This is a genomic window from Streptomyces sp. AgN23 (assembly GCF_001598115.1).
Lineage (GTDB): Bacteria > Actinomycetota > Actinomycetes > Streptomycetales > Streptomycetaceae > Streptomyces > Streptomyces antimycoticus.
Window position 1 is genome coordinate 10,264,039 of sequence record NZ_CP007153.1, and the last position, 57,001, is coordinate 10,321,039.

Annotated in this window: 51 protein-coding genes and 5 pseudogenes (2 of these 56 running past the window's edge); 33 read left to right on the plus strand and 23 right to left on the minus strand. The window is 70.1% G+C overall.

The annotated features are described in order from the left end of the window. From AS97_RS43715 to AS97_RS43760, 11 genes and pseudogenes are all read left to right on the plus strand, one after another. A protein-coding gene (locus tag AS97_RS43715; protein WP_210566861.1) for a hypothetical protein crosses the window boundary here: on the plus strand, positions 1-827 show its 3' portion. 583 nt of this gene lie to the left of the window's left edge; 827 of the gene's 1,410 nt are visible here — the last part of the coding sequence; its start codon lies off the left edge, out of view; it ends in the stop codon at positions 825-827. 6 nt (positions 828-833) lie between these two features. Beyond that, complete coding sequence (locus tag AS97_RS43720; RefSeq protein WP_079059400.1) at positions 834-1,175, plus strand: PrgI family protein; 342 nt, start codon at positions 834-836, stop codon at positions 1,173-1,175. Continuing rightward, positions 1,100-2,883: pseudogene (locus tag AS97_RS43725) on the plus strand (conjugal transfer protein TraC). Before AS97_RS43720 ends, AS97_RS43725 begins: the two are co-directional and overlap by 76 nt. Next, positions 2,871-3,644, plus strand: a complete 774-nt coding sequence (locus tag AS97_RS48155) for a hypothetical protein (RefSeq protein WP_185930048.1) — start codon at positions 2,871-2,873, stop codon at positions 3,642-3,644. The pseudogene AS97_RS43725 and the gene AS97_RS48155 overlap by 13 nt, the downstream one beginning before the upstream one ends. 128 nt (positions 3,645-3,772) lie before the next feature. Then, positions 3,773-5,269, plus strand: coding sequence for a type IV secretion system DNA-binding domain-containing protein (locus tag AS97_RS48160; protein ID WP_247204685.1), 1,497 nt, complete (start codon positions 3,773-3,775; stop codon positions 5,267-5,269). Between the two features lie 75 nt (positions 5,270-5,344). Continuing rightward, positions 5,345-6,358: a replication-relaxation family protein gene (locus AS97_RS43735; RefSeq protein ID WP_210566862.1), complete on the plus strand. Its 1,014-nt coding sequence runs from the start codon at positions 5,345-5,347 to the stop codon at positions 6,356-6,358. Next, positions 6,355-7,290 (plus strand): NlpC/P60 family protein, encoded by a 936-nt coding sequence (locus tag AS97_RS43740; protein ID WP_210566863.1) that lies wholly within the window; start codon positions 6,355-6,357, stop codon positions 7,288-7,290. The genes AS97_RS43735 and AS97_RS43740 overlap by 4 nt, the downstream gene beginning before the upstream one ends. Next, complete coding sequence (locus tag AS97_RS43745) at positions 7,287-8,165, plus strand: hypothetical protein (protein ID WP_210566864.1); 879 nt, start codon at positions 7,287-7,289, stop codon at positions 8,163-8,165. Before AS97_RS43740 ends, AS97_RS43745 begins: the two co-directional genes overlap by 4 nt. Before the next feature lie 124 nt (positions 8,166-8,289). Continuing rightward, positions 8,290-8,571 carry a MarR family transcriptional regulator gene (locus AS97_RS43750; RefSeq protein ID WP_210566865.1) on the plus strand — a complete coding sequence of 94 codons (282 nt, stop codon included), beginning with the start codon at positions 8,290-8,292 and terminating at the stop codon, positions 8,569-8,571. Positions 8,572-8,782: 211 nt separating this feature from the next. Further along, positions 8,783-9,097: a hypothetical protein gene (locus AS97_RS43755; protein WP_210566866.1), complete on the plus strand. Its 315-nt coding sequence runs from the start codon at positions 8,783-8,785 to the stop codon at positions 9,095-9,097. Positions 9,098-9,242: 145 nt separating this feature from the next. Further along, positions 9,243-9,446 (plus strand): annotated as a pseudogene (locus AS97_RS43760) (aminoglycoside phosphotransferase family protein); the annotation flags it as partial. Between the two features lie 138 nt (positions 9,447-9,584). On the opposite strand, the pseudogene AS97_RS43765 reads toward AS97_RS43760, so the two are convergent. Further along, positions 9,585-9,929: pseudogene (locus AS97_RS43765) on the minus strand (GNAT family protein); the annotation flags it as partial. Between the two features lie 451 nt (positions 9,930-10,380). Here AS97_RS43765 and AS97_RS43770 point away from each other — a divergent pair. Together AS97_RS43770 and AS97_RS43775 are read left to right on the plus strand one after the other, a co-directional pair. After that, positions 10,381-11,689 (plus strand): annotated as a pseudogene (locus AS97_RS43770) (IS1380 family transposase). Positions 11,690-11,984: 295 nt separating this feature from the next. Continuing rightward, complete coding sequence (locus AS97_RS43775; RefSeq protein WP_210566867.1) at positions 11,985-14,117, plus strand: SpoIIE family protein phosphatase; 2,133 nt, start codon at positions 11,985-11,987, stop codon at positions 14,115-14,117. Between the two features lie 171 nt (positions 14,118-14,288). Here AS97_RS43775 and AS97_RS43780 read toward each other — a convergent pair whose 3' ends face one another. Genes AS97_RS43780 through AS97_RS43800 form a run of 5 tightly spaced genes read right to left on the minus strand, consistent with a single transcriptional unit; the run spans position 14,289 to position 20,647 of the window. Continuing rightward, positions 14,289-15,914 carry an ABC transporter ATP-binding protein gene (locus tag AS97_RS43780; RefSeq protein ID WP_210566868.1) on the minus strand — a complete coding sequence of 542 codons (1,626 nt, stop codon included), beginning with the start codon at positions 15,912-15,914 and terminating at the stop codon, positions 14,289-14,291. Further along, positions 15,911-16,711, minus strand: coding sequence for an ABC transporter permease (locus tag AS97_RS43785; RefSeq protein ID WP_210566869.1), 801 nt, complete (start codon positions 16,709-16,711; stop codon positions 15,911-15,913). Before AS97_RS43785 ends, AS97_RS43780 begins: the two co-directional genes overlap by 4 nt. Next, a complete protein-coding gene (locus AS97_RS43790) occupies positions 16,708-17,748 on the minus strand; it encodes an ABC transporter permease (protein WP_247204686.1) in 1,041 nt (346 codons plus the stop codon). The genes AS97_RS43785 and AS97_RS43790 overlap by 4 nt, the downstream gene beginning before the upstream one ends. Then, positions 17,745-19,046 (minus strand): hypothetical protein, encoded by a 1,302-nt coding sequence (locus AS97_RS43795; RefSeq protein ID WP_086706810.1) that lies wholly within the window; start codon positions 19,044-19,046, stop codon positions 17,745-17,747. Before AS97_RS43795 ends, AS97_RS43790 begins: the two co-directional genes overlap by 4 nt. Beyond that, positions 19,043-20,647, minus strand: coding sequence for an ABC transporter substrate-binding protein (locus tag AS97_RS43800; RefSeq protein ID WP_185929814.1), 1,605 nt, complete (start codon positions 20,645-20,647; stop codon positions 19,043-19,045). The genes AS97_RS43795 and AS97_RS43800 overlap by 4 nt, the downstream gene beginning before the upstream one ends. Positions 20,648-20,943: 296 nt before the next feature. Here AS97_RS43800 and AS97_RS43805 point away from each other — a divergent pair, with 296 nt between their 5' ends. The 3 genes from AS97_RS43805 (at position 20,944) to AS97_RS43815 (ending at position 23,849) form a co-directional block, all read left to right on the plus strand. Further along, on the plus strand, positions 20,944-22,614 hold the full coding sequence (locus AS97_RS43805; protein ID WP_210566870.1) for an MFS transporter: 1,671 nt from the start codon (positions 20,944-20,946) through the stop codon (positions 22,612-22,614). Position 22,615: 1 nt separating this feature from the next. Then, complete coding sequence (locus AS97_RS43810) at positions 22,616-22,861, plus strand: tautomerase family protein (protein ID WP_059142246.1); 246 nt, start codon at positions 22,616-22,618, stop codon at positions 22,859-22,861. Positions 22,862-22,997: 136 nt separating this feature from the next. After that, entirely contained in the window at positions 22,998-23,849 is an 852-nt protein-coding gene (locus AS97_RS43815) for an alpha/beta fold hydrolase (protein WP_059142364.1), read from the plus strand. Between the two features lie 79 nt (positions 23,850-23,928). Here the strand turns inward: AS97_RS43815 and AS97_RS43820 are convergent, their stop codons facing one another. Then, positions 23,929-24,786 (minus strand): alpha/beta hydrolase, encoded by an 858-nt coding sequence (locus AS97_RS43820; RefSeq protein WP_086706812.1) that lies wholly within the window; start codon positions 24,784-24,786, stop codon positions 23,929-23,931. Between the two features lie 171 nt (positions 24,787-24,957). Here AS97_RS43820 and AS97_RS43825 point away from each other — a divergent pair, with 171 nt between their 5' ends. From AS97_RS43825 to AS97_RS43840, 4 genes are read left to right on the plus strand one after another with little or no spacing between them, the layout of a single operon-like run. Continuing rightward, positions 24,958-26,160 carry a CoA transferase gene (locus AS97_RS43825; RefSeq protein WP_059142248.1) on the plus strand — a complete coding sequence of 401 codons (1,203 nt, stop codon included), beginning with the start codon at positions 24,958-24,960 and terminating at the stop codon, positions 26,158-26,160. Next, positions 26,157-27,146 carry an NADPH:quinone oxidoreductase family protein gene (locus AS97_RS43830; protein WP_125757614.1) on the plus strand — a complete coding sequence of 330 codons (990 nt, stop codon included), beginning with the start codon at positions 26,157-26,159 and terminating at the stop codon, positions 27,144-27,146. Before AS97_RS43825 ends, AS97_RS43830 begins: the two co-directional genes overlap by 4 nt. A gap of 4 nt (positions 27,147-27,150) precedes the next feature. Continuing rightward, positions 27,151-28,482, plus strand: coding sequence for an MFS transporter (locus tag AS97_RS43835; protein ID WP_210566871.1), 1,332 nt, complete (start codon positions 27,151-27,153; stop codon positions 28,480-28,482). Next, the gene (locus AS97_RS43840) at positions 28,475-29,290 is read left to right on the plus strand and encodes an IclR family transcriptional regulator (RefSeq protein WP_059142251.1); all 816 of its coding nucleotides are present in this window, start codon (positions 28,475-28,477) and stop codon (positions 29,288-29,290) included. The genes AS97_RS43835 and AS97_RS43840 overlap by 8 nt, the downstream gene beginning before the upstream one ends. Here AS97_RS43840 and AS97_RS43845 read toward each other — a convergent pair. From AS97_RS43845 to AS97_RS43870, 6 genes are read right to left on the minus strand one after another with little or no spacing between them, the layout of a single operon-like run. Further along, on the minus strand, positions 29,258-30,262 hold the full coding sequence (locus tag AS97_RS43845) for an amidohydrolase family protein (protein WP_125757610.1): 1,005 nt from the start codon (positions 30,260-30,262) through the stop codon (positions 29,258-29,260). The genes AS97_RS43840 and AS97_RS43845 overlap by 33 nt on opposite strands. Continuing rightward, entirely contained in the window at positions 30,252-31,838 is a 1,587-nt protein-coding gene (locus tag AS97_RS43850; protein ID WP_059142253.1) for an AMP-binding protein, read from the minus strand. The genes AS97_RS43845 and AS97_RS43850 overlap by 11 nt, the downstream gene beginning before the upstream one ends. Next, positions 31,835-32,356 (minus strand): 3-hydroxybutyryl-CoA dehydratase, encoded by a 522-nt coding sequence (locus AS97_RS43855; protein ID WP_059142254.1) that lies wholly within the window; start codon positions 32,354-32,356, stop codon positions 31,835-31,837. The genes AS97_RS43850 and AS97_RS43855 overlap by 4 nt, the downstream gene beginning before the upstream one ends. Before the next feature lie 48 nt (positions 32,357-32,404). Next, a complete protein-coding gene (locus tag AS97_RS43860; protein WP_125757606.1) occupies positions 32,405-34,084 on the minus strand; it encodes an amidohydrolase in 1,680 nt (559 codons plus the stop codon). Then, complete coding sequence (locus AS97_RS43865) at positions 34,081-34,494, minus strand: RidA family protein (protein WP_059142256.1); 414 nt, start codon at positions 34,492-34,494, stop codon at positions 34,081-34,083. The genes AS97_RS43860 and AS97_RS43865 overlap by 4 nt, the downstream gene beginning before the upstream one ends. A 30-nt stretch (positions 34,495-34,524) precedes the next feature. Then, positions 34,525-35,961: an aldehyde dehydrogenase gene (locus tag AS97_RS43870; RefSeq protein ID WP_059142365.1), complete on the minus strand. Its 1,437-nt coding sequence runs from the start codon at positions 35,959-35,961 to the stop codon at positions 34,525-34,527. A 242-nt stretch (positions 35,962-36,203) separates the two neighbouring features. On the opposite strand from AS97_RS43870, the gene AS97_RS43875 reads away from it, so the two are divergent. Both AS97_RS43875 and AS97_RS43880 read left to right on the plus strand, forming a co-directional pair. Then, positions 36,204-36,977 (plus strand): hypothetical protein, encoded by a 774-nt coding sequence (locus AS97_RS43875; RefSeq protein WP_059142257.1) that lies wholly within the window; start codon positions 36,204-36,206, stop codon positions 36,975-36,977. A 46-nt stretch (positions 36,978-37,023) separates the two neighbouring features. Then, the gene (locus tag AS97_RS43880) at positions 37,024-37,803 is read left to right on the plus strand and encodes a fumarylacetoacetate hydrolase family protein (protein ID WP_086706818.1); all 780 of its coding nucleotides are present in this window, start codon (positions 37,024-37,026) and stop codon (positions 37,801-37,803) included. 138 nt (positions 37,804-37,941) lie between these two features. Here the strand turns inward: AS97_RS43880 and AS97_RS43885 are convergent, their stop codons facing one another. After that, a complete protein-coding gene (locus AS97_RS43885; RefSeq protein WP_079059144.1) occupies positions 37,942-38,766 on the minus strand; it encodes an enoyl-CoA hydratase/isomerase family protein in 825 nt (274 codons plus the stop codon). 66 nt (positions 38,767-38,832) lie between these two features. Here AS97_RS43885 and AS97_RS43890 point away from each other — a divergent pair, with 66 nt between their 5' ends. From AS97_RS43890 to AS97_RS43910, 5 genes are all read left to right on the plus strand, one after another. Continuing rightward, positions 38,833-39,681 (plus strand): SDR family oxidoreductase, encoded by an 849-nt coding sequence (locus AS97_RS43890; protein WP_210566872.1) that lies wholly within the window; start codon positions 38,833-38,835, stop codon positions 39,679-39,681. A 244-nt stretch (positions 39,682-39,925) separates the two neighbouring features. Further along, positions 39,926-40,747 (plus strand): 2-keto-4-pentenoate hydratase, encoded by an 822-nt coding sequence (mhpD, locus tag AS97_RS43895; protein ID WP_059142261.1) that lies wholly within the window; start codon positions 39,926-39,928, stop codon positions 40,745-40,747. Next, a complete protein-coding gene (locus AS97_RS43900) occupies positions 40,744-41,679 on the plus strand; it encodes an acetaldehyde dehydrogenase (acetylating) (RefSeq protein WP_086706821.1) in 936 nt (311 codons plus the stop codon). The genes mhpD and AS97_RS43900 overlap by 4 nt, the downstream gene beginning before the upstream one ends. Further along, positions 41,676-42,686, plus strand: a complete 1,011-nt coding sequence (gene dmpG, locus AS97_RS43905) for a 4-hydroxy-2-oxovalerate aldolase (RefSeq protein ID WP_210566873.1) — start codon at positions 41,676-41,678, stop codon at positions 42,684-42,686. Before AS97_RS43900 ends, dmpG begins: the two co-directional genes overlap by 4 nt. A gap of 20 nt (positions 42,687-42,706) precedes the next feature. Next, positions 42,707-43,039, plus strand: a complete 333-nt coding sequence (locus AS97_RS43910) for a hypothetical protein (protein WP_247204687.1) — start codon at positions 42,707-42,709, stop codon at positions 43,037-43,039. A gap of 114 nt (positions 43,040-43,153) precedes the next feature. On the opposite strand, the gene AS97_RS48165 is transcribed toward AS97_RS43910, so the two are convergent. Continuing rightward, complete coding sequence (locus AS97_RS48165; protein WP_247204688.1) at positions 43,154-44,077, minus strand: hypothetical protein; 924 nt, start codon at positions 44,075-44,077, stop codon at positions 43,154-43,156. A gap of 327 nt (positions 44,078-44,404) precedes the next feature. Here AS97_RS48165 and AS97_RS43920 point away from each other — a divergent pair, with 327 nt between their 5' ends. Continuing rightward, positions 44,405-44,842 (plus strand): VOC family protein, encoded by a 438-nt coding sequence (locus AS97_RS43920; RefSeq protein ID WP_059142264.1) that lies wholly within the window; start codon positions 44,405-44,407, stop codon positions 44,840-44,842. Positions 44,843-45,306: 464 nt separating this feature from the next. Here AS97_RS43920 and AS97_RS43925 read toward each other — a convergent pair whose 3' ends face one another. The 5 genes and pseudogenes from AS97_RS43925 to AS97_RS43940 form a co-directional block, all read right to left on the minus strand. Continuing rightward, positions 45,307-45,666 carry a hypothetical protein gene (locus AS97_RS43925; RefSeq protein ID WP_210566874.1) on the minus strand — a complete coding sequence of 120 codons (360 nt, stop codon included), beginning with the start codon at positions 45,664-45,666 and terminating at the stop codon, positions 45,307-45,309. Positions 45,667-46,234: 568 nt separating this feature from the next. Next, the gene (locus AS97_RS43930; protein ID WP_210566875.1) at positions 46,235-47,512 is read right to left on the minus strand and encodes a hypothetical protein; all 1,278 of its coding nucleotides are present in this window, start codon (positions 47,510-47,512) and stop codon (positions 46,235-46,237) included. A 516-nt stretch (positions 47,513-48,028) separates the two neighbouring features. Beyond that, positions 48,029-48,199, minus strand: a pseudogene (locus AS97_RS48170) (transposase); the annotation flags it as partial. Positions 48,200-48,204: 5 nt separating this feature from the next. Then, positions 48,205-49,632: an ISL3 family transposase gene (locus AS97_RS43935; protein ID WP_210566876.1), complete on the minus strand. Its 1,428-nt coding sequence runs from the start codon at positions 49,630-49,632 to the stop codon at positions 48,205-48,207. 305 nt (positions 49,633-49,937) lie between these two features. Continuing rightward, entirely contained in the window at positions 49,938-50,606 is a 669-nt protein-coding gene (locus tag AS97_RS43940) for a hypothetical protein (RefSeq protein WP_210566877.1), read from the minus strand. A 49-nt stretch (positions 50,607-50,655) separates the two neighbouring features. Between AS97_RS43940 and AS97_RS43945 the strand changes: the two genes are divergently transcribed. Next, a complete protein-coding gene (locus AS97_RS43945; protein ID WP_247204689.1) occupies positions 50,656-51,237 on the plus strand; it encodes a class I SAM-dependent methyltransferase in 582 nt (193 codons plus the stop codon). A gap of 79 nt (positions 51,238-51,316) precedes the next feature. On the opposite strand, the gene AS97_RS43950 is transcribed toward AS97_RS43945, so the two are convergent. After that, a complete protein-coding gene (locus AS97_RS43950; protein WP_086707357.1) occupies positions 51,317-51,826 on the minus strand; it encodes a hypothetical protein in 510 nt (169 codons plus the stop codon). Positions 51,827-51,849: 23 nt separating this feature from the next. Then, entirely contained in the window at positions 51,850-52,902 is a 1,053-nt protein-coding gene (locus tag AS97_RS43955) for a MerR family transcriptional regulator (RefSeq protein ID WP_247204690.1), read from the minus strand. A gap of 186 nt (positions 52,903-53,088) precedes the next feature. Between AS97_RS43955 and AS97_RS43960 the strand changes: the two genes are divergently transcribed. From AS97_RS43960 to AS97_RS48790, 4 genes are all read left to right on the plus strand, one after another. Then, positions 53,089-53,403: a hypothetical protein gene (locus AS97_RS43960; protein WP_059142272.1), complete on the plus strand. Its 315-nt coding sequence runs from the start codon at positions 53,089-53,091 to the stop codon at positions 53,401-53,403. Positions 53,404-53,942: 539 nt separating this feature from the next. Beyond that, complete coding sequence (locus AS97_RS43965) at positions 53,943-55,151, plus strand: MFS transporter (RefSeq protein ID WP_247204691.1); 1,209 nt, start codon at positions 53,943-53,945, stop codon at positions 55,149-55,151. A gap of 251 nt (positions 55,152-55,402) precedes the next feature. Beyond that, positions 55,403-56,128, plus strand: coding sequence for an SDR family NAD(P)-dependent oxidoreductase (locus AS97_RS43970; RefSeq protein WP_059142273.1), 726 nt, complete (start codon positions 55,403-55,405; stop codon positions 56,126-56,128). 379 nt (positions 56,129-56,507) lie between these two features. Continuing rightward, the gene (locus AS97_RS48790) at positions 56,508-56,630 is read left to right on the plus strand and encodes a hypothetical protein (protein ID WP_282615713.1); all 123 of its coding nucleotides are present in this window, start codon (positions 56,508-56,510) and stop codon (positions 56,628-56,630) included. Positions 56,631-56,645: 15 nt separating this feature from the next. Here AS97_RS48790 and AS97_RS43975 read toward each other — a convergent pair whose 3' ends face one another. Beyond that, positions 56,646-57,001, minus strand: partial view of an acyl-CoA dehydrogenase family protein gene (locus tag AS97_RS43975; protein WP_086707353.1) — the 3' end only. It continues 634 nt past the right edge of the window; the window shows 356 of its 990 coding nt (coding positions 635-990); its start codon lies off the right edge, out of view; it ends in the stop codon at positions 56,646-56,648.

Consider the following 57,001-nt stretch of genomic DNA (forward strand, 5'->3'; position numbering starts at 1 on the left):
GACTCGCCTTGTTCTGGGTGCTGTTCAAGATCCCCCGCTGGACGATGCAGGTCGTCTTCCGCTCCACCCCGATCCACAACCCCCACGCCCCCACCGCTGTACGCCTCCTGCGGACCCTGGCCCTGTGCCTCATGGACCGCTACCTCCCCGGCACATCCCTGCTGCGCCGCGGCCCTGGCGGAGGTGGCCAGCCCGGTGGCGGGAGCGGGCGTCCCGGCCGTGGCGGCGGAGGTCCACCACGGCCGGGACCACAGCCAGGCTCGCCACTGGTCCGCAGGTGGCTCGGCACTGGCTCGGCTGCCACAGCGAGCACAGCACCCGGTTCGGGGCCCGGAACAGCCACTGGCTCTCCTACTCCCGGCAGCCTTTCAGGGCCTGTGGGCGCGGGCGTGGCCCGAGCCGGAGCCCCAGCGACCGGCTCGACAACGGCGCCCACGCTCCCGAGGGGGCCGGCGGGCCGCCTGAGCACCGGCTCGCGATTGGCCTCACCTGGTACTTCTCAGCAGAAGGGTCCGCGCACCGTGGTCCATCCCGTACAGGCGCGCCGCAGGAGGCAGCTGACGTTGCCCGTGGCTGCGCAGCGCGTCTCCTCCCGTACGCCGCGGCCAGTCCAGACCTGGTTGCCGATCCGGGCCGAGCGCGTCCCGCGACCCCATCTCACTACCAGCGGCTCGGCCTCCCCGTCGTCCGCGCGTCCTCCCGTCGGCCGGTCCGTTCCGCGGATGGCCTCGCGGCAGATGGTGTTGCGGATTCCGGCCGAGCGGGTGCGTGTCCGGCCCGTTCGCCCGGTGCAGTTGCGGCTTCCTCTTGAACCGCCCCGGAGGTGAGTGTTCATGACAGATGGATACGACGACGGTGTCGCTACGACCCGGATTCCGGCGGATATCGCGCGCCCGGACCGTGTGCTGGGTCCGCTCACCGCGCGGCAGACCGCCATCCTGGCCGGGTGCGTACTGGTGCTGTACGGCGGGTACTGGCTCGCGCGGCCGTTCATGCCGCTGCTGGCGTATCTGGTGATGGTGGTGCCCGTGGCCGGAGCTGTCACCGCGGTCGCGGTGGGCGCTCGGGAGGGCATCGGCCTGGACCGGTGCTGGAGCCTATGGGTCCGGAGGCGCTTGAGGTGCACGCTCGTACCCTCGCGATCGGGGGTCATCTGGCTTCCACCCTGGTCGTGACCGGCTACCCGGCTGAGGTCAGCCCTGGATGGCTGGCGCCCCTCCTTGCCTTCCCCGGGCATGTGGACATTGCGCTCCATATCGAGCCGGTCCCGAATCCGGTCGCGGCGGCCGGTCTGAAGAAGCAGCGTGCCCGGCTGGAATCCGGCCGGCGCGGCGCCTTCGACAAGGGGCATTTGGACAATCCGGAGGTCGAGGCTGCCGCCGCGGACGCGGCCGATCTCGCCTACCGGATCGCCCGGGGCGAGGGAAAGCTTTTCCACGTGGGCCTGTACATGACCGTCCACGCCGGGGACGAGGAGACTTTGGCCGAGCAGGTCGCCGCGGTCAAAGCGGTCGCGGAGTCACTGCTGATGGCGGTCGCACCGACGACCTACCGAGCGTTGCCCGGCTGGCTGGCCACCCTGCCCTTGGGCATCGATATGCGGAAGATCCGCCGCACCTTCGACACTGCGGCGCTCGCCGCCTGCTTTCCCTTCGCCAGCCCCGAGCTACCCGCTCCCGCCAGTGTGGCCGAGGAGGCCGGAGCGGGGTCGCAGGTGCTGTACGGGCTGAACGCCGTCTCCGGCGCGCCGGTGTTGTGGGACCGCTTCGGATGCGACAACTACAACTCGGTCACCCTCGCGCGTTCCGGGGCCGGCAAGTCGTACCTGGCCAAGCTGGAGCTGTTGCGGCTGCTGTTCACCGGGGTCACCGCCTCCGTCGTCGACCCGGAAACGAGTACGTCCGCCTGGCCGAGACCGTCGGCGGCACCGTGGTCGCGCTCGGTGCTGACGGTGTGCGCCTGAACCCCTTCGACCTCCCGTGTCATGGCGAGGCCGACGGTGAGGACGTCCTGACGCGGCGTGTGCTGTTCTTGCACCGTTTCCTGGCCGTGCTCTTCGGCGCCGAGGTGAAGGGCGCGGAGGAAGCTGTGCTCGACCGGGCGCTCCTGGCCACCTATGTCCGGTCGGGGATCACGGCGGATGCGCGGACCTGGACGCGGACCCCGCCGGTACTCGCCGACCTCGCGGAGGTTCTTCACGAGGACGGGAGTGAGGCGGCTGCAGGGCTGGTGGAGCGGCTGGCGCCGTATGTCACCGGTTCGCATGCCTGCGTCTTCAACGGCCACAGCACGGCGAGCACCACCGGACATTTGGTGGTCTTCGCGTTGCGGGAGTTGCCGGAGGAGGTGAAGGCTCCGGCGATGTTGCTGGCGCTGGATGCGATCTGGCGCCAGGTCACTGATGCGGGCAGGGGTGGCAAGCATCTGGTGATCGTGGACGAGGCGTGGCTGCTGATGCGTGACGAGGCCGGGGCACGTTTTCTGTTCCGGATGTCCAAGGCCGCTCGTAAAAACTGGACGGGGCTGGCCGTCATCACTCAGGACGCAGATGATGTCCTCGCCTCGCCGCTGGGGCGGGCGGTGGTCGCGAACGCGGCGACCCAGATTCTGCTCCGGCAGGCCCCACAAGCGATCGACACCATCAGCGAGTCATTCCGGCTCTCTCATGGTGAGCGGGAGTTCCTGCTGTCCGCCGGGAGGGGCGAGGCGTTGCTGCTGGCCGGGGAGCGTCGCAAGGTCGCGCTGATCTCCGTGGCCGCCCCGGGGGAGCACGAAATCATCACCACCGACCCCGGAGAACTCGCCGCCCAGCAGCCGACCGAAGACACCGATCCCGACGCCCCCCTCTCCCGCGTTCTCGGCGAAGAGAGATGGAATCAGTGACCGCCACCGCGCTCGTCACGGGCCCGGCACCCCATGGCCCGGTGGCGGACTTCCTCACCGACCCCACTGCCTTCTGGGCCTTCATCACCCGAACCGTTCTCGGCTGGGCCGCCCCTTACATGCCAGTGCTCGTGCCGGTCACGACGGCGGCCGCGGTGTGCGTCACCACCGCCCGCGGCCGGATGCGGCACCGTCGCCAGCGGCGCTTCGCCGACGACGCACGCTGCGTCGAAATCCTCGCCCCGCCCCAGATCCCCGCCAAAGGGGGTGACGTGTTGTGGGCGCAGCTGGCGGGTCTGCTGCGGCCGTGGTGGCGACGCCTTACCGATGGCCAGCCGCATCTGGGGTTCGAATACGCGTGGTCACCGACGGGACTGGGGATCCGGCTGTGGGTGCCGGGAACGGTGCCGCTGGGGCTGGTGCGGCGGGCGGTGGAGGCGGCCTGGCCCGGAGCCCACACCCGCGTCCAACAACCACCGGAACTCATCCCACCCGGGCATGTGGTGACGGCGGGGCGGCTGCGCCCGGCCCGGCCGGAAGTACTGCCATTGCGCACCGAGCACGCGGCTGACCCGCTCCGGGCCGTGTTGCAGGCGGCCACCGGAATGAGCGAGGAAGAGACCGCGCTTGTGCAGATCCTCGTCCGCCCGGCAACCGGCGCCGCTGTGCGGCGGGCCCGCCGCACAGCGCGGCGGCTGAAGGCCGGAGGCTCGGCCCCTCGGCTGGCGCGCTCCTGCTGCACCGGCCACAACCAGTACTGACCCGGCGCCAGGATGTCGAGCACGGTGCCGCGGTCCGCCAGTCCGCCGCCAAACTCACCGGCCCCCAATGGCACACAGCCATCACCTACGCCGCCACCTACACACGCCAGGAGGAGCGTGCGCGGGATGTGGTGCGGGGGCGTGCGCACGCGCTCGCCTCCGCGTTCGGCCTGTACTCGGAACTCAACTGGCTCGCCCGCACCCGACTCGCCCATCCTGAACGATGGCTGGAGGGGCGGGTCTTCCCGCAGCGTGCGGCGCTGCTGTCGGTCCCGGAACTGGCGGCCCTGGCCCATCTTCCCGTCGACGCGGACGCCCCCGGCCTGCGGCGTGCGGGAGCCCGCTCAGTCCTCCCACCCCCCACGGTCCCGGAGCCCACCCCCGGTGCCGGGGTCAAGGCGCTGGGCCGCTCCGACACCGGAGCCCGGCGCCCGGTGGGTCTCGCGGTCGCGGACGTCCGCCACCACATCCATCTGATGGGAGCCACCGGTTCCGGCAAATCCACCCTGGTCGCCCACCTCGTTCTCGACGATGTCCGCCACCACCGGGGCGCGATCGTCATCGATCCCAAGGGCGACTTCGTCACCGACCTCCTCGCGCGGCTGCCCGACACCTGTGCCGACCGCCTGGTCTTCATCGACCCGGATGACTCCCACGCCCCGCCGTGCCTGAACGTGCTGGACGGGGCGGACATCGACGTGGTCGTCGACAACCTCACCGGCATCTTCCGCCGCATCTTCACCGCCTTCTGGGGGCCCAGGACCGACGACGTCATGCGCGCCGCTTGCCTGACCCTGCTCAAACACCGCGCCCACACAGGTCAGCTCGTCACCCTCGCCGACGTCCCCCGGCTCCTGGGCGAACCCGCCTACCGCCTGCGCCTGATCCCCACCATCAAAGACCCCGTCCTCCGCGGCTTCTGGGCCTGGTACGAGTCCATGTCCGAACCCTCCCGCGCCGCCGTCGTCGGGCCGGTGATGAACAAGCTGCGCGCCTTCCTGCTGCGCGACTTCGCCCGCCGCGCCATCTCCGCCGGCCCCTCCACCTTCGACCTCACCCAGGTCCTCGACGGCGGCATCCTCCTCGCCCGCCTCCCCAAGGGCGCGCTCGGTGAGGAGACCGCACGGCTGCTGGGCTCCTTCATCGTCGCCGGAACCTGGCAAGCGGCCTCCGCGCGCGCCCGCACCCCCGAACACCAGCGCATCGACGCGTCCCTGTACGTGGACGAGGCGCACAACTTCCTCACCCTGCCCTACCCGCTGGAGGACATGCTCGCCGAAGCCCGCGGCTACCGGCTGTCCATGGCACTGGCCCACCAGCACCTAGCCCAGCTCCCACGCGACCTGCGCGAGGGCATCTCCGCCAACGCCCGCAACAAGATCTTCTTCAACACCTCGCCCGAAGACGCTACCGCCCTGGAACGCCATACCCTCCACACCCTCACCGCCCACGACCTCGCTCACCTCGGCCCCTACCAAGCCGCCGCCCACCTGCTCACCGCCGGCGCCGAATCCCCGGCCTTCACCCTCACCACCCGGCCCCTCCCACCGCCCGTTCCCGGCCGCGCAGCCGATCTCCGCACCGCCGCAGCGGCCCCCACCCACACCCGCACCACCCGCCCCTGACCACCGAATCCGCCACGCGCCCCCTCTTCCGCTCACCCGGCCTTCTCCCGACCGATGCCCTGGTGGTGAACCGCCATGCCCGCTCTGCCCCGCCCCGCCTCCGGCCCCGGCTCGCGTTACACCGCGCGCGCCGCACTCACCCGGCCCCGGCCCACACCAGCACGGCACCGCACGGACCCTGCTGCCCTCACCCGCAGCCTCACCGCCCGCGATCTGTGGATCACCGCCATGGTCCACGAACACCGCGTCCTGACCACCCCACAGATCGCCCGCATCGCCTTCACCAGCCAACGCTCCGCCCAACGGCGCCTGCGTGCCCTTCACCACCACGCCGTCCTGGACTCCTTCCGCCCCCTGACCCAGCACGGCTCCGCACCCGAGCACTACACCCTCGGCCCCACCGGCGTCAGCGTCATCGCCGCCCACGCCGGATGCGAACCCGCCGCCCTCGGCTGGCGCCCCACCACCACCGGCCGCATCGCCTACTCCCCATCCCTCGGCCACGACATCGGCGTCAACGAACTCCTCACCCACCTCGCCGCCCCCACCCCACACGCCACCCACGGCCACCTCACGCTGTGGCTGTCCGAACGGTCCTGCGCCAGACGCTGGGACGACATGATCCGCCCCGACGCCTACGCCCACTGGCACGACCCCACCACAACCAACGCGGACAGCCCGGTCCTGCTGTCGTTCTTCCTCGAATACGACACCGGCTCCCAGCCCCTGCCCCGCGTCGAAGCCAAACTCGCCGGCTACGCCGCCTTCACCACCTCCACCAATACCCGCCCCGCCCTCCTCATCCACACCCGCACCGCTTCCCGCGACCGCGCCCTCCGCCACCGCCTCACCCAACCCGCCCGCGACCTCGGCCTGCACGTCGCTACCTCCTCCGCGGACTTCACCACCCACACCCCCTGGGGCCCCTGGTGGACACCCCTCCACCCCACAGCCCCACGCACCACCCTCACCGGCCTCACCACCCAGTGGCCCCACCTCACCCCCGCCACCATCGACCCCACCGACGCCGACACCCCCCTCACCCTCCCCATCCCACCCCGGCCGCCCACAACGGCGGACGGCCGATGAGCCTGCTCGCCAAGACCACCACCGGAATCGGCTGCGCTCTCATCACCCTCCCCCTCCTCGGCACCCTCGCGATCACCGCACTCCTCAGCTCGCTCATCCCCGGCTCCAGCGGCACCACCACCGCCCCGGGCAGGAACGCGCTGCGGGACATCCCTTCGAGCATGCTGGCGCTGTATCAGCGGGCCGCCCCCGAGTGCCCGGGCCTGTCCTGGACGATCCTCGCCGCCATCGGCAAGGCCGAGACCGACCACGGACGCCACCCCACCATGCGATCCTCCGCAGGAGCCGTGGGCCCCATGCAATTCCTACCGTCCACGTTCAAGCTCTACGCACATCCGGTACCCGCCGGTGGGCGCAGACCGCCGACGCCGTGGGATCCGGTGGACGCGGTGTTCGCCGCAGCGCGCCTGCTGTGCACACACGGTGCCCGACACAACAAGAACCACATCGAGCGGGCGATCTACGCCTACAACCCCTCCCACGCCTACGTCGCAGACGTTCTACGCATCGCACGCCGCTACGCCGCCGCCCTCCCCACAACCTCCGCTGCCGGCCGGGAGGTGGTCGCCTTCGCCCGCCGCCAGCTCGGCACCCCCTACGTCTGGGGCGGCGACGGCCCCGCCGAAGGCGGCTTCGACTGCTCCGGCCTCACCAAAGCCGCCTACGCCACCATCCACATCAACCTCCCCCGCGTGGCACAGGCCCAGTACGACGCCGGCCCCCACCTCCCCGTCGGAACACCCCTCCTACCAGGCGACCTGCTGTTCTTCGGCACCAGTCCGCGGGCCGTCACGCACGTCGGCATCTACAGCGGCCACCACCACATGGTCGACGCACCCCACCCCGGCGCCGTGGTCAGAGAAACCCGCGCACAGCTGACCGGCCCCACCTACCAAGGCGCGACCCGCCCAAGCCCGCACGGTGCACGGTGAGCACGCACCCCACCCCCGCCGAGATCGACACCTTGATGCGCACGCTGGTGCGCATCCTGGCCGGCGTCGCCGCCCTCGCCCTCATCTTCACCGCGGTCAACGTCACCCTCTTCGCCGTCGACCACCACATCCCCTGGCCGATCGCCGTCCTCCTCGACCCGATGGTCGCCCTCACCCTCACCAGCGTCCTCTACGCCGACGCACGACTCGCCGCCTGGAACATCCCCCCACCACGCTGGTCCACCGCCCTGCGCTGGTCCGCCGGCCTGGCCGCCACCGTCATGAACACCTGGACCTCCCTCTGGCCCGACGACCACATCGGCTGGCCCCGCCACGCCGACCCCGCCGGAGTGCTCCTCCACGCAGTGCCACCCCTGCTCCTCATCGGCCTGACCGAAACCGTCGCCGCCTACCGCCGCTGCACCTCCCAGACACACCCGCACCCCACCACCGCACCCCACGACAACCACCGCGAGGAGCACCCCAAGAACACGCCGGGAGCACCCGCACCCCCCACTCCACCACCATCCGAGTGCACCGACACGGAAGACGTCGACCCGACAACGGCCGCCACACGCCACGACAGCCACGAACCCACCCCCAACGGGCCCGTGGACCAGCCCGATGGACACAGCCGCGCAGACGCCGATATGTACGCGCGGGCTCTCGCACTGGATCTGGCAACCCGCCAGCACACCGGTCAGCCAATCAGCATCCGCCAGCTCCGCCGCCACCTGCACCTGGGCCAACACCGCGCCCGAGAACTCCGCACCCGCCTCGACACCGAGCGCACCCCGGGAGCACCCGCACCTCACCCCGCACCCGGCGGCGGGCCACCCCAAGAAGCACCCGCGGGGGTGACGGGAGCGGCTTGACTAGTCGGCCGCCGCAGAGCGTTCATAGTCGTCGCCGCGGACCACCGCGTAGGCCACGCGCCGCGAGCACCCCGGCCGGGGCTCTCTCCACAACCACCCACCACCCCACACGGGAGACCCCACCATGCCAACCACCACCAACACCGACAACACCACACCCACCCCCAACCACCCCGACCTCACTCAGCTGTCCGGCGCCACCGCCGCCGTATGGGCCGCACTGAACAACCAGCCCGGCACCACCAGCACCACCCTCGCCCAAGCCGCCGGCGCCGGCCAATCCACCACAACCAAGGCCCTTCGCTACTTCGAACAGACCGGTCTCGCCAGCCGCGAGAGCGCCGCCCCCGATGGGCAGCGGCCGCCCCGTCAACTACTGGTACCCCACGCCCACACCCGACCCTGACACCAGCACTGCACCGGACACGACCGACGAGCCGCCGAACGCTGACAACGACAGCCACGAGCAAGAGCACCACGACCACCCCCCGCCCACTGCAGAGTCCCCCGCCCCCGAGGACGACACATCAGAACACGACGACGCTGACGAAGACGAGCAGCGGGGTTCTGCGAGCGAACCCTCGCAGGGAGTAGAGAGCGACGATGCGCCAGCACCCGTGTCGGAGCCTCCGACAAGGGAAGCGGCCTCGGGGCACACAAGGACCGAGGAGCCCCAGCCGACCGTCAGCCAGAGCGGCCACCGGACCCGCCTCGCCCCTGGCGCCCTGCGCCAGATGGTCATCGGCCACCTCACCGCTCACCCCAACGAGGCGTTCACCGCCACCCGCATCAGCCGGATCATCGAGAAAAGCTCCGGCGCCATCGCCAACGCCCTGGTCACCCTGACCAAGCAGGGCATCACCGAACAGGTCACCGAACGCCCACGCACCTACCGCATCACCGCCGCAGCAACCAGGAGCGGCCAGGCATAGACCGGCACAAACGGACCAGCAGCCGGGTACCACCATTCAGTTGGGGCTGTACCCGGCCGCTCAGCTTGGAGTCATCAGGAGCCAGTTCGGAACGCGTCGCGATATACCTGGCGACGTCGACGGCCATCCCGGGATACTGGCCGCCATGGATGAGGCCAAGGTCGTCGTCTGCCATTCCGAGCGCGCGACCCTGCGCGTCGGCGACGTGTTCCTGAAGGTGGACGCAGATCAGGCGCGCATCGACGTCGAGGTCGAGGCGATGGCCCTGGCGCCGGTCCCGACTCCGAAGGTCCTGTGGCGCAAGCCGCCCGTGCTCGCGATCGCCGCGGTCCCGGGGACGGCGCTCGGCCCTCAATCCTCGCCGCCCTCACCGGTACCAGCGTCGACAACGCGACGGACTGGACGAACTTCGTCAAGCGCAACTGGACCGAATACATCGACAGCCGTCGAAACGGCAGCTGATCACCTGCAGACCTGAAAGGTGTCTTCACCCATCAGGCTGTGCGGCCTCCCCTGCCGTCTCCGCGGTGATGGCCCAGCGCTCGTGGTCTCGCCATTCGCCGTTGATGAACTGGAAGGCGGTCGAATAGCCCTCGCGCTCGAAGCCCAGGCGCTTGACCAGGGCCAGTGACTGCGTGTTGTCGGGCTGGATGTTGGCTTCCAGCCGGTGCAAACCCAGTTCACCGAAGGCGTGCTGGATGAGGAGCCCGAGCCCTTCGGCCATGTAGCCGTGGCCGGTCGTAGAGGCGTATGCGGTGTAGCCCAGAGTTCCGCTCTGGAGGGTGCCTCGGACGATGTTGTTGATGTTGACCCCGCCAACAATGGCGCCGGTGCTGCGAAACCGACGAGTTCGCCAGATCTCGACGAACTCAGTCGACGAACCGGCGGTAGTTCTTCGCTTTCGCGTTGAGTGTGCCATGGGTTCGCTCGAACCTGGGCGCGATCTTCCGCCAGGCGGCAGAGCCAGATCGGTCCACGGAAGCGCAGCGAGGGGGGCGGGCTCTGCGTCTTCCCATGGAGTCGACGGCACGCGAGTGCATGCTTGATCCCCGTGCCTGCGCCGCCGGCACGCAACCCCGCGGCGTACCCGTATCGGGCGGACCTAGCTAGCCTCGCGCTTTCATGAAGCGGGCTGCCCAAGAGCTGACCAGAAACGAGGAAAGCGCCCTTGACCTGCAAGGACTTGCTGAGGGTTCTGTTGACTGCAAGGGAAAGAAGCACTTCCCAGGTGAGAGCCTGTCTCGTCGTACCCGCGTGTCCGTGTCCAGGGGGACGGCCGCCAGGTGGTCTCACAGGCCGGTTCGGTCCTGCTGGTGGAGACGGTCCGCAAGGCCGGTCTTGACCAGATATCCGCCGCGCTTGCTCCGTGGCGGAGGCCGCGGGCCGTCCACGACCCGGGGAAGGTCGTCCTGGACCTCGCCCTGGCGGTCGCGATGGCGGGGATTGCCTGGCCGATGTGGGCATGCTGCGGGCCGAGCCGGCCGTGTTCGGGCCGGTGGCCTCCGACCCGACGGTCTCCCGGCTGATCGACACTCTCGCCGCCTGCGGCGACACAGCTCTTCGGGCGATCCGCGCTGCACGGAGCGAAGTCCGCGGCAGGGTCTGGTAGTTGGCCGGCCGGAAGGCGCCAGACGCGGACGGGACGGTGACCATCGACCTGGACGGGGTGCTGGTGATCGCGCACTCCGACAAGCAGGATGCCGCCCCGACCTGGAAGCGGACCTACGGCCACCACCCGCTGATGGCGTTCGTCGACCATGGCCCGGGCGGCACCGGGGAACCCGTCGCGGCCCTGCTCAGGTCGGGCAACGCTGGTTCGAACACCGCCTGCGACCACATCACCGCAGCCTGCCTGGCCCTCGCTCAGCTGCCGAAGAAATACCGGCGCGGACGGCAGACCCTGATCCGCACCGACTCCGCGGGCGGCACCCATGACTTCGTCGCCTGGCTCGCCCAGCGCGGACGCTGGCTGTCCTACTCGGTCGGCATGGTGATCACCGACGCGATCCACCAGTACGTGCTGAAGGTCCCGGCGTCGGCCTGGACAGCAGCCGCCGAGCCGGACAGCGAGATCACGGCGCCTGGGTTGCCGAACTCGCCGGCGACGTCCTGGCCGGCTGGCCGAAGGGCATGCGGCTGATCGTCCGCAAGGAACGGCCTCACCCGGGCACCCAGCTGAGGCTCACCGACGCGGACGGCATGCGGCTGACCTGCTTGGCCACCAACACCATTGCCCAGCCGATCGCCGACCTCGAACTCCGTCACCGCCTGCGGGCCCGGGCCGAGGACCGCAGCCGGGCCGCCCGGGCCACCGGGCTGCGGAACCTGCCCCTGCATCACACCGCCCAGAACCGCATCTGGCTCGAGATCGTCCAGATCGCGTTGGACCTGCTGGCCTGGGTGCCGATGCTCGCGCTGACCGGCAAGGCCAGGCTCTGGGAACCCCGCCGCCTGCGGCTCCGCCTATTCATCGCAGCCGGGCAAGTCGTCACCACCGGGCGCCGACGAATCCTCCGTCTCGCCAAGCACTGGCCCTGGACCCACATCACCGCCGCCCTCGACCGGCTCGCCCAACTTCCGCACCCGCGCTGACCAGCAGATTCACTGTCCCGACGACACCACCCGACCCGGAGCAGAGGAACCCGGCGCCCACCCGAGGCGACACTCGGGCCGCCGCCCTGCCCGCCCTCAGCCTCAGAACGCGAAATGGTCCGCCAACTCCGTCGGCGGACCATCACGAAAGATCGAGGCTAATTCATGACACTCCCGATTTGTCTATGCGGATCGTTCGATATCCCGCTGCATAGCCTTTAATGTAATGAGGGGGACCGGGGTTCTGGAGCAGAGAATGGGACGCAGGAGTCACCTCACGGGGTCGTCGAGCGCGGTGACGTCGCTCGACGCCGAAGAGCAGATGTTCGTCGAGACGCTGCAGCAAGCGGTGGGTGAGCTTGGGGCAACGATGGGATCCGTGATGTTCCCGGTTGATGACGAGCAATCACTGGTCCACGCCGTCGTAGTGGGCGATCCACTGTCGATCTACACGGTAACTGATCAGTATCCGGCGAACGACGATAGGTACACCCCAGACGTTGCCTACCGCACGGGCCGCCAGTGCGTGCGCGTTCGTGAAAGGTCCCCTAGGGGGCTCCTCCCGGCCATGCCGTTCCCGTATGCGATCGTTGCTACGCCATTGATCGCCGCCGTCGGGCGGTCACTCGGAGTGATGGTTCTCATCTGGGCCGACCCGGTCGAATGGGGGGAGGTCTCTGCGATGGTGCAAGACCGCTGCAGGCGCCTGGCAAACGGCCTCTCCCGCAGCCTGGAGCGGCAGGGCGGCGTGTCCCGGCCAAAGCGCTTTTCGTCGGCACCGAGATTCATTCTGCCTTCCTTTCCGGGGCAGGACAGGCCGACGGAGTCGCTGAGTCTGTCGCTGGTGTACCAGATCAACTGGCTCGCCACTCAGCTCACCGAGGCTCTGCAGCTCCAGGACATTCTTGATGCAGCGATCCAGCGGATCATGAAGCCCTACGGAGCTTGGTGCCTGGCCGTCTCGGTCATCGACGCAGGACGGTCACGACTGCTCGGCTACAGCGGATGCAGCGCTGTGCTCGCCGAGCGGCTCACCACGGCCTCAGCGGGCACGCTGGAAGAGGAGACGGACATCGGCGAGCTGTCGCTCGTCGACCAGCCGCTTTTCTTCCATGACGCGGCAGGGGGTGAATCAGTCGCGGCTTACTGCCTGCTGCCCCTGATCATTGGCGGCCAGAACACCGGTACCCTCGCCCTCGGCTTCGACCACCAGCGCAACTTCCGGGCAGATGAACGCGCCGCCCTCGTAAGGATGGCGCAGCTCCTCGCCCCATCCATCGGGCGCGTACGCCAGGGCGAGGCGGAACACCGACTGGCCCAGGAAATCCAGCAGGGCCTCCTGCCCCCGGCCCTCCCGCAGCACGCCGAAGTGGACATCGCCACCCGATACGCCACGCCGACGTTCGGAACTGCCGTCGGCGGCGACTGGTACGACGTGCTCAACCTGCCCGACGGCGCTATCGGCCTGATCATCGGCGACGTCGAAGGACACACACCCCGCTCGGCAGCGACGATGGGCCAGATCCGCACCGCGATCCGCGCCTACGCCGCAGAAGGGCACCGCCCCGCAGAGGTGCTTACACGTACCAACCGGCTGCTCGTAGAACTCGGCATTGACCTGCTCGCCACCTGTTGCTGCGTACGGCTGGACCCCGAGGCCGAAACCGCCGAGATATCCACCGCCGGTCATCCGACGCCCCTGCTCCGCCACCCCGGCCAGCACTTCCTGGAACTCGAACTTTCCCCGGGAATACCGCTGGGTGTCCAGCCTGACACCGCCTATAGCTCCACATGGTTCCCGCTGCCGGAGGGAACTACCTTGGTCCTCTACACCGACGGACTTTTCCACTCCCACTCGGCGCGGCTTGAGGATGGCATCGCCACACTGCACAAGCGCCTGGACACACTCGGCGTCGACCTGAGCCTAGAGGCACTGGCCGACAGCCTGCTCGAGATTACCGGCACCAAAGAACAGCGAGACGACGACGTCGCACTGCTGATCGCACAGTTTCTGGGCACGCGTGCAGGCCGACGCCAGCGAGTGGGGCGAACGTTCGTCGACCGCCACGATCTGCGCGCTGTCCGAGACGTGCGCAGGTTCCTGCGCGAGCAGGCCCGGCTTTGGGACTGTGAAGTCGTCGTGTCCGATCTCGAGCTTGCAGTAACCGAACTGGTCACCAACGCACTCGTGCATGCCGACAGCGAGGTCGAGGTCCGGCTGCGCGAGTACCCTGATCGGCTTCGCGTAGATGTACGCGACTCCGACCCGCGCCCTCCCGTGCCCGCACCTGTGCTGGCATCGGGGGAGGCCGACACCGAATCTGAACATGGCCGCGGGCTGCTCATCGTCGAGGCCCTGGCGTCGTCCTGGGGCAACTCACCTAGCGGGCGCGGTAAATCCGTCTGGTTCGAGCTGAGCAAGCACTGACTGCCTCTGCGTGATCAGCCCTGTGACCAGGGTGGCTAAGGTGCGGAACGTTGATGTGGTGAAGCCCCTCCACTCGCCCGGCACTCCGGCGGCAGGTGCACCCGTCGTGAACCTGTCCGGGCATACCCGGCAGCACCACCCGCAGCAGGTGGGGTGGAGCTGCTGCTGGGCTCATCGTGATCGCGATCGGCTCTTGCCTGGCACGGCGTCCAGCAGGCTTGCCGTGTAGGGATCGCGCGGGCGGGTGAGGACCTCCGCGGTCGGACCCTGCTCGACGATTGCCCCTTGCCGCATGACGGCCACTGTGTCGGAGACCTGGCTGATCACCGCCAGGTCGTGCGAGATGAACAGATAACTCAGCGCGAAGTCCTTCTGCAGTTCCGCCATGAGCCGCAGGATCTGCGCCTGGATGACCACGTCGAGGGCGGACACCGGCTCGTCGAACACCACGAGGTCCGGGCGGAGCGCGAGTGCGCGGGCGATGGCTACCCGCTGGCGCTGCCCCCCGGACAGCTCCCGCGGCTTGCGGTCCGCGACCGTGCAGGGAAGCGCCACCTGGTCCAGCAGTTCCTTCACACGGGCGGTACGGCTGCGGCGCGTCCCTTCCCTGAACGCGTTCAGCGGCTCCGCGATGATCTGACGGATCGTCATCAACGGGTCGAGCGCGGTGTACGGGTTCTGCGCGACCAGCTGGATCCTGCGGCGGAACGGCCGCCGCGCCCGGGGGCCGAGGCCTTCCAGTGCCACCCCGTCGAAGAGGACGGTCCCGGACGTAGGCTCGGTAAGTCCCGTCACCATACGAGCCGTTGTCGATTTCCCCGAGCCGGACTCTCCCAACAGGGCAAGAGTACGGCCCCGTTCGACACTGAAACTCACGTCGTCGACCGCCCGCAGCGCCCCGGCGCCCCGGCCGCCTCCCACCGTGAAGACCTTGCTGAGCCGGCGGACGGTCAACAGCGGGCGTGCCGACGGGCTCTGCTCCCGGTCCGCCGCGAGACGCGGTATCGACGCGAGCAGCAGCCCGGTGTACTCGTGCCGCGGCGCGTCCAACACCTGTTCCGCCGGACCCTGTTCCACGATCCGGCCGCCCCGCATCACCACGATCCGGTCCGCGCGGTCGGCCGCCACCGCGAGATCGTGAGTGATCATCACGACCCCGGTCCCCGACGACCTGGCCAGTCGCTCGATCTGGTCCAGCACCCGTCGCTGCACGACGACGTCCAGCGCGGACGTGGGTTCGTCCGCGATGATGAACCGCGGTCCGGCGGCGAATGCGATCGCCGTCAGGACGCGCTGGCGGTAACCGCCGGACAGTTCGTGCGGGTAGCAGTCGGCGACCCGGCCGGGATCGGGTACACCGGCCCGCTCCAGGTTCGCCAGCACGGCGGCCCGCTCGGTGTCCGGGGCCGACAGCCGGTGGATGCGCAGCGACTCGGCGACCTGCCGCCCCACTCGCTGCACCGGGTTCAGCGCCACCCCGGGATCCTGCGGGATGAAACCGATCTCCGCCCCTCGTACGCGCGTCCACTGCCGTTCCGAGAGCCGGTCCAGGCGGGTGTCACCGAGCTCGACACGGCCGTGGGCGATCTGAGCCGAGTCCGGCAGCAGGCCGATGAGGGCGTGCGCCAGCGTGGACTTGCCCGAACCGGACTCGCCGACGACCGCGACGATCTCGCCGGGCCGGACCTCGAAGCTCACTCCGCCGAGTGCGTCGGCACGGCGCCCCGCGGCGCGGTAGGAGACCCGCAGGTCGGTGACCGCCAAGGTGGCGGGCGAAGGTGCCGAGAGCGCGTTCACCGGCGCCCGCCCCGGTCCGTCAGCCGTCGTCCGAGACGGTTTGCCGCCATGACCGAGACGACGATCACCAGGCCCGGCACGGTCATCATCCACCAGGCCACTCCCAGATAGTCCCGCCCGGAGGCGACGAGCGAGCCCCAGTCCGCGGCTGGCGGAGGAGCGGCGAAGCCGAGGAAACTGAGGGCCGCCATGGCCAGGATCGCGTTGCCGAGTTCGAGGCTGGACATGGCGAGGATGGGCCGCGCCGAGTTCGGCAGGATGTGCCGGGCCAGCGTCGTGGCCCGGCCGGTGCCCGCCACCGTCGCGGCCTCGACGTAGGCCGCCTGTCGCACCCTGAGTACCTCGCCGCGCGTCATCCGGGTGAAGCCCGCGGTCGCGGAGAGCCCGACAGCGACCGCGACGTTCACGGTCCCGAACCCGAGGATCGTGATGATCGCCAGGGACAGCAGGAAGTTCGGCACGGCGAGGAGCATGTCCACCACCCGCATGACGACGTCGTCGGTCCACCCGCCGGCCGAGCCCGCCACCACGCCGAGAAGCGCGCCCAGGAGCACGGCGATCCCGACCGCCAGGGCCGCGGCCGACAGGGAGAGGCCCGCGCCGTACACGACACGGGTGTACAGGTCGCGGCCGAGTTCGTCGGTGCCGAACCAGTGGGAGCCGCCGGGCGGTCGGAGCCGTTCGGCGAGCACACCCGCGGCGGGGTCCCGGTGGGTGAACAGCGACGGCCACACGGACCAGCTGAGCAGCACCGCCAGCAACAGCCCGGACCAGCCGATCCGCCGGACGCGCGTCATCGGTCGCCTGCCGAAGCCATCGTGGCCGCCGAGGAGGCCCCGTCGAGGACCCGGGCGGGTGCCCGCTCACCGGGCCGCCCGGCCGGGCCCCGGACCAGCACGCGCGGGTCGACCAGCGGATAGACGAGATCGACCGTCAGGTTGATCAGCGCGAGACAGACGGCGGCGAGCAGCACCAGCCCCTGCACTATCGGGATGTCCTGCGTCCGCACCGCCTCTTCGGTGAGCCGGCCGATGCCGTCCCAGCCGAAGACCGTCTCGACGACGACCGAGCCGGACAGCTGCCAGCCGACCAGCAGTCCGAGCACGGTGAGCGTGGGCATCATCGCGTTGCGCAGCGCATGGCCCCACAGCACCCGCGACCGGGACGCGCCCTTCGCCCTGGCCGTGTCTGCGTAGGGTTCCCGCACCGCCTTGATCAGCTCCGCTCCCAGGATCTGCCCGATGAACGCGGCGGACGGGACCGCCAGCGTGACGGCCGGCAGTACCAGTGCGGCGAAGCCGGTACCGCCGCTGGTGGGGAAGGCCCGGAGAGTGAAGGAGAACAACTGCATCAGCACGAGCCCCAGCCAGAACGTCGGTACGGAGTTGAACAGCGACGGCACGGCCAGCAGGGTTGCGCGCAGCCGGGGTGACGAGGTGTACGCCGCCGACCAGGCGACGGCGCCGCCGAGCAGCGTGCCGAGCCCGAGCGAGCAGCCCGTCAGCGCCAGGGTGTTCGGCAGTGCCCGGGTCAGTTCGGTGACGACCGGCACGCCGCTCTGGATCGACCGGCCGAGGTCGCCCTGGAGAGCACGGCCGAGATGCGTGAGGTACTGCACCACCACGGGCTGGTCGAGCCCGTACTCGTGGCGCAGCCGGGCGAGTTGACCGGAAGTGGGCCGTACCTGGGGGCCGATCATGATCTGTACGGGATCGGAGGGCAGCAGATAGAGCAGGAGCGAAGTGACGGTGAACGCCGCCCAGATCACGAACACGGCCTGGCCCAGCCGGCGTAGCAGGTACCTGGGCAGCCCGGAAGGCAGGTGCACGGTCATGGACGCAGGTCCAACAGGGTGACGGGCGCCGAGCGGTGGGCTGCCGACCGCACCGACGGCCAGTTCTGGCCCGAGTACAGCACGTTGGCGTCGGGGTGGATCCGGCCGAGGGCAGCGAGGGCGAGCAGCGGGTCGCCCTCGGTGAGCACGCGGTACCTGCCGGCCGCGGCGGTGAAGAGGACCGGCTCGGGCAGCAGTCGGCGGCCCGGCACGACGGTCGTCTCCGGCAGCGGGCCCGGCTCGGCCGCCGCGTCCGGCCGCAGGGCATAGCGGTGTCCGCGCAGCGCCTGGCCCAGGTCGACGCGCCACCCGTCGGCGGAGACGGCGGACCCGCGTACGAGTCCGGTTTCCGGGTCGCCCGCGAGGTCGAGCGTGGCGGTCCCCGCGTCCGCGGGGCTCGGACCGCGAACCAGCCGGGCGGTGACGGGCCGGTCGGCCGCCGGTCCGTCGGAGGGCGAGGTGGGGGGCAGGTCCGCGAGGTCACGGCGCGGGAGTTCCAGGTAGTCCGCGGCGGCGGGGACGAAGAACAGCGGGTGTTCCTCGCCGTCCAGTACCGCATCGGGCGACCAGGACAGCTGGTAGCGCGGAGCCAGGAGGTCGTGGCGGGACACCACGGCCGGGAGCACGGAGCCGCCGGGCCACTGGAAGCCGTAGGCGGACGGCCGGGCGGGGCCCGGCTCGCCCAGGACGGCGGCCGCCGCGAACCGCACCACCGACCGGTGCGCGATTCTGCGTGTGGTCAACTCCAGTACGAAGCGGTCGCGTTCGTCGGCGATGCCGCGCAGTCCCTCGGCCATCACGAGGAGCCGCGTCTCAGCGGAAGGGTCGAACGGGATGAGCGCGTCACGCAGCAGGACGAGCTGGTACAGCCACTCGTTGTACAGGTTGCGGGCGGGGTGGCCGCCGGCCGCCCCCATCAGCCAGTCCACTACGGCGGGCGTCCAGCCGTAGCCGACGCACGGGCTGCGCAGGTCGGCGACGGCTCGCCCTTCCCTGGAGCCGGTGCCCGCCCGGACCAGATCGAGGATCAGCGCTCCGGCTGCGGCTGCGCTCGCGGCCAGTTCTCTGCGCGCTTCGTTGCCCGTCGAGGAGGTGTCCAGTCGCAGGGTCGCGTAGGGCCCCGCCGGATCGAGGGTGGCCTCCAGCCCGGCGACCAGGTCGGCTCTGATCTCGGCCGAGGGGCCGGACACCGCGTGGACCGCGCCGTCGAGCAGGGCCGCGGCGGCGGCCACGAATTCCGCGGGCGTGACGGTCCGGCCGTCGCCGAAGGTGTTCCAGTGCTCAGATGTGTCGCTCACTTGCCGACCTCCGCGTCGTAGAAGAGGGGGCGGCTCGACGCGTCGAGCCGGATGCCCTTGACGGTGTCCGCGACACCGACCGACGCGGCCTGCTCGAAGAGCGGAATGCCGTGTCCGCCGTCGAGGATGAGGTCGACCGAGGCGTCGGCGGCCCGCTGGCGGCGTGCGGTGTCGAGCGTTTCGCCCACCGCGCTGATCGACTGCTCCAGCTTGCCGGGCGTGGTCCGGCGCAGCGGGTTGGCCGAGCCGACCGGGAACACGGTGGAGAGCACCGACGGGTCTCCGCGGGTGACCGCCCAGGACACCAGGTCGTAGTCGCCGCCGGCCTGGCGCGCGTTGTTCGCGGCGTCGTCGAGCGGTGTGAGGGCCAGGTCGACGCCAATCTTCCGCAGCTGTTGGGCGATCAGCTGGTAGACGGAGCTGTAGGGGTCGGTGGAGGCGTAGACCAGCCGGACCCGCAGTGCACGTCCGGCACGCTGCCGGATCCCGTCGCCACCGGGCACCCAGCCGGCCTTGTCCAGCAGCTCGGTGGCCTTCGCGCGGTCGTAGGAGAGTTGCGCGGAGCGGTCCGAGTACTGGGGCGTGGACGTGGCGAACAGGCTCGTCGCCGGTTTCTCCGCCCGCGACAGCAGTGGTGCGAAGGCCGAACGGTCGATCCCGCGGCTGATGGCGACCCGCACCGCGGGATCGGACAGGACGGCGCTGGTCTCGTTCGGCAGGAACGTGTAGACGAGGCCCGGGCGCACCTGGGACAGCAGGGTGAGCTTGGTGCCGGTGAAGGAGTCCACGTCCTGCGGTTGCACCTGGGCGTCGACGTCGGCCTGTCCGGAGACGAGATTGCCGTGCCGGACCTGGGCGGCGGGCACGATCCGGAAGGTCACCCCGCCGACGCGGGCGGCGCCGGTGTGCCGGGCCAGTGGGGTCGGCCAGGCGTAGTCACGCCGTGTCTTGAGCACGAAGGACTTGTCGGCGGTAGTGGTGGTATCCAGGGTGAACGGGCCCGATCCGGCCAGTTCCCTCGTGCAGCGCCGCGCGGAGCTGCGCTTGAGCGTCGCCGGGGACAGCAGGCCGAGCGTGGGGGTGGAGGTGGCCTGGAGGAACTGGGCGCTGGGCTTGGAGAACTCGACGGTCACCGTACGGGAATCGCTCGCGACCGCCGAGCGCAGGTTCGCGAGGTAGCTGATGCCGAGCGGCGACTTGGCGCCCAGGGCGGTGATGTCCTTGAGGTTCGCCACGACCGCAGCCGCGTTCACCGGAGTGCCGTCGCTGAAAGTAGCGCCGCTGCGCAGGGTGAAGACAAACCGGGTGGCGTCGCTGTTGACGGTCCAGCGGCTCGCGATCCAGCCCACGATCTTCCCGGTCCGGGGGTCCTGGTCGGTGAGGGAGTCGACCAGTTGCCGCGCGACGTTCAACGCCGAGGTCTGCGGCGCCTGGTGCGGGTCGACGCACGCGACGGACTCGGCGAGGTCGACCGTCACCGTGCGGTCGGCGTCCGCCGGGCTGCCTGAGCAGCCGGCCAGCGCCGCCATGGCGATCAGCGCGGACGACAGGGAGGAGACTCCGGACCGCCGGGAGACTCGGCGGAGGTCGGTTCTTGGCATCGTGCATGCTCCGGGATCGGGAGGTACTCGGGCGACCTGCTCACTCTCGGCAGCGACCGGGTCGCGACACAGAACCGATTTCCGGTGAGTGGAAAGAGCCGAGGGCATTTCATACGCGGGAAACAATCGCGGACTCCCGGCCGCTGCGGGGCGGTGTGCCCGACTCCGCGCCGGTTTTCCATTGAACGGAAGCCGACGCGTGGCACAGGTCACTCACCGCTCTAGCGTGTGGCAACCCCGCTGCGGCGATTTCGGCACAGCGAGGGACCGGAGAAGGAATTCCCCCTGGAGGCGCAATGAAAAGAGAAGAGTTCAAGGTTGTCTCGGCATCCGCGGTGGGAACCGCGTTCGAGTGGTACGACTTCTTCCTCTACGCCTCTCTGGTTCCGGTAATCGGCGGGAAGTTCTTCGGCGGATACAGCGAGACGACCCAGACCGTCTTCGCGCTTCTCACGTTCTCAGTGGGTTTTCTCGTCCGTCCGATAGGCGCCGTGATATTCGCCCGCCTCGGCGACAAGGTCGGCCGCAAGGCGGTCTTTCTGCTGACGCTGATCATCATGGGGGCGTCCACCGTCGTGGTCGGACTACTGCCGACGGCTGAGCAGATCGGCGCCGCGGCCCCCGCGCTCCTGCTCGTGTGCCGGATCGCGCAGGGCCTGGCGGTCAGCGGCGAGTTCGGGGCGGCGGTGACGTACGTCGCCGAGTACGCGCCCAGGAACCAGCGGTCGTACTACGTGGGCTGGCTCAGCGGCACGACGGCGCTTGCGTTCAGCCTGTCGCTCGCGGTCCAGCTCGCGGTCCAAAGTGCGGTGGGCGCTGACGCGTTCGCCTCGTGGGGCTGGCGGATCCCGTTCGTGATCTCCGTGCTCCCGCTCGGCTTCTCGGTGTGGATTCGGAGCAAGCTGAACGAGAGCCCGCTCTTCCTGAAGATGAAGGAGCAGGGGAGCCATGCGAAGGCCCCGCTGCGCGAGGCGCTGCGAGACAAGCGCCACCGCCGGATGATCGCCGTGGTCTTCCTGATGGCGGCTGCCCAATCGATCATCGGCTACCTGTCGACGGTCTACATGCTCACCGCCATGAGGACCAGCTTCCAGGTGGACTCCCTCACGATCAGCTGGATCTTCATGCTGGTCTTCCTGATCGGTTTCTTCCTCTGCGTGTTCTTCAGTTGGCTGTCGGACCGAATCGGCCGGCGGAAGGTGATGATCTCGGGTCTGGTGCTCGCAGCCGTCACCCTTTTCCCGGTGTTCAACGCCCTTACCGGCGCGGCCAATCCGCAGCTCGCCAAGGCGCAGTCCAACGTCGACGTGATTCTCAGAGCGAACCCGCACGAGTGTTCCTTCCAGTTCAATCCGGCCGGGAACCGGAAATTCACGTCGGCCTGCGACCGGGCCCGCGCGGTTCTCCAGACGAGTTCCGTGAAGTTCCGCCGCGAGGACGTCAGCGGCGCGACCGAAGTCGTGGTCGACGGCCGGCACGTCACCGCGGGGCCCGAGATGGAGCAGAACATCACCGCGGCCGTTCAGCACGCCGGATACCCGGTGGCCGGGGCCGCGATCAAGGTCAGCGGCATCACCGGCTTCCTGTCCCTGCCGGCGCTCAAGGTCGTCGCACTGCTGCTGCTCCTCGTGGCTTACGCGCAGATGGCCCAGGGCCCCGCGGCGACCGCGATGGCCGAGGTGTTCCCCACCCGGATCCGCTCGACCGCCATGTCGCTGCCCTATCAGGCGGGCGTCGGAATCTTCGGCGGATTCCTCCCGGCCACCGTGGTGGCGGTCGGCGCCGAGACCGGCAGCGTCACCAGCGCGCTGTGGTACCCGGTCGTCGCCATGGCCGTGGGCGCCGTTGTCCTGTTCTTCGTGCTGCCGGAGACGCGGGGCGTGGACCTGGCCGAGATCGGCGGGGACAACCCGACGACGACGGACACCGCCACCGCGCCCGTCGCGAACGAAGTCCCGGGGGAGTGAAGTGCCGATCATCGAGGTGTCCGTGCTGACCGGACGCGACAAGGACCGCATCCGGAGCCTGATCCGCGCCCTCCACGAGACGACCGTGCGGGTGCTCGGCGCGCCGCCGGAGTCCGTGCGGGTGCTGATCCGGGAGATACCCCCGGAGCACTGGGGCTCGGGCGGGTCGACCATGGCGGAGAAGCGCGCCGAGGCCCGTACGGAGATCACAGAGGCCGAGGAGGTGCGCGGCGATGACGCCCAGTAGATTCCACAACCGACGGACGTTCATGACCGTCACGGCGGGAACCCTGGCCGCGGCCTGCTTCGGCCGCGTCGGCCCGGCCGCCGCGGCCGACACGGACCGGAGCAATGAAACATCACAGGGAAGGAACCACAGCACAGTGCCGATTCAGTTTCTGCTGGTGCACGGCGCCTGGCACGGCGCGGGACATTGGGCGCAGCTCAGCGCGGCCCTGACCCGGCGAGGGCACGACGTACGGGCTGTGGACCTGCCGGGGCACGGCATGTCGGCCCGCTTCCCCGCCTCTTACTTCGAGGCGGGGCAGAAGACCCTGGCGCACGACGTCTCACCGATCGGGAAGGTGACCCTGGACGTCGCCGCCGAGTCCGTCGTCGCCGAACTGGAGGCCCTGCGCCGCGGACAGGGCGGCGGGCGTCGGCACACCGTGCTGGTCGCCCACAGCATGGGCGGCGCGGTCGCCACCCGCGCCGTGCAGCGGGCGCCGGAACTGGTCGACCACGTGGTCTACGTGTCGGCCTTCGTGCCGACCCTGCTGGGCACCGCGGGCGCCTACCTGGCGCTGCCCGAGGCGTCCGGTGCCTCGGGTGCCGGTCTCTATCTCGGCGACCCCGCCGAGACCGGCGCGGTGCGGATCAATCCGCGGTCCACCGATCCGGCCTATCTGGAAGAGCTGCGCGCGACGTACTACACCGGGGTGCCCACCGCGGCTTTCCTCGCCTACGCGCACGCCCTCACCCCGGAGCAGCCGCTGGGCTTCCTGACCGGCGAGGCCGGCGCGACCGCGGACCGCTGGGGCGCCGTACCCAGGACCTTCGTACGGTGCCTGCGGGACCGGGCTCTCCCACTGCCGCTCCAGGACCGGCTGATCGACGACGCCGACCGGCTCACCCCGGGCAACCGCTTCCGGCAGGCCACCCTCGACAGCGGTCACGCGCCCTTCGCGTCGCTCCCCGGCGAACTGGCCGACGTGCTGGTACGAACCTCGGGCTGAGCGCGGCCAGCCGACGCGGCCGCCGTGGCACGACACCTCTCGTGCCACGGCGGCCGCGGTACCGCGCGACCCTGGCGCGCTACGGCAGCGCGGTACCACGCACCACCTCGGTGAGGATCTCCGACAGCGCCCCCGGCTGTTCCTCGGGCAGGTAGTGGCCGCTGTCGTCCACGAGGCGGCTGATCACCTCGGTCGCCGTCGCCTGCTGGACGGAGTCCAGCCAGCTCAGCCCGATTCCGTGGGCTGCGCCGACCACCGCGACCCGCTGGGTGAGCGGGGCGGCGACGCTGAGGGCGCGGTTGTCCGCGATGTCCGTCGGCAGGGCGCGGTAGTGGCCCATGGAGGCGCGCACCGCGCCGGGAGCCGCCAGACTCCGCGCGTAGACGTCCAGCGCCGTCGCGTCGATGGCATCGGTGACGTACAGGCCGATGGAATCCCGGAGGAAGAGGAATTCGAGATAGCCGCGTTCCCGTCCCGCGAGCAGCAGTTCGGGAAGGTCGGGGACCATGTTGAAGCCGAAATGCCAGGAGCCGCCGCGCAGTGGATTGGCGGCGTCCTCACTGGCGCCCAGACCGGGAATACCCGCCTCGACGAATGTGACGCTCGCGACGGATTCCGGGAACTGGGCGGCGAGCGGATAGGCGACCTGCCCGCCGACGTCGTGTCCGGCCACGTGGTAGACGTCGTGCCCGAGTTCGGTCATCAGAAGATGCAGCAGGCGGGCGACGTTCTTCTTGTCGTAGCCGTCGCGCATCCGTGCACTGGCGCCGAAGCCCGGCAGGTCGGGCACCACGACCAGGAAATGCTCGCTGAGCAGCGGGGCGACGAACCGCCAGGCGTGGCTGGTCTGTGGCCAGCCGTGCAGCAGGAGCAGCGGTTCGCCGGCTCCGAGCGTCGCGCAATTGAGGACGGCACCCGGGACGCGAATGCGCCGCATGGCTGCCGGAATGAGATCACGATGAGGCACACCCGGAGTATCCCGGTGTCACCGCCGGATCTCGGCGCCACGGATTCCGGTGAGTGGAAAACGCCGATTGAACAACTGCGGGGCATCGGGCTGACTGGTCGAAACGACGTCCTGAACAGTTCGTGAAACGAGGAAAACAGCGTGATCGAAGGTATGAAGGTCCTCAGCTTCTCGCACTTCGTGCAGGGACCGGCTGCCTCCCAGTACCTTGCGGACCTGGGCGCGGACGTGACCAAGGTCGAACCGCCGGCCGGCTCCTGGGAGCGCCGGACCGGCAGCGCCGGAATCCGGCTCGGCGACCAGAGCGTGACGTTCCTGTCCGTCAACCGGAACAAGAAGTCGATCGCCGTCGATCTCAAGCATCCGGACGCGATACGCGTGCTGCGTCCGCTGATCGAGCGGTGCGACGTCGTCATGGAGAACTACCGCGGCGGAGCGCTGGAGAAGCTGGGGCTGGGCTACGACGCGGTGCGCGCGTTCAAGCCGGACATCATCTACGCGTCCGCTACGGGCTGGGGTTCGTCGGGTCCGATGGCCGGCAGGCCGGGCGTCGACCTGCTGGTCCAGGCCCGCTCCGGCCTGGTGTCGGTCACCGGCGACGGAGACGGACACGCCACCGCCGCGGGCACCCCCGTGGTGGATCACCACGGCGCCGCCCTGCTGGCCATGGGTGTGCTGGCCGCCTACGTCCGCAGACTCGTCACCGGACAGGGCACCCGCGTCCAGTCCAGCCTGCTGGCCGCCGGGCTCGACCTCCAGGCCGAGTCGCTGGCCCTCTACTACTCCGGCGGCAAGAGCCGTGCCGACATCCGGCGGCCCGGTGCCCTGGCGACCTGGTTCATCGATCCGCCCTACGGCATCTACCGGTTGCGCGACGCGCACGCCGCCATCGCCCTCAGTGGCACCATGGACGACTTCGCCGCGGCCCTCGGCTCCACGGAGCTGGCCGCCTTCGACCAGCGGGCCCGCCGCGACCACCGCGAGCAGTACACCCGGATCCTCGAACTGACGCTGGCCGCCTGGACCTACCAGGAGCTGGCTGCCCGGCTGGAGCCGCTCGGCTTCTGGATCGAGCGGGTCGCCGACTACGACGATGTACGGGAGGACGCCCAGGTCGCCGAGGAAGGACTGCTGATGGACATTCCCGTCGGCGACGCCCGGGCCACCGTCCTCAGCCACCCGGTCCGCTACGACGGCGCGCTGCCGCCGCTGCGCACCCCTCCCCCGCGGCTCGGCGAGCACACCCGCCCCCTGCTGCGCGAGGCCGGGTTCGGCGTCGCGGAGATCGACGAGCTGATCGGCTCCCGCGTGGTGATCGCCGACGACGAGGCGGCCCGCGGATGAAGGCACTGCTCTGCACCCGCCTCGGCACTCCCGACGTCCTGGAGGTCGCCGACCTGCCGGTGCCCCGTCCGGGCCCGGGGCAGATCGTGATCGAGGTGGCCTACGTCGGCCTCAACTTCCATGACACGCTCGTCGTCGCGGGCCGGCATGTGGTGAAGCCGGACCCCCCCTTCTCGCCGGGCAGCGAGTACTCCGGTGTCGTCACCGCCGTCGGCGACGGTGTCCAGTCGGTGGCGGTCGGCGACCGCGTCGTGGGCAACGAGGAGTACGGCTGCGCCCGGGAGTTCCTGCTCGTGCGCGCCGACCGGGTCACCGTGCTGCCCGACGGCGTGTCCGACAAGGACGCCGCCACCGTCCTCGTCGCGTACGCGACCGCCTACCACGCCCTGGTCCAGCGGGCCGGGCTGCGGCCCGGGGAGACCCTGGTCGTCCTCGGAGCGGCCGGCGGCGTGGGATCCGCCGCGGTCGACGTGGGCCGCCTGCTCGGCGCCGAGGTCATCGCCTGCGCCTCCTCGCCCGAGCGTGCCCGGGCGGCCCTCGCCCAGGGAGCCGGGCAGAACCTGTCCTACGGCGAGGACGGCATCAAGGAGCGGATCAAGGCCGCCACGGCGGGCCGCGGTGCCGACGTCGTCTTCGATCCGGTGGGCGGCGATGTCGCCGCCGCCGCGGTGCGGGCGACGGCCTGGCGCGGCCGGTACCTGGTCGTCGGCTTCGCCTCGGGCGCCATTCCGTCCGTCGGGCTGAACATTCCCATGGTCAAGGGCGCGTCCGTGGTCGGTGTCTTCCTCGGCGAGTTCGTCCGCCGCGAGCGCGACGTGCACGAAGGGAACCTGGCGCGGATCTTCGCATGGTCCCGGAACGGAGACCTGAGCCCCCACGTCCACGCGGTGCTCCCGCTGGAGGAGGGCGCCGCCGCACTCACCGAACTGGCGACCGGTCAGGTGCGGGGCAAGGTCCTGCTGCGGGTCGGCGGACGGACGGCGTGAGGGTATGACCGCTTTCCAGGACACGGCACTCCGGCAGGGGCAGGCGGCCCCCGGCCGGGGGGTGCTGGTCACCTTGATGACGGGAACGCTGCTCGCTCCCCTGAACTCCTCCATGGTGGCGGTGGCACTCGTGCCCGTGCGCGAACACTTCGCCGCCCCACTGCCCTCCGTGGTCTGGATGGTCACCGCGTTCTACCTGGCGGCCTGTGTCGCTCAGCCGGTCATGGGGCGGCTGGCCGACCTCTTCGGCCCCCGTCCGGTCTTCGTCGCGGGTATGGCGCTGGCCGCTCTGGCGTCCGCCGCCGCCCCGTTCTCGCCGACCCTCGGCACGCTGGTGGCCTGCCGGGCCGTGCAGGCCGTCGGCGGTGCCGCCGCCTTTCCCTGCGCCATGGTGCTGCTCGCCCGGCGCGGCCGGGCGACCGGGCACGCGCTGACCGGCATCGCCGCGGCGAACACGGTCAGCGGCGCCGTCGGCCCGGTGCTCGGCGGGGTGCTGGTCTCGCTCGGCGGATGGAGCGCCATCTTCTGGATCAATCTGCCGCTGACCGTCGGCGCCCTGGTCGCCGCCCTGCTGCTGTTCGAGTCGGCGCCCGCACCCGGCCGCGGGCACGGCCGTCGGACGCGTCGCGGGATCGGCACGCGCGGCCCCGGCCGGTCCGCACCGGCCGGGGCCAGCGGTCTGATCGCCGTCTACGTACTGTTCGTCCTGTTCAATCTCGCCTACTACGGCGCCTTCTACGGGCTGCCCCAGTGGTTCCAGGACGCCCGGCACTTCACTCCCGCCCAGGCCGGTCTGCTGGTTCTTCCCATCGCCGCGACAGGCGCCCTGGCGACCGTCGCGGCGCCCGCTCTCCTGCGCAGGGTCCGACTGTCGCGCCTGCTCCTGTCCGGAGCGCTGATGCTGGTCGCCGGGCTGGCGGGCGTCACTGCCTTCGGCACCGGCACTCCCGTGTGGCTGCTCGTCGCCGACGGCGTCCTGCTCGGTGTGCCCTACGGGCTGTGCAACCTCGGACTGCAGCGGCTGATGTACGAACGGGCTCCCGCCCGGTTCGCCGGTACGGCGGGTGGCCTGTTCCAGACCTGTCGTTACGTGGGGGCGATCCTGGCCGTCGGACTCGTGGGGCTGCTCCCGCCGCAGGCCTCTTCCGGCGGCCGGGGCGGTCTCATGGGCCTGGGCGTGGCGATGACCGCCGTCGCCGGGGTGTTCCTCCTGGCCATGGCCGCCGACCTCGGACGCCGCCGCAGTACTGCGCACCGGGGCCAAGAGCTAGAGTCGACCTTGGAAGCTCCGGGCAAGCCCGGGCTCAACGCGACCTCAGAGGTTGAACGTGGCTGACAACACTGAGCTCAACAAGTCGGTTTCGCGGCGGGTGTTCGCGCTGCTGAACGCGTTCACGCTGCGCCAGCCCGCCCTGCGCCTGGTCCAGCTCAGCCAGGCCACCGGGCTGCCCGTCTCCACGGTGCACCGGATGGCGGCCGAGCTGGTGGAGATCGGTGCTCTGGAACGGGAGAGCGACGGCCGCTACCGCATCGGGCTGCGGCTGTGGGAACTCGGTTCGCTGTGTTCACGGCCCAACACGCTGCGCGAGGTGGCGCTGCCGTACATGCACGACCTCTACGAGGCCACTTCGGAGAACGTGCAGCTGGCCGTCCTCGACGGGGCGGAGGCCCTGTACATCGAGCGCGTGTGGGGTAATCGCTCGGTGCCCGTCGCGTCCCGGGTCGGCGGCCGGCTGCCGTTGTACGCGACGGGCGTCGGCAAGGTCCTGCTCGGTTACGCTCCCCCGACCCTCCAGGAAACGGTGCTCAGGGCCGGTCTGCACCGCTACACCTCGCACACGGTCGTCATGCCGGGCGCCCTCGCGCGCACCCTCCGGGACGTCCGGGCCTCCGGCATCGCCCGCTGCATCGAGGAGATGACCCTGGGCACGATGTCCGTCGCGACGCCGATCTTCGACAAGAACCGGCAGGTGGTCGCGGCGCTCTCCATCGTGATGCACTCCCGGGTGCGTTCCCCCGAGGCCACCGAAGCGGCGCTTCGCGTGGCGGCCAGCTCCATATCCCGGCAGCTGGCGAAGAACCAGTACCAGGCCGGTGACGACGCCGAGATGTCACTGGCCGAGAAGCTTCCGCGCCGTGGCTGAGGCCACCCGGTCCCGGTCGGCCGGGGAGACCTCCAGCGCGGCCAGCGTGGCCGCGGGCTCGAAGTCGGCCAGTTCGAAGGGGTAGTCGGTGCCGAGCAGGACCTGGTCGGGGCCGAAGTCCTCGACCAGCCGCGCCAGCAGAAGCGGCGAGAAGGTGGCGCTGTCGACGTACAGCCGACGCAGGTAGGCGCTGGGCGGCAGCGGTACCGTCCGGGCCACGTCCTTGCGGTGCCAGCCCAGGTCCAGTCGGCCCGCCAGTGCCGGCAGGCAGCCGCCGCCGTGGGCCAGGCACACCGTGAGTTCATGGCGTTCCAGCACTCCGCCGAAGATGAGCCTGCTGACGGCCAGTGCCGTCTCGGCGGGGTAGCCCACCAGCTGAGGCAGCCAGTAGGAGCCGAGCCGGGCGCCTCCGGACACGGTGTTGGGGTGCAGAAACACGAAGGCGTCGCGTTCCGCGAGGAACTCCCACAGCGGCTCGTGGACCGGATCGTCCAGGTCGCGGCCCGCCCCGTGGGAGCCGATCGCCACACCGGCGCAGCCCAGCTCGTCCAGGCACCGGCGGGCCTCCTCGACGCCCTCCGTGATCCCCAGGGGCACGGTGCCGAGGGCGAGCAGCCGTCCGGCGCCCCGGTCGGCGAACGCGGTCAGCGCGTCGTTCCCGCGGGCGACGACCTCCCGGGCGAGTTCCGGTTCGGCTCCGGAGCAGGTGACGAACGGCGGCAGCGACACCGCCTGCCGGGACACCCCCATCCGGTCCATGTCGGCGAGCCGGTGCGCCACGTCGTACTGCGCGCGGTGCAGGGGGATGGGGGTGCCTTCGGGCACCCCCGAGATCTCTGACGCGAGGCGGACGACCCCGTGGTCCACCTCGGTCGTGTCCGCCAGCCCTCGGTCGGCCAGCCATGTGAGCAGGTCGGTGGGGGTGGCATGGGTGTGCACGTCGAAAAGTCGACCGGTCGTCTCAGAGGTCATCCGAGCTCACCTGCCCGCGCCGGTCGTCCGTCCACCGGGCGCGCAGCGCACGCCGGTCGACCCTTCCCATGACGTCGCGGGGCAGGGCCGCCACCGGCAGCACGCCGACCGTGTGCACACCGGCGGCGCGCAGGCATGTCCTGATCCGGTCCACGTCGTCGGTCCGCGGCGCCGTCGGTACCGGACCGGTCAGTGCGACGAGGACACCGTTGTCCTCCGGCAGGGCCACGACCGCGGCCGATGTGACGCCCGCCTCCGTCTCCAGCAGCGCTTCGAGATCCGTGGGGCACAGCAGCGTCCCGTCCTGGTCGAGGGTGTCCCCGATCCGGTTGAGGTAGTGGAGGTAGCCGTCCTGGTCGGTCCGGCACACGTCGCCGGTGCGCAGCCATCCGTCACGGAACGGTTGTCCGGCGGCCGTTGCGCCTTCGTACCCGGCCGTCACCGTCGGTCCCGTGACACACACCTCGCCGGCCACGCCCGCAGGACACGGTTTGCCGGCGAGGTCCTGCACCTGCACGGTCATCCCGGCGTACGGCAGGCCAAGGGATGTCCGCCGCGTCGGTGACAGATGGTCCTCGGGGGCGAGGAACGCGATCGTTTTGGGGGCCTCCACCTGGCCGAAGACTCCGCACAGCACGTGTCCGAACAGCGTGTGCGCCCGGTCGATCTCAGCCGGGGTGAGCACGGCCCCGCTGTAGATCAGCAGGCCGACGTCGGACCAGTCGACGCCGTCCGCCTCGGGGTGGGCCAGGATCTCGCGCAGCGCCGGGGGCATCGCCAGCAGTACGTTCGGCCGGTGCTCGGCAGCCGCGTCCAGAAAGCCCTGTGCGGTGAACGTCTCCAGCATGACGAAGGTGCCGCCGCGCATCAGCGTCGGCACCACCATGTTGCCGAAGCCGCCGGCCACGGACTCCGCGCACAGGACCCTCGGCCGGGCGGGCCAGTCCGCCTGGGCCAGGTTCAGTACGGCGACGCCGCACAACGCCCCGCTGGACAGCAGCACGGCCTTGGCCGCTGCGGTGGCGCCGGAAGTGTAGCCGAGACGCACCACGGTGTCGGCGGGCGCGGCCGGGCCGATCGGCCCGGCCGACTGCCCTGCGGTGAAGGCTCGCAGTTCCGTCCAGCCCTCCGGGAGGTCGCCGTCCGGGGCGGGGCCGTCCGCGACCCGGATCACGCCCCTCCCCGGGATGTCCCACTCGGCGATGTCGGCCACCCACGAGGGGTCCGCGACCACCAGCGCCGGACCGGCGGCGGCCAGGCGTGCGCGGAGCGCCTCGGCGGGCAGGCCGTGCGGCGGCAGGGTGACCGAGCGGTATCCCGCGATGTAGCAGGCCGCGGTCGTCAGCCACTGTGCCGGCCGGTTGGCGGTGATCTGCGCGACGGTGTCGCCCGGCCGCAGTCCGGCGTGCTCCATCGCCCCCCGCAGGCGGGCCACGGCGTCCCCGACCTGCGCGTAGGTCAGGCGTTCCGTGCCGCACACGAGCGCCTCGCGGTCGCCGAACCGGTGCACCGCCGCGATGATCGCGTCGCCGATCGAGCCCGTCCCGGTGCGCGCGTCCGGTCCGTCGACGGTCACAGCCGCTCGTCCGGCATCACGGTTCCGCACTTCTCGCAGGTACGGGCCTCCACACTGCCGAAGAAGCGCTCGTACGCCCCCGCGACCGGATCGCTCCGGTAGTCGTCGATGTGGACGCTCTCCTCGTGCAGGAAGGCGTCGCAGCCGGGGCAGAACCAGCGGAAGCGGTCGAGTTCACCGGGCTTTCTGAGCCGTTCGATCACGAGGACGAAGGCGTCCGGCGGGAAGCGCGGCGAGTGGGCCACCCCGGTCGGGGTGAAGATGGAGGAGCCCTCCGGGATGACCGCGACATCCTCGGAGCCGTCGGGGTTGCGGTAGTGGAGGTTCATCGAGCCGCGGATCATGAACATGACCTCGTCGCTCGGGTTGATGTGGAACTCGCTGCGGTACTCGCGCCCGCGCGCGATGAAGGCCAGGGACTCGCTGTGCTGCCACAGCACCCTCACCCGGCGTCCTGACGCGGCCAGTTCACCGGCAAGTGCGTCGAGACCGATGATCGGCATCTCGCTCGGAAGCATGGTCGTCCTCTCGGTGCTGTTGAAAAGTCGGTTCGGTGCTGTCGAAGGTCAGTCGTCCGTCAGTTCGCCGTGGCGGTCGAAGACGATGTGCCCGCCGACGACGGTCACGTCGGCGTTCAGGGCCAGGAGGGTCTCGGGGTCCGCGGCCAGCGGATCGCCGTCCAGGACCACGAGGTCGGCCAGCGCGCCGACCCGCAGCGCGCCCTTGGTCCTCTCCTCGCCGGTGTGGGCGGCGCCCGAGGTGGTGTACAGGCGCAGCGCCTCCTCGCGGCCGACGGCCTGACCGCCGCCGACGGTGCGGCCCTGACGGTCGCGCCGGGTCGTCATGGCGTACAGGTTCTTGAAGGGGTTGAGGTCGTTGATGGGGAAGTCGGTACCGGCCGATACCCGGTCGATGCCCATGACGTCGGTCATGGACCGCAGCGGGACGGCGCCCTCGGCCCGGTCCGGGCCCATGCGTGCCGCGATGGCGTCGCGGTTGCGCCACAGGAACGGAGCCTGCGCGGTCACCATCACCCCCAGGTCCCGTGCTCGCTCCATCTGGTCCTCCTGCATCAGGCTGGCGTGGATCAGGATGTCCGGGCCCGGGTCGGCCGCCCCGGCGGTGCGCGCCTCGGCGAAGACGTCGAGTGCGAGGTCGATCGCGGCGTCGCCGACCACGTGCACACCCACCCGCCAGCCCCGCTGCCGGGCCCGCGACACGAGCATCGCCAGACGGGAACGGTCGATCAGCAGGTCGCCGGCGTAGGCGCTGTCGGTCAGGTGCGGCTTGCGGGTGGCCGCGGTGCCCAGGGTCATGCCGCCGTCGAGCTGGAGCTTGATCCCGAGATCGCGCACCCAGGTCCCGTCGCCGTACCGCCGGGGTCCGGCCTTGACCAGGCTCTCCCATTCCGGTTCCGACACCGAGGGGATCAGCTCTCCCGACGGCAGCACCATGGCGGCCACCCGCAGCGTCGACCGTCCTTCGCGGGCCAGACGCCCCAGCACGGCGACGTCCCGGGGGTGCATCGCGCCCGCGACCACGGAGGTGATGCCCCAGCCGTTCAACACCTTCATCGCGGTGAGCAGCTGCCCGGCCCGCTCCTGCTCGGTCCACTCCGGTACGACCCGGGCGACCAGGTTCTGGGCCTCTTCCCACAGGTATCCCGTCAGCGTCCCGGAGCCGGGGTCCCGGCCCAGGCGTCCGCCGTCGGGGTCGGGGGTGGTCTCGTCGATCCCCGCCAGGCGCAGGGCCGCGCTGTTGGCGCACGCGCTGTGCCCCATCGGCAGATAGACCGGACGGCCGCCACCGACGGCGTCCAGCTCCGCCAAGGTGGGCACGCGGCCCTCCTCCAGCTGCAGCACGGGGTTCCAGATCTGTCCGCGCACCCACGCGTCGGTGTCCAGGGACCGGGCCGTGGTCCGCACCCGTTCCAGGGCCTCGGCCATCGTGGTCGCCCCCCGGAAGGAGACGGTGTCGCCGTCCATGCCGGCTTCTTCGAAGTGGCAGTGCGCGTCGACGAAGCCGGGCATGACGGTCCTGCCCCGCAGATCCAGCACGCGTGGCTCCGGGCCCGCGGCGTCCAGGACCTGCCGCTCGTCCCCGACAGCCGCCACCTCGCCTCCGCGGAGCAGCAGCGCGGTGGCTGTCGCTGTCGCCGTCGGGCCCACGAGGTCCAGGGTCAGCACCTTGCCGCCCCGCAGCACCAGGTCGCGCGGGACGCGGTGACCGGCGGACGTGCCGGTCACTCGGCCACCACGGCGGCGACGCAATCGATCTCCACCAGTACCCCGGCACGATGCGCCTGCGCGATGACCGTCGTACGCGCCGGGAAGTGCGGCACCTCTTCGAAGAAGCGGCGGTAGACGGCGTTGAAGGCCGGGAAGGAGTCGGCCGAACGCAGATAGACGTTGCACTTCAGGATGGTCTCCTTGGCGCCGCCCGCCGCCTCGACCACGGCCAGGAGATTGCGCAGTGTCTGTTCGACCTGGGCTTCGAAGTCGTCCGAGACGACGGTGCGGGTCCGCGGGTCGAGCGGGCCGGTGCCCGAGCAGTAGATGGTGGAGCCGTGGACGACGGCCTGCGACAGCGGAGCCTTGGTCCCGTTGGAGAAGCCGACGGTCGGGGCGCCCTGGGTCGAGACGGAACGGATGGTCATGGTTGTCCTCACCGGTAGTTTTCCCGCCCGTCAGGCCGGGGCGATGTTCATGACGACGGCCTTGGGCTCCGTGAAGAACTCACGGCTGAAGTTTCCGCCCTCGCGGCCGACGCCGGAGTTCTTGGCGCCCCCGAACGGAGCGCGCAGATCACGGACGAAGAAGCAGTTCGTCCAGACGGTCCCGACGCGCAGCGCACGCGAGACGCGGTGCGCCCGCGAGAGGTCCGTGGTGAACAGCATGGCATTCAGTCCGTAGGGGGTGTCGTTCGCGGCCCGGACGGCCTCGTCCTCGTCGTCGAACGGCAGGATGACCACGACCGGGCCGAAGATCTCCTCCTGGGTGACCCGGTCCCGTTGGCCCGCGCCCGCGATCACCGTGGGGAGCACCGTCCAGCCCTCTCCCCGGCCGCCGGAGAGAATGCGGGCTCCGTCGCGGACGGCCAGGTCCAGATAGCCCGTGACCTTCTCGTGGTGCTCCTCGGAGGCGAGCGGCCCGATCTGCGTGGTGGCTTCCTTCGGATCGCCGACGACGAGTGCCTCGGCGGCGGCGCAGAAGCGCTCGACGAACTGCCGGTAGACGTCCCGCTGAACGTACAGGCGGCTGCCGGCGAGGCAGACCTGGCCGTTGTTCGTGTAAATGGCCTTGATCGACCACGAGACGGCCTGCTCCAGGTCGGCGTCCGCGAAGACGATGTTCGCGCCCTTGCCCCCCATCTCCAGGCTGAGCGGGGTCAGATTGCGGGCGGCGGCGGCCGAGATCGCCCGGCCGGTGTTCGACTCGCCAGTGAAGGTGATCCTGTCCACCGCGGGCGACTCGGTGAGGGCCTGGCCTACCGAGCCGGGCCCGTACCCGTGCACGACGTTGAGGACGCCCGGGGGGACCCCCGCCTCCAGGGCGAGGCGAGCCAGCAGCGTCGCCGACGCGGGGCTCTGCTCGGCGGGCTTGAGGACGACCGTGTTGCCCCAGGCGAGAGCGGGGGCGACTTTCCACGTCTCCATCATGAGAGGGAAGTTCCAGGGGGCGATCGCCGCGACGACACCGGCCGGACCGTATTCCGTGTAGGCGTGGAACCCGGATGCCATGGGAAACCGCTCGGCCGCCGTGACCGTCGAGTGGTCTGCGAAGAACCGGAAGTTCTGTGCGGATCGCGGGACGTCGTGTCCCCGTGTTTCGGCAATCGGCTTTCCCATGTCAGTGGTGTCCGTGAGCGCGAGGCGTTCGCCGCCGGCCTCGATGAGATCGGCCAGTCGATGCAGAATACCCGCGCGTTCGGCGTAGCTCATCCTCGGCCAGGGGCCGGAATCGAAGGCGTTCCGCGCGGCCGCTGTCGCCCGGTCCGCGTCGGCCGGGGAGCCGAGAGCCACTGTCGCCCACGGTTCGCGTTCCCACGGGTCGACCGATTGGAAAGTGCTGCCGTCCGCGGACGGCACCTCCTGTCCGTCGATGACGTGGCCGAAAGACTCCACCATTTCCTCCTGCGTTGGACGGGCCGAACGCATCAACCGTCACCGGGCAGGACCGATTGCTCAATGAAGCGCTTCCGCTCACCGGAAAAAGCTTCCCCGCACTTTCCCCGCGTCTTTCCGGGCCGTCGGGGAGCGCTTACCGCTGGTTGGAAAAGGATCCTTGCCCACCCCACGGGAACGCCCGATCTTGGAGCCGACCCCCAGCCCCGGAAGGCACCGTGAACGCAGTGGAAAAAAACGCAATGGACCACGGAGAACATGCCCGGACACTGCTCCAGGCCTACGACGATCGTGCGGGCGTCCACCTCGCGGCAGCGGGCGGCGCGCGGCTCACCGTGGCCGATGGCTATGCCGTCCAGCACCACCAGGTACGGCACTGGGAGCGGCAGGGGCACACGGTACGGGGATGGCGGATCGCCGAGACGGCCGGTGTGGCCGGCTGCGGGGGCCGGCCACCGCTCGCGTACGGCCATCTGATGTCGACGGTGTTCCACGCGGAGTCCCGGCCCGTCGACGCCAGGGCCTTCGTGGCCCCCCGGGCCGCGCCCGTGATCGCGTTCGTGCTCGCGCAGCCACTGAGCGGCACCGGCCTGCACACCGTCGACGTGGCATCCGCGATCGCCCACGCCCTGCCCGCTCTGGAGATCCTCGACTCCCGGCTGAAGGAGGTGACGTCGTCGGCCGACCTGATCGCCGACAATGCGGCCGTCGGCGGTGTCGTCCTCGGCTCACGCCAGGGCCGGCTGGCGGACTTCCAGCCCCGCATGGAGGGCTGCGTCCTGTATCAGGGCGGCCAGCTGGTGGCGACCGGGGTCGGCGCGGCCGTCCACGGCTCGCCGCTCAACACCGTCACCTGGCTGGCCAACACCCTCGGTGACGCCGGACGGGTTCTGCCTGCGGGATCCGTCCTGTTGTCCGGGCCTCTCACCACCGCCGTGCCCGTCAGCGACGGGCAGTCGGTGACCGCCGCCTTCACTCATCTCGGCAGCGTCACCGCGCATCTCGCCCGCCCCTGATCAACAGCCCCACACCCTTGCCCCTCGATCGTTGGAGACGACAGACATGACGTGGACCGCGCCAAAGGTGGCGCACACCCTCCTGGACGCGGAGAACCGGCGGCAGGACCTCGAACCGTTCACCGACGAGTGGGCCGAGTTGGATCTCGAAGTGGCCTACCAGATCCAGGATGAGACACTTGCCCGCCGGGTCATGCGGGGCGAGCAGATCGTCGGCGTCAAACTGGGACTCACCTCCCGGGCGAAGCAGCAGCGCATGGGCGTCGACTCGCCGCTGACCGCCTGGCTGACGGACGCCATGGTGCTGGGTAGCGGTGTGCCGGTCCCACTGAACTCCCTCATCCACCCACGGGTGGAACCGGAGATCGTCTTCCAGCTGGGCAAGCCGCTCGCCGGGCCGGGCGTCACCGCCATGAGCGCGCTGGCGGCGGTGGAGGCCGTGTACGCCGGCATCGAGGTCATCGACAGCAGATACAAGGACTTCCGGTTCCGGTTGGCCGACGTCGTGGCGGACAACGCCTCGTCCGGACGTATCGTCGCCGGAAGCGTGGCACTGCCGCCGCAGCGGCTGGACCTCGCACTCGAAGCGTGCGTGCTGCACATCAACGGAGAGGTCGCGCACACCGCCACCGGCGCCGCGGTGCAGGGGCATCCGGCGGAGGCTCTCGCTCTGGCCGCCAACACGCTGGCCGCACGGGGCATCACCCTGGAAGCGGGCTGGTGCGTCTACACGGGCGGCCTCACCGATGCGGTCCCCCTGACTGCCGGTGACCAGATCGTGGCGGAATTCGGGCACTTGGGGTCGGTGACCGTCACCGGGGAATGACGCGGCAGGTCCGCAGCGAGCGGCCGCCGGACCGCGGGCAGCCACGGCCCGGCGGCCGCTCGCTGCTGCTACTGCGGACGCGGGGGACGGCATGCGATGTGTACGGTGCCGCATCTCCGTCGGGCCCGTACGCCACTGTCATGCACTGCGCACAGCCGCCGCCCATGCCGACCAGTGCTCGTGGAATGCGGCCGAGCTGATCGCGTCGAGCTGATGAGCGATCTCCGCCCGCAGGGTCGATGCGAAGTCCTTGCTCAGGCTGGAACGGATGAGCTGCTTCGTCGCGGCTGCGACCGTTGGCTCGGCGTCGGCGAAGACCTCTGCCTTCGCCAGGGCGTGAGGGAGCGGATGCGCGGCGATCTCGGTCAGCAGCCCGCGACTCAGTGCCTCCTCGCTGAACACTTTGCGGCCGGTCAGCGTGATGTCGAGCGCAGCCGACGCCCCTGCCGTCCGGGCCAGCAGCCAGGAGACTCCGAAGTCGGGGACCAGAGCCATCTTGATGAACGGCGCCGCGAACACGGCGGTTGCGCCACCCACCCGGATGTCACATGCGAGGGCCAGAGCGAGACCGGCTCCGACGGCTGGCCCTTCGACCGCGGCCACGGTGATCTTTCTGGAATCCAGCAACTGTGCCGTGGATTCGAATTCCCGGGCCATCCGACCGGCCGCCTGTGAAGGTGATTCACCCTGCATGTCCCCGATGACCGCGAGGTCGCCTCCCGCGCAGAAGGAACCGCCACGGCCCGAGAGCACGATGACACGCACATCGTCGCGGCGGTTGAGCTGCCGCAGCAGGACAGGGAGGCCGTCCAGAAGGGGGCGATCCAGGGCGTTCCGCCGGTGCGGGCGGTCGAACTCCACCAAGGCCACACCGGCCTCGGGCCAGGACACGGCCAGGCCGGGAATTTCCAGTACTTCCCTCGCTTTGTCAGCGGAAGAGGAGTCTTTCTGTCTCATGCTCATACGGCTCACCCTGGCGCACCCCGGCTGAGCAGCCTACGACCGGTTTTCACCCAGCGGGAATTCCCCATGGCATTGCGGCGGCCCGCGCAGGATGCTCTGAGCGGGAATCAAGACAGTGGAGGATGCGTGAACGCTTTCGAGAAGGGCAATCCGGCCGAGGGGCAGCTTGCGGGCAGGATCGCCATTGTCACAGGTGCTGCCTCCGGTATCGGCCGCGAGACAGCACTGCTGTTCTCCTCCCGGGGCGCACAGGTTCTCGCGGTCGATCTGGCCGCGGAAGGGCTCGAATCCTTGGCCGAGCAGGCCGAGAGGCAGGGCAGCCCTCTCGTGACCCACGTTCAGGATCTGCGCGCGGAACGAGCCGCCCAAGAGGTGTTCGACGTCTGCCGTGCCCGGGTGGGTGTACCCGACGTACTCGCCAATATCGCGGGCAAGGCAGGGGACAAGTCAGCCGACAGCACCACGGACGAGGACTTCGACTTCTTCGTTTCGGTGAACCTGACGACGACGTTCCGCATGGCCAGGCAGGCCGTCCTGCACTTCGAAGAGGGGGGGTCGATCATCAACACCTCCTCGGCGTTCGCGGTCGTCGGCGTCGGCGGATCGGCCCCCTACTCGGCGGCCAAGGGAGCCGTCAGCAGCCTGACGAGACAGATGGCGGCCGACTACGGTCCAAGGAACATCCGAGTGAACGCTGTTGCGCCCGGCCTGATCGAGACCCCGGCCACCGCACCGAGGATCCGCGCCGGGCAGTTCGACGACACGGTGACGAAAGCCCGCCCCATCCCCAGGGTGGGGCAGCCGCGGGACATCGCGGCCGCTTTCGCCTTCCTGGCATCCGACGACTCGTCATTCATCACCGGGGTGACACTGCCGGTCTGCGGAGGATGGAGTACCACGCGCTACCGCGCCTGAGAGGCCGCTTTTCGCGGACGGCCGAGCGGACCCACGGCCGCGTCACGCTCCACTACCGCCTGACTCGCGACTACGGCTCTCCCGGCCCGCTCCAAAGCATGATCCACCTCGCCATGACCGACCCCGTGAGCCGCCGCTCCGCGAGGCAAAAGGGCCGGCCGCCTTGCCGAGTCCCTGACTTCACCCCTGGAGGCATCCGCATGCCCGTTCCGCACCGCCGCGCGACTCCGAAAGGGGCACGCCCATGAGTGCCCTGGAGTCCACCGATGCCGTGGCCAAGGCGGCAGCCGCACTGGAAGAGGCCATTCGCACAGGCATGCCCTGCCCCCCGGTGCGCTCCCTGCTGCCCGAGGCAGACGTCGAAGCCGCCTATGCCGTGCAGCGCCAATACGTCGAACGGGGTCTGGCCGACGGTCGTCGGCTGGTGGGTCGCAAGATCGGCCTGACCTCACCCGCCGTGCAGCGTCAGCTCCGCGTCGGCCAGCCGGACTTCGGGGCGTTGTTCGCCGACATGGCGGTGCCTGAGGGGCAGCCGATCGCGAGCGGTCGGCTGCTGCAGCCGAAGGTGGAGGTGGAGGTCGCACTGGTGCTGGAGGCTGATCTGCCGCACCAGGACCCGACCGTGGCTGACCTGCTCCGCGCCACGGCTTTCGCCCTGCCCGCGCTGGAGATCGTGGACAGCCGGATCGCCGACTGGGACATCACCATCGTCGACACCGTGGCCGACAATGCGTCTTGCGGCCTGTACGTCCTCGGCGGCACCGCGGTACCGCTGGACCGGGTCGACCTGCGCGGTGTCCGCATGACGCTCACGAAGAACGGCGAGACGGTCTCGCACGGCCGTGGCGCCGATTGCCTGGGCAGCCCGCTCACCGCCGCGCTCTGGCTCGCGTCAACCTTGGCCGGGCTCGGCGATCCGCTGCGGGCCGGCGACATCATCCTGACCGGCGCTCTGGGCCCGATGGCCGTCGCTGCCGACGGGGACGAGTTCACCGCGAGCATCGAAGGAATCGGCACGGTCGCCACCGCGTTCGCGGCATCCACCACGGAAGGAAACCCGGCATGACCACGAAGGCAGCCGTCATCGGGTCGGGCAACATCGGCACCGATCTGATGATCAAGATTCTGCGGCTCTCCGAGTCGCTGGAGATTGTCGCGATAGCCGGCATCGACCCCGACTCGGACGGCCTGGCGCGCGCTCGCAGGCTGAAGGTCACCACCACGCACGAGGGCGTGGACGGCCTGGTGAAGCTCGATGACTTCGCAGACGTGGAGCTCGTCTTTGACGCCACCTCCGCCAGCGCCCACCGCCGCCATGACGAGATCCTGCGCGCGCTGGGCCGGACAGTCGTCGACCTGACTCCGGCCGCGCTCGGTCCGTACGTCGTCCCTCCGGTCAACGGCGACGCGCACCTGGACGCGCCGAACGTCAACATGGTCACCTGCGGCGGCCAGGCCACGATCCCGATCGTCGCCGCCGTCGCCGCCGTGACCCCGGTGCACTACGGCGAGATCGTGGCCTCCATCTCGTCCCGCTCGGCAGGCCCCGGCACGCGGGCCAACATCGACGAGTTCACCGAGACCACCTCCGCGGCCATCGAGAGGGTCGGCGGCGCGGCCCGCGGCAAGGCGATCATCGTGCTCAACCCGGCCGAACCGCCGCTGATCATGCGGGACACCGTGCACTGCCTGGTCGGCGACTGCGAGGACGCGGCGGTCACGGCTTCGGTGGAGGAGATGGTCGCGCGCGTGCAGACGTACGTCCCCGGCTACCGCCTCAAGCAGAAGGTGCAGTTCGAACGGGTCGCCGCCGATGACCCGCTGAACACCCTGGCCCCCGGCGGCGACGCCGTGAAGGTGTCCGTCTTCCTGGAGGTGGAGGGCGCCGCCCACTACCTGCCCGCCTACGCAGGCAACCTCGACATCATGACCTCGGCCGCGCTGCGCACCGCGGAACGCATGGCCGCACACCGTACCTCGGAGGTGGCGTCCCGATGACCCGTCTGTACGTCCAGGACGTCACCCTGCGGGACGGCATGCACGCCGTCCGCCACCGCTACACCGTCGACCAGGCCCGCACCATCGCCGCTGCCCTGGATGCAGCCGGAGTGCGAGCGATCGAGGTCGCCCACGGCGACGGCCTCTCCGGCTCCAGCGTCACCTACGGCGTCGGCGCGCACACCGACTGGGAGTGGATCGAGGCGGTCGTGGGCGCCGTATGGCACTCCATCCCCACCACCCTCCTCCTCCCGGGCATCGGCACGGTCCACGACCTCAAGCAGGCCCACTCCCTGGGCATCCGCTCGGTCCGCATCGCCACCCACTGCACCGAGGCCGACATCTCCGCCCAGCACATCGCCGCCGCGCGCGAGCTGGGCATGGACGTCGCCGGGTTCCTGATGATGTCCCACCTCGCCGAACCCGCCGAACTCGCCCGCCAGGCCAGGCTGATGGAGTCCTACGGCGCGCACTGCGTCTACGTCACCGACTCCGGCGGCCGCCTGACTATGGACGGCGTCCGCGACCGCGTCCGCGCCTACCGGGACGTCCTCGACCCGGTCACCGAACTGGGCATCCACGCCCACCACAACCTCGGCCTCGGCATCGCCAACTCGGTCGTCGCCGTCGAGAACGGCGTCACCCGCGTCGACGCCTCCCTCGCGGGACAGGGCGCCGGGGCCGGCAACTGCCCGCTGGAGGCGTTCGTCGCGGTCGCCGACCTCATGGGCTGGGAACACGGCTGCGACCTGTTCCCGCTGATGGACGCGGCCGACGACGTCGTACGACCGCTCCAGGACCGGGAGGTCAGGGTCGACCGGGAGACGCTCACCCTCGGCTATGCGGGCGTGTACTCCAGTTTCCTGCGACACGCGGAGACAGCTGCCCGCCGCCACGGGCTGGACACTCGCAGCATCCTCGCCGAGGTCGGACGGCGCAAGCTGGTCGGCGGCCAGGAGGACATGATCACCGACATCGCCCTGGACCTGGCCGTGCGTTCCGCGTGAAAGCTCGGGTTGGAGTCGCTGTGAGGTCCGCCCTGCGGTCGTTGTGGCCGCCGCCGCTGGTACTCGCAGTCGTGGCCGGCGGCCGGCAGTTCTATGTCACGGTCGCCGGAGTCGATCCCACAGCTCTGCCTTCCCCCGCCCGGGTCGTCGAACACGGCGGGCTGAACCGTGGAGACCTGTGGGCGCAGACCCTGTCCACGCTCCAGGAGACCCTGCTCGGTTTCGCGCTGTCCATCGCGGCGGCCTGGCTGGTGGCCGTGCTGCTGGACTTCTCGGCGGCGGCCCGCCGCGGCCTGTACCCGCTCCTGGTGGCCTCCCAGACGATCCCGCCGTCGCCGTGGCGCCCCTGCTGATCATCTGGTTCGGCTTCGGGCTGCCGCCGAAGATGCTGGTGGTGACGCTGACGACGTTCTTCCCGCTGGCGGCGAACCTGGCGGCCGGCTTCGCCGGCCGGGTAGCGTTCCTCATCACCGCGACGTTCGGGGTTGATGGTGGCCGGTGTCGTCCATGGACGCGGCAGGGAACCGATGACGGCGTACTGACAACGAAACGCGGCCGGTCACGGCCATCACCGCGAACAGCCGAGACCCGTCGGGGAGCTGGAGATTCAGCCGGGGTACGCCGCGGTCGAAGCGGCGTTCCTCGCCGTCCACGCTCGCGGCCAGGGTGCGTACCAGTTCGATCAGTTCGGTGTCCGAAGCCGCCACCGGGGCACCTGGCTGCCAGGTGCCGTCCGCACGGCGGATCCACACCGCATCACACCCGTTGACACAGATGTTCTCGATCGTCTCATCCGCCAGCAGCCGCTCCAGCGTGCCGCTGCCGAACAGCGCATCCATAACAGCCTGCGCGATACGTTGCTCCGCCGTGCGGCCCATTGCACCACCGCCCCGGGCGAGGGCGGCGCGGGCCAGCGAGGCGAGCTCCACTTGATCTCCGCCACCTGCCTGACTCAGGACAGAAAGAGGTCTGGAAAGACCTGTGCGGAAGAGGTCCGCGACCATCTCACCGAAGCTGCCGACCTCGCCGACCGTACGGGGGAGACACGGGCCTGGCACCTGAACTTCGGCCCCACCAACGTCGGAATCCACCACGTCAGCCTCAACACCGACCTTGGCCTGCACTGCGAGGCCGTACAAGCGAAGAACGGGGTCCATCCCGAGACTCTGGCGGAGGCTCCTGGGCGGCAGGCCGCGTTCCATGCCGATCTGGGCCGGTCGCTGACTCATCTGCGGGGCCGGGAAGCCGATGCGGTCGCCGCCCTGCTGACCGCCGAACAGATCGCCCCGCAACGCATCCACGCCAACGCGCCCGTGCGAAACACCGTCGAATATCTCGCTGATCGGCAGTTGCCCACCCGCGCTGCCCGGGATCTGCGGGGTCTGGCGCACCGCATCGGCCTGCCGCTTTGACTAGTGGCTCTGCTCGATCAAGTGACCCGGGAAATGCCGCGGCGGCGGGTGCGCTTATTCGCGGTGCCGCCAGAACGCGCCCGGTTGGCCGCCCGGGGACCGGTGGCATGACGGCGCAGACGTGATCGGCAGTGCGAATGTGAGTCGGCCCGATCGGGTGACTCAACGCTGGTGATGGCTCGGGTGTCTCGGCCCTTTGGGGAGCAGGCGGATAGGTTGAGCGGGATCCGGTCGCTGAAAGCGGTGCTGACGAGGCCGAATCCCCGGCCCCGCAGTCCAGTCGCAGCAGGGAGTGCCACCACCGGCATGGACGTTCTCTTCATCACGAGCGTGGCGGTGGTCGTCGCCGACCCGCCCCTGAGCCGCAAGCTGTTCATCGAGGCTCTTGGCCTCCCCCTGGAGGGGGAAGGCAACGGTTACTACTCCAGCGGGCGCGTCCCCGGCAGCAAGCATTTCGGCCTGTGGCCGCTCTCGCAGGCAGCCGAGGCATGCTTCGGCACTGCCGAGTGGCCCGCCGACCGGGCGGTCCCGCAGGCATCGATTGAGTTCGAGGTGGCGAACGCGGAAGCCGTCACAGCCGCCGGTGCCGAGCTACAGCGCGCGGGCTTCGACCTGGTGCACCAAGCCCGCACCGAACCGTGGGGCCAGACGGTGACCAGACTTCTCACGACGGACGGCTTGATCGTCGGGATCTCCTACGCCCCCTCCTTGCACGACTCGCAGGACGACCAGCAGCCCGAGTGAGCCCAGCTCAGCAGCCGATCATGCAGCAGTCCCGAACGATCAATGGAACTGAGCCACTAGCAGCATCCTCTGCCGAGGCTGTATGCAGGCGCCCGCGCCTGAGTCATAGGCCGGACGTGGGCGAGAACTGGCTCTGACGTCGTGATTCGGCCCCGCCTGGACGGCTAGAGATGGCTCCGATTCGTGAAGATCCGTGACGGCTTCAAGTGGCTCCTCCTGGTGACCGCCGCCTGGTCAAGGCCATGCCCGGATGGGGCCGGTTCAAGCCGTCACTTCACCTTTGGGGGCCGGGTGGGACGTCTTGGTGGGGCCACTGGACAACGTCGAAGCCACCGGGCTCGCACCGTGAGGCGGCGCCCTGCGTTTCGAAGGCTTGGCGCCGCCTCCGGCCCATGTCGCAGGGTTCTGACGCAGCTCCTGCTGACTTCGCAGTGCTCTCGCACGCGCCGCGCGTCGAGCAGGTGTCAGCAGTAGGTGCGTAGCGCCCGGACGAGACTCCAGTTGATCTCGGTGGGACCGGAATCGGCGGGAGCGACATGGTTCACGGAGCCGTAGTAGTCGAACATCTTGACTATGCCGCCTCCGGGAAGGCGGTTGTCCCAGTATCCGACGCCGCTCCAAGGCATTAATGCGGACTCGCCGCAGTGCAGGACGAGCTGGTCGCCGCTGCCGCTGGTGGCGCAGAACGCGTCGGGCACGGTGCACGGAGCCGCAGCCGCACGGCTGGTTGAGAAGTTGTCGGTGGCGGCGGCGCCGGTGGTCGTGCCTGTCAGCGCCGCGGCCGAGAGGGCGAGGACGGTGAGGGCGGTGCGTGTCTTGCGCATGTGTGCCTGCTTTCGTGTGAGTCTGGTTGCTGTGGTGGCAGCGTGCTGGAACTGGTGTGGGAGAACCTGGGCCGAATCTTGAATTGTGCCGGTGGTCGGCGGTGCGTACCACGATCGGGCACGCTGGGTCTTGTGGCAGTGCTGCGCCTACGTACGTCTAACGCTTGAGGCTTGCGGCCCACCGCGGCGCAGTCCTGTCTGCGGCGGGCCTTGCGTCCTGACGGACATCGGCGACCCACGCGCGGGCCGCCGTCAGCACCAGGCTCGATTGATGGCGCTCGTTGGAATCGGCCACCTGGTGATCTCTGGTGGCCCCGGACCTGCTCGATGGATCTCCCCACCCACACGGCTCTTGGCCTGCGGACGGACGTCACGAGGGAGGGGCCGCCGCCCAGTAGCCAGCCAGGTCCAGGGACGGGGCGGGCTGTCCAGGGTGGGCGAAGCCCAGCGCGAAGCGCCGCCGACGGCGCCCTTGACCGGCCGGTGTCGGAGTAGGGACGCGGAGGGCCCCGCACGAAACCGGGAGGTCGGGGGTTCACGTGCGGGGCCGCTCACGGGGTGTGGGCCGTCAGACTCCGATCAGGGTGTACGTACCCGTACCGTCCTGCCTGCCGCTGGAGTACTGGCGTATGAACTCCCCGTCCGCGTACCGGTCGTGGCCCATCATGGAGCCGGTGTACTTGTTCTGCACACCGATCTTCGAGCTGCCGGGTACGTCGCGGTAGATGTAGAACCGCTGGAGGTCGTCTTCCGCGCAGGGGGCCGTCATCAGGACCGCCCGTTCGGCGGCCGGGTTCTGCCCGGCGATGGTCGCGCACCCGCCGTTGCCCCAGTTCCACAGGGACGCCTCGAGGACCCCGTTGCGCTCCGTCACGTTGCACAGGCGCCAGTTGTCCAGGTGGGCGCTGAAGATCGTCGAGGGTCGCAGGCGGACACCGTCGTCCGCCAGGACCGGCGCGCCCCAGGACAGGGGCTTGCCGGGTACGGCGATCTTGTAGACGCTGGCCTGGCAGTCGAGAGCGGCCCGCGCGCTACGCCCGGTGGCCTTGGACGGTTCGGTATACGTGCCGCTGGTGGGAGCCGGGCGCTGTACGAGGCGGTCCCGCTTCTGCTGCGCCGTTGGCGCCACCGCACCCGCCGGGTGCTCGGCCTTCGCGGCGGCCGAGCCGCAGTCGAGGAGGGTTTGCGCCTTGGCCATGATGCTGTCTGCGGGCACCTGGTCCTGGCAGCGCACGGCGCCTTCTTCGAGGGTGGTGTAGGTGGTGAAGTTGCCGCCGTCGGGCCCCTCGATCCACTTCAATGCCCAACTGCCGTCGCCCTGTTGCACGCGGTTGCAGTTGAGGCTTCCGTACGTACCGGTGACCTTCTTGGTGCCCTTGTACACGCCGTAGTAGCCGGGCTGGTTGAAGTTCCACGCGACCGAGTTCGATTCGCTGCTGGTGGAGGAGTACTCGACCTTGACGTTCAGGCCCACGCTCACGCCGGCCTTGCCGAGGGTCTCGGCGGCGAAACTGCCCTCGATATTGTTGTTGAGGCCGACGGAGACCGAGATGGTCGTCTGGGTGCTGGTGGTGACGGTGTGGTTGCCGGTTGTGCCCTCGGTGACGTACCAGCCCTTGAAGTGGGTTATCGTCGGGGACACTTCGGTGGTCTTGATGTACGGGTGGCGTGTGCCGAGGTCGGCCGCCGTGCAGGTGTCGCCGGGCCGGGGCGCCGTCGTGGTGGTGGGTGCTGCGGTGGCCGGTGAGGCGGCAAGGCCCATGGCGGTGACCGCCCAGGCGGCCGCCGTAACGGTCACCGCCATGAGTGATCTGCCGGTGCGGCTGACGGGTCTTATGGGGCGCATCGTTGTCTCTTTCCCCCTGGTGGTGCACATGTCCAGTCGGGGGTGAATGTAGCGGCCACAGGGGTGGTGGCGTGAGACCGGAACTGGCCACGCAGGATCATGGATGGGCTTATTCCGCCCCTGGCACAGACCGTTGCCGGGCCGGTTCGATCCCCGGTGGACCCGTACGCCACCGAGTATGGGGGACCACCCTTTGAAACGCGCCAGGCACCTGCTCGCGGGCAGTAGCCGCACTCGCCCTGACCGCAGCCCTCCTCGCCCTGGGCGCCTCACCGGCCGCCGCCGCACCGTCGGCGGCCAGCCGAGCGGCTCCCAATCCAAGATCAATCTCACCGATACTGGCTGCTCCGTTGGTCCCCACGGCCGGACACGGCCCGCACACTCCACGAGCGGGCGGCCCTGGCCGACCACGCGCACCGTGCTCGTGCCAACTCCCCACTCTGTTGAACTCCGGAGCGAGTGAGGCGACGAGTAGCCCTGGCCGATTTCAGGGCTCTGTCCGCAGTTCCGTGAAGGTCATGGCTGGGTGAGGATGCGGGTCCGGAGGAGTTCGAATGAGGCCCGGCCATACATGGCTCGCTTGAGCGTTTTCACCCGGTTTACGTGCCCTTCGACAGCTCCCGAACTCCACGGCAGGGTGAGGCCGGCGGTGACGGCGTCGAGGTCCCTGCGGAGGAAGCCGGCGAATCCGCTCATCGGCTTCGGCGCGTCCTGCTCTGCCTGGCGGATCCACTGCGGCAGCAGGTATCCGCGCTGGTGACGTACCAGATCGGCGAAGCTCGGGCGAGGTCGCAGGCCCGGGTGATGTCCGGGCAGGCGAGCCGGATCTGAAGCAGCCGCTCCTCCTGGCTCTCGGTGAGCGTGTCGCGGGGCCGCATGATCCAGGAGGTGATCTTCCGGGGGCTGGGGATGTCGGCCCGGACCGGTTCGGCGGTGCCCGCGCGCAGGGCGGCGAGGTGTTTGCGGACGACCTGGCGGCTGCCCTGGTAGCCGCGTTCACGGATCTCCAAGAAGAGGCGGATGCCGCTGGCCTGGCCCTGTGCTTCGGTGAAGCGGGCGTTGAGGTATGCCTTGAGTGGTTCCAGAACGCCGTTCGGGCGACGGTCGCGGGCGGAGGCCAGCATCTGGTCGAGGTCGGTGTCGCGGAAGCGGCGCACGGTCTTGCGGTCGAGGTTCAGCCTGCGGGCGATGGCGCTGATCGTCCAGCCCTTCTCCAGCAGTCGGTGGACGTCCTCGTAGCGGTGGCGGGTGCGTTCGATGATCTGCGTGCGGGGCAGCTCGGCGGGCGGTAACAGCATCGGTTGCGGCTCCGGCACGTCCATCACCGTCTTCGCCACCTCCTCTTCGGTGTGTTTGCGCAGGCAGTTGCGGTGCTGGTGGCAGGTCTTCTCCACCGCGGCGGACAGGTTCTGCAGCAGGTGCCAGCGGTCCGCGACTTCCAGGGCGTCCGGGGCGGCCCCCTTGACGGCCTTGGTGTAGGCGGTGGCCCGGTCACGGCAGATGATCTCGGCGCCGGGATGCCCGGCCAGCCAGGCCGCGAACGTCTCCGAGGTGCGGTCGGGCAGCACGTCCACGACCCGGCCGGCTTCGACGTCGACCAGCACGGTGCCGTAGGTGCAGCCCTTGCGGAAGGCGAACTCGTCCACTCCCAGCACCTGCGGGGCGCGGTCCGGCACCGCCGGCGCCTTGAGCAGCCGCAGGAGCCGGGTCCGGCCCGCGGCCAGCCGCAGACGGTGACACAGCCGCGCGGCCGGACGGCCACCAAGCTCGACCGCGATCGCCCGCAGCCAGTCCGTCAGGCCGACGCTCGACCGGCGGTGCCGCTCAGTCAGACCGCCGACCTGCTGGACGAACGTCCTGCGGGAACAGCTCCTGCGGTCGCAGAAGTACCGGTGCACCCGGAGCCGGACCATGACCTGTCGGGAGCCCAACGGCCTTTCTGTCAGGGTGCGTTGGTATGAGCTGTGCACGCGTCGCGCCTGCTTCCGGCAGTCCGGGCAGCGGCCCGGGCGCGCGGTGGATACCGCCTCCACCACCAGGCTGCCGGAGGAGTCGCTGACACGCTCCACTCGCACATCGATCCCGGGAAACAGCACATGCTCGACCGTCTTGCTCGCCATGGCAGGAAACACCCTGCTGAAACGATCCCCCGTTCCCGTCCCTGACCTGGGGATTCACGGAACTGCGGACAGAGCCGAGGTAGCGGCGTCCGATCCAGGGGATGTCCCCGACGCGGGTCTCCTGGGTGTCGTGAAAGGTGCACAGGAGGGCGTGGCCTCCTTCCCGATCGTGACCGCGATCGTTGACCCGCACGGCGCCTTGCGCCAGCTTTGAGGGGCGGCCCGTGCGCGGAGCCATCCGAGAAGCCCCAGGTCACAACCACAACCTGAGCTCTGTAATGAACCCGGGGCGGTGCTGGCGGTGGCTACGCCAGCGCCAGCACCGTCGTGAGGGGCGTGAGCCGTGGGGTATTGGTCCAGATACCCCCTCGGACACGTACTGATAGCCCACGGGTATCGCGTGAGTGCTGGTTGAGTCTCATCTCGGCCAGCACTTTGTGTTTCCCGGAGCCGTACGTGAGCCGCACCCCGAGCTGCCGGTGGATCTCGGCGTTGTCCTGCGGCTCGGCCTGGCGCACCACGGCGGCCAGGTCCTTGATCGAGCGGACGAGCCGGGCGATCTCGTCGCGGGACATCCGAGTCCCCGCCTCCTTCGGTGACGCGCGCAGTTCGGCTTCGACCCTGGCCCGGCGGGCTTGGGCTTCTGCGATCCACTGGGTGACGGCGGGGTCGGCGCCGGCTTCGAGGGTGGCGCGGTGGGTGGCGAGCTTGGCGTCGCAGTCGGCGATCACCTGACGGGCAGCCGCAATGGCCGTGGTCTCTCGTGCGGGGGCCGCCGCGGTAGCCATGAGGTCGATGGTGTCGTCGAGACGACGTGGGAGGAACACCTTGGCCAGCCAGTCGTCGAGCGGGGTGATGACCCAGCTCTCGCGCAAGTAGACGTCACGGGGGTGGTGGATCCTGTTGGCGAGCGCGAACTGGTCGGGGAAGCGACGGCAGTAGTACGCCTGCTCATGGACCCAGTGGCCCTGCATCTTGCGCTCGCAAGCCGCGCAGATGATCGCTCCTCAGAGCAGGTAGGGCATGCTCGATGAAGGCCGCAAACTCGCCGCCCAGCAGAACATCACCAACATCGACTGGCGACGCGGCGACTCCACCACCCTGCTCGGCATGAACCTGGAACCGGTGCTGCTGACCGTGATGGGCGCGGCCTTCCACTGGATGGACCGTGACCGGACCCTGCACGGCCTGGACCAGCTCATCGAGCCGAACGGGGCCGTCGTCCTCGCCTCCGGCGGCGCCCCCGGCGACGTCGAGCCCGCCCTCTGGCTCCAGGTCATCACCGACGTCCGCACCCGCTACCTCGGCCCCGCGCGCCGGGCCGGATCGAGCACCTACACCCACCCCAAAGAACGCCACCGGGACGTGCTGGCCCGCTCCCCGTTCTCCACCGTCGAAACCGCCCACTGGGACCGCGTCGTCACCCGCACCCTGGACGAGGTCGTCGGCCTGCAGTTCTCCTACAGCTACTCCAGCCCCGCCCAGCTCGGCGACCGCAAGGACGCCTTCGAACGCGACCTGCGCCAAGCTCTCACCGACTTCAACCCCGACGGCCGCTTCGAGGAGCTTGTACGCACCGAGGCCATCATTGCCACCCGCCCCTGACAATGACAACGTGCTTGATGCTACCTGGCCTGTATGAGTCGACGCCTGCCTTCGACGGTGAGTGACGCGTTCTTGTGTCTTATGCAGTGGGTCCCGGGGCAGAGGCGCGCTGCGCGGTGTCCCCCTGGCTGATGGCTTCGGCGACCTGCTCGATAGCGGTACGGATCGTGTCGCCGTAAGGGCCTTGGGGGAGGTTGGGGGCGTGCTCTTTGGCCGCGTCGATGTGCGCGGTGGCGGTTTCGAAGGTTCCGAGTCGGCGGTAGTTGTCCGCGAGGTTGAGGTGTAGGGACGGGTAGAAGCCCGCGATATGGAGGCTGGCGTGATGCTCTTGAACGCGTTGTTCGGTCACGGCGTCGGCGGCGTCCAGGGCTCGAATGTCCCAGGCCAAAGCCTGGGCGGGATCTTCGTAGAGGTCTGCCAGGTAGTGCGCGAGGGTGCAGCGGTGCAGTGGGTCGCCGGCGACCCCGATCGCGGTCCACAGGCGCAGGAGTTGGTGACGGGCGGAGGCGACGTTGCCGAGGCGGCCTTCGGTGACGGCGTGGCCAATGGCTTCCATGGTCGGGTCGGGGTCGGCGGGAGTGGTGGTCATGGGAGTGGTCCTCGTCGTCTTGCTCAGGCTGAGTGGTCGGGCTTAATGGGCATGGCCAGGGTGGTGAGATCACCGCGATCGGCCGAGCGGATGGTGACGGGTTGGTCGGGTCCCCGCAGGTCGAGCATCACATCGGGGCCGAGGGCGACGCTGACCGCCGGATAGAGCGTGGTCAGGTGGAAAGAGATCTGCAGGCACCGCCCCGTGACCGCGGCCGGGATGTGCGCGTCGGGGTGTGCGTCACCCGCTGGCAAGACGTTCATGCCCTGGTGGTCCGCGCGCAGCGTGATCCGCTCGCCGGGATGCTCTTCGAGCGCTCGCAGGAGCAGATCCTTGGAGACCGTCACACGGGCGGTGACCTCGGGCAGTGACGCGAGCATCAGCCGGTAATCGGGGAATTCCTCCGTCAGCAACCGGCAGCACTGGTCTTCTCGGTCCGCGAGGCGTAGCCAGACTCCGTGCGGCGTCGCCTCGACACGCACCAGCGCGCTGCGGCGGATCTCGGCGACCGCCGCCCGCAACTCGTCGCCGTGGAGTGTGGCAGCCCATGTCGCAGTTGCTGGTTCGCCGGGCACCAGGGTCCGGGTGGAGAGCCGGTAACGGTCGGTGGCGGTCAGCGTGATCGCTTCTGGCGTCGCCTCAAGGCGTAGGCCGCCGAGTACCGGCATCCCTGGCTCGCAGGCGGTCGCGGTCAGGACCTGCTCGACCGCGTCAGCCAACACAGGGCCCTTCAGCGCGGTGATCGGCAGACTCGGCGTGTCGACGAGCGAGGACTTGAGAACCACGGCGGCGCGCTGCGCGGCTACCGCGTCCCCGAGAACTTTGGCGACGTGCTCGTCAATCAGCCGGAACGCCTCGTCAGGCCCGGCGTCGAGAACGGCCGCGACAGCGGTGAGGGGCATGGCGATCTCACGGAGCTGACGTAGCGTGGTGGCATGTGCTACCTGGTCGGCGCTGTAGTAGCGGTAGCCCGAGACCGGGTCGACTTCGGCAGGCCGCAGCAGCCCGGAGTCGGCGTAGAACCGCAAGGCGCTTGAGGTCAGCCCACTTCGCTGGGCGAAGACCCCGATCGGCATCAGCTCAGAATTCAGCACCCCGCCATCATTGGGCTTCAACCAACTCGAAGGTCAACGCCGGCTGGACAGCGCCAGCGACCCGGCGAAGCCAACCGCCTGGCCGGTCTCGAGTGCCGGATCGCCCACTTCCGCAGCACCTACTGGCGCCAGCACCTCACCACCCACGGCACCGCCAATAACCTCCTCATGGCCTACCAGCACCAATACCGCCTCTCCGACCGCTTCACCGAAATCCTCGCCGAGGCCGCCGACCACAACCGGCTCATCCAGACCCAGGAAAACCAGCAGTTCAGCGGCGCCCTCGGCATCCTCACCATCCTCGGTCTACCCCTGGGCACCGCCCTCGGCGCACTCCAAGTCCTCGGCGACCAGAACCCCTGGCACCTCCTCACCGCCACCACCGGCGCCCTCGCCGCCACCGCCGCACTCCTCACCACGCGCTACCGCCGCCTCGTCCTCACCTCACTCCGAGGTCGTCCCCTGACGGATCGCGACAACTGACTTGTTGTCACCGGGCCTGCTGAGTGCCGCGAACTCCTGTTGTCGGAGCTTCGCCATACGCTGAATCCTGCGCAGACCGTGCCGCACGTACAGCATCTTGTGCCGTGGAACGACGCAAGACGGGATGGACGGGTACGTGCTGGCCCAGAGCCCTGCTACGCGTCCCGCTCCGACTCGGCGAAGGGGGCCGGATCGAATCGTGCCACGCACAACCGCGTTGCGGGCGAAACGCGTTGCAAGAGAGGATGTTCGAGGCACAGGCTGTCCCGCCCACAGTTGGTGGATGCCGGAGGCGCTCGCGGCGACGACCTCGCCCGCGCACAGCAGTGCGGCGCCGCCGACGAGAAGCTGTTTGCGGCCGAAAAGGTCGCCCAGCACACCGAAGGAGAGTTCGAGGATGGTCACGGGCAGCAGGAACGCGTCGGAGATCCAGGTGAGTTGGGACCCGACAGGGTGGAGGTGTTCCTGGAACAGGCCGTTGAGGGTAGCCGGCGCTGGCCGGTCTCGGCGCCGCCGCGCTCTTTCCCACCTCGCTCGCCATGATCGCGGCCGGCACGCACACCGGCGCCCAGCGCGCCCGCGCCATCGCCCTGTGGGCCTCCAGCTTGTCCGCGGGCGGCTTCCTCGCGCCGCTGCTCGGCGGCATCACCGGCACTTATGGCTCGTGGCGCTCGGCGTTCGCGGTGGTGGCCGTGCTGGCCGCGGTCAGCGCCCTGGTGAGCCTGTGGCTCGCCGTGAACTCCCGTGCGCCAGAGGGCCGTTCGCTGGACATCGGCGGCCAGATCACCATCGGCGTCGGTCTGTTCGCCCTGTTGTACGCCGTCATCCAAGGGCCGGCCGGCGGCTGGGGATCGACTCCCGTGGTCGTGGCGTTCGTGACCGCCGCTGTGTTCCTGGGCCTGTTCATGGCCGCCGAGAGCCGGGCCCGCTCGCCCCTGCTGCGCCTGGGCCTGTTCGGTAACCGTTCCTTCGCGATCGCGTCGGTCGTCGCGGTGGTGGGCATGTTCAGCTTCCTGGGCACCGCCTACGCGGTGAGCATCCGGCTCGGCCCCGTCCAGCACCAGAGTCCGATGCGCACCGCCTTCGCGTTCCTGCTGCTCAACGGCATCACCCCGGTGCTCACCCCGCTGACCTCCCGGCTGCTGCACCGGCTGCCCGCACGGGCGCTGCTCACCTCCGGTCTGGCACTGATCGCCGTCGGCGACTTCCTGGCCGCCGGGCTCGACATCGGCGACCCAAACCTGACCTCGCTGATCGTGCCGCTCGGCCTGGTCGGCATCGGCTTCGCCCTCACGGTGTCTTCCATCACCGCGACCGCCGTCAACACGGTGCCACCGCAGCTCGCGGGCATGGCCAGCGCGGCCACCAACCTGCTGCGCGACTTCGGTTTCACCCTCGGACCCGCGGTCATCGGCGCGGTTGCGCTGAGCCAGGCGGCGTCCCGGGTGAACTCGTCGCTGGCCACCTCGTCGTCCCTGAACGCGGAGTCGAAGGCGGCGGCGCACGACGTGCTGACGGAAGGCGGCCCCCTCGCCCTGAACTCCGTCCCCGCCACCTCCCCGCCGGGCGCGGCCCGCGCGTACGCCCTCGACGCACTCGGTCACGGCTACGCGATCGGCTTCATGGTGTGCGGCTCGGCTGCCCTGCTCTCGGCACTGCTGGTGCTGACGGCGCTGCGGGGGCGCACGGCGGAGAGCGCGCCGGGAGCGGAGGACGGCACGCAGGGGACCGTACTCACCACGGGATGAGACCTGTCCCGCCTCGCCCCTTACGCCGGCTGGCCCGAAGCCATGACGGCGATCACGGTCGCGAAGCAGGTCTTCCCGGCCCGAGCGGGGAAGGAGCCGTCAGAACTTCTTTGCCCCACCGCGCCGCCGAGCGACTTACCGCTCGGCGGCACGGCGCGCTCCACGAAGCGTGAACGCGCCCGGCGGGCAACCACGAGCGAAAGGGGAAACACTCCTATGCGAGAAGCAGCCATGTACCGGGCGGTGCGCTTGTGAGCCGGATCCTGGTGACCGGTTCGGCGGACGGCCTCGGACGTGCCGCGGCGGACTCCCTGTTGTCCGCGGGGCACGACGTCGTCGTACACGCCCGGAACCACGAGCGTGCGGCGGGCCTCGACGCGCTGGTCGACCGGGGAGCCCATCTCGTCGTGGGCGACTTCGCCGACCGTGACGCCGTACGGCGTATCGCCGCCGAGCTGAACGACACACAGCCGCTGGACGCGGTCATCCACAACGCCGGCGTGTGGAGCGGACGCCCCGTCATGCCGGTCAACATCATCGCCCCGTACCTGCTCACGGCCCTGCTGCCCGGGCCGCGCCGGCTGGTGTACCTCAGCAGCAGCTCGCACTTCGGCGGGCATCCCTCGCTCGCCGGGATCGACTGGCGGGGCGAGAGGGCGGGCTCGTACTCCGACAGCAAGCTCTTCGTCACGACCCTCGCGGCCGCGCTGGCCCGCCTGCGTCCCGGGACGCTGAGCAATGCCGTGGATCCGGGCTGGGTGCCGACCAAAATGGGCGGACCAGGAGCACCGGACGATCTGGAACTCGGTCATCGGACGCAGGAGTGGCTCGCGACGAGCGAGGAACCCCAGGCGCTGAGCACCGGCGGGTACTGGTACCACCGTCAGCGGCGGCAGCCGCACCGCGCGGTCCACGACGAGGAGTTCCAGGACCGCCTTCTGCGGACACTGGCCGAGGAGACGGGCACCGCACTCTGACCCCGACCGGTCACCGCGGGCAGTGCTGAGGGGCTCCACGTCGTCGACGTAGAGCCCCTCGGCGTGGAGCCGGGCCACTGTCCTGGCGCGCCACTCGGCCGCGGGACCCGATTGGGCCAGTGGCCGCGGGGGTGAATCACGTGTTTCCATCACTTGACCGGCCCATGTCCCCGGCGTACTGGTTCCCCACCGCAAGGCGCCTCGGGCAGGGGCGAGACCGTCTCTGGCCCACCTGGAACAACGGACTACGGATCAGCCAGCACACGGATGTCGGCTTGCGGACTCCCAAGCGCCGTAGGTGAGGGCCGGCACGTTCGTCGTGTCCCCGCTTCTCCGCTCGTCCTCGCTGTCTCTCTCCTCCTCGACGAGGAGCGCTGCGATGACGCAGACCCGAACGGAAACGGCCCCCGAGCCGCCGCCCGACAAGGCCGAAGTCGCGGTACCGGAGGCCGAGGCACCCGTCTGCTCGTTCCATGCCTTCGCGATCATCCTCACCCGCTGAAACCGCTAACACCGCTCACGGCGCGAGGACGAGTGATCGGCACGCGGCCGGGGTTCCCCAGGCATCACGGAGGGCGCGGGCCTTGCGGATCCACAGGGACAGATCCAGCTCCTCGGTGTAGCCGAGCGCGCCGTGCACCTGCAGGGCCGTGCGCGAGGCGGCGTAGGCCGCCTCGCCCGCGGCCACTTTCGCCGCCGCGCACTCCCGGCGGGCGGACGGGGCGTCCGAGGCCAGGGCCAGGGCGGCGGAGTGGACCAGAGGCTGGGCGAACTCCAGCGCGAGGAGAACGTCCGCCAGACGGTGCTTCACGGCCTGGAACGAGCCGATGGCCACTCCGAACTGGGTGCGCTGGGCGGCGTACGCGACGGTAT

Excerpts from the sequence above, each read along its gene's own strand:
- AS97_RS43955 (WP_247204690.1), bottom strand. The coding sequence starts at position 52,902 with ATGCCGATCGGGGTCTTCGCCCAGCGAAGTGGGCTGACCTCAAGCGCC.
- AS97_RS43925 (WP_210566874.1), bottom strand. The coding sequence starts at position 45,666 with ATGCGCAAGACACGCACCGCCCTCACCGTCCTCGCCCTCTCGGCCGCG.
- AS97_RS43880 (WP_086706818.1), top strand. The coding sequence starts at position 37,024 with ATGACGTGGACCGCGCCAAAGGTGGCGCACACCCTCCTGGACGCGGAG.
- AS97_RS43845 (WP_125757610.1), bottom strand. The coding sequence starts at position 30,262 with ATGACCTCTGAGACGACCGGTCGACTTTTCGACGTGCACACCCATGCC.
- AS97_RS43805 (WP_210566870.1), top strand. The coding sequence starts at position 20,944 with ATGAAAAGAGAAGAGTTCAAGGTTGTCTCGGCATCCGCGGTGGGAACC.
- AS97_RS43720 (WP_079059400.1), top strand. The coding sequence starts at position 834 with ATGACAGATGGATACGACGACGGTGTCGCTACGACCCGGATTCCGGCG.
- AS97_RS43735 (WP_210566862.1), top strand. The coding sequence starts at position 5,345 with ATGCCCGCTCTGCCCCGCCCCGCCTCCGGCCCCGGCTCGCGTTACACC.
- AS97_RS43875 (WP_059142257.1), top strand. The coding sequence starts at position 36,204 with ATGGACCACGGAGAACATGCCCGGACACTGCTCCAGGCCTACGACGAT.
- AS97_RS43965 (WP_247204691.1), top strand. The coding sequence starts at position 53,943 with ATGATCGCGGCCGGCACGCACACCGGCGCCCAGCGCGCCCGCGCCATC.
- AS97_RS43865 (WP_059142256.1), bottom strand. The coding sequence starts at position 34,494 with ATGACCATCCGTTCCGTCTCGACCCAGGGCGCCCCGACCGTCGGCTTC.
- AS97_RS43900 (WP_086706821.1), top strand. The coding sequence starts at position 40,744 with ATGACCACGAAGGCAGCCGTCATCGGGTCGGGCAACATCGGCACCGAT.
- mhpD (WP_059142261.1), top strand. The coding sequence starts at position 39,926 with ATGAGTGCCCTGGAGTCCACCGATGCCGTGGCCAAGGCGGCAGCCGCA.
- AS97_RS43945 (WP_247204689.1), top strand. The coding sequence starts at position 50,656 with ATGCTCGATGAAGGCCGCAAACTCGCCGCCCAGCAGAACATCACCAAC.
- AS97_RS43785 (WP_210566869.1), bottom strand. The coding sequence starts at position 16,711 with ATGACGCGCGTCCGGCGGATCGGCTGGTCCGGGCTGTTGCTGGCGGTG.
- AS97_RS43950 (WP_086707357.1), bottom strand. The coding sequence starts at position 51,826 with ATGACCACCACTCCCGCCGACCCCGACCCGACCATGGAAGCCATTGGC.
- AS97_RS48790 (WP_282615713.1), top strand. The coding sequence starts at position 56,508 with ATGACGCAGACCCGAACGGAAACGGCCCCCGAGCCGCCGCCCGACAAG.
- AS97_RS43885 (WP_079059144.1), bottom strand. The coding sequence starts at position 38,766 with ATGAGCATGAGACAGAAAGACTCCTCTTCCGCTGACAAAGCGAGGGAA.
- AS97_RS43820 (WP_086706812.1), bottom strand. The coding sequence starts at position 24,786 with ATGCGGCGCATTCGCGTCCCGGGTGCCGTCCTCAATTGCGCGACGCTC.
- AS97_RS43790 (WP_247204686.1), bottom strand. The coding sequence starts at position 17,748 with ATGACCGTGCACCTGCCTTCCGGGCTGCCCAGGTACCTGCTACGCCGG.
- AS97_RS43835 (WP_210566871.1), top strand. The coding sequence starts at position 27,151 with ATGACCGCTTTCCAGGACACGGCACTCCGGCAGGGGCAGGCGGCCCCC.
- AS97_RS43855 (WP_059142254.1), bottom strand. The coding sequence starts at position 32,356 with ATGCTTCCGAGCGAGATGCCGATCATCGGTCTCGACGCACTTGCCGGT.
- AS97_RS43930 (WP_210566875.1), bottom strand. The coding sequence starts at position 47,512 with ATGCGCCCCATAAGACCCGTCAGCCGCACCGGCAGATCACTCATGGCG.
- dmpG (WP_210566873.1), top strand. The coding sequence starts at position 41,676 with ATGACCCGTCTGTACGTCCAGGACGTCACCCTGCGGGACGGCATGCAC.
- AS97_RS43830 (WP_125757614.1), top strand. The coding sequence starts at position 26,157 with ATGAAGGCACTGCTCTGCACCCGCCTCGGCACTCCCGACGTCCTGGAG.
- AS97_RS43935 (WP_210566876.1), bottom strand. The coding sequence starts at position 49,632 with ATGGCGAGCAAGACGGTCGAGCATGTGCTGTTTCCCGGGATCGATGTG.
- AS97_RS43940 (WP_210566877.1), bottom strand. The coding sequence starts at position 50,606 with ATGCAGGGCCACTGGGTCCATGAGCAGGCGTACTACTGCCGTCGCTTC.
- AS97_RS43740 (WP_210566863.1), top strand. The coding sequence starts at position 6,355 with ATGAGCCTGCTCGCCAAGACCACCACCGGAATCGGCTGCGCTCTCATC.
- AS97_RS43920 (WP_059142264.1), top strand. The coding sequence starts at position 44,405 with ATGGACGTTCTCTTCATCACGAGCGTGGCGGTGGTCGTCGCCGACCCG.
- AS97_RS43800 (WP_185929814.1), bottom strand. The coding sequence starts at position 20,647 with ATGCCAAGAACCGACCTCCGCCGAGTCTCCCGGCGGTCCGGAGTCTCC.
- AS97_RS43890 (WP_210566872.1), top strand. The coding sequence starts at position 38,833 with ATGGCATTGCGGCGGCCCGCGCAGGATGCTCTGAGCGGGAATCAAGAC.
- AS97_RS43960 (WP_059142272.1), top strand. The coding sequence starts at position 53,089 with ATGGCCTACCAGCACCAATACCGCCTCTCCGACCGCTTCACCGAAATC.
- AS97_RS48155 (WP_185930048.1), top strand. The coding sequence starts at position 2,871 with ATGGAATCAGTGACCGCCACCGCGCTCGTCACGGGCCCGGCACCCCAT.
- AS97_RS43750 (WP_210566865.1), top strand. The coding sequence starts at position 8,290 with ATGCCAACCACCACCAACACCGACAACACCACACCCACCCCCAACCAC.